Origin of the sequence: Haloferula luteola (genome assembly GCF_014201715.1) — a bacterium.
GTDB lineage: Bacteria > Verrucomicrobiota > Verrucomicrobiia > Verrucomicrobiales > Akkermansiaceae > Haloferula > Haloferula luteola.
Window position 1 is genome coordinate 1 of the sequence record NZ_JACHFD010000026.1, and the last position, 50,763, is coordinate 50,763.

The window sequence follows — 50,763 nt, forward strand, 5'->3', positions numbered from 1 at the left end:
CCATCATCGGCACCGGAAACGCAAGGCAGATATCGAGCGCCGATGGAACGGACGGACCGGAATTCCCACCAATTTAACTAAGTAGAACTAAAGCTGCCCAAGGCGAGGATGACCTGCCTGTTGATGCTCGTCCTGGCGGTGATCGCCGAGCTTACCGTCTCGCTGGTATGGCTCTCCAAGCATCCCGATACCGAGGCCGACAGCCGTTCGGTCTACAGACGCTTCCAGCGGTTTTTCGCCCTCTGCCGCCTGCCCTCCAAGGCGGTGGGCCGCCTCGTTCTCGCTCTGGTCCCCAAGCCAGATGACGGATGGATTCTGGCCATGGATCGCACCAACTGGCAGTTCGGAAGAACCCATGTGGCGCTTCTGGATCTTTGGTGGGTGGAGCGACTTGAGGATTCCGTTCTTTGAGGGGGCTTTGTAGGCTCCCGGGGATGTCAGTCGAAGTGTTTTTCAAGCAAGCTCTGGGGCTCGCGGAGCCCTGGGTGGTGACCGAATGCGACTTTGATCCCGGGGCGAAGAAGCTGGTCATCAAGATCGACTTCGAGCGGGGCGCCCGTTTTGCCGACCCCGAGAGCGGTGAGCCTTGCGCGGTTCACGACACCCGGACCCGGCAGTGGGAGCATCTGAAGTTCTTTGAGCACCGCACCTTGCTGGAGGCCCGGGTCCCGCGCATCCTCGGCTACTATCAGAACTACACAACTTCATCGGCACTCGAAGCGGTCAACGGTCTCCTCCAACTGGCCAAGCGGCGGGCCCGTGGATACCGCCGCTTTGAGAACTTCCGCGCTATCGCCTACTGGATCGCAGGCAAACTCACACTCCGTAGGCCTGCCTCTGCTACCCACTAAATCCTCAGCAGCACCCAGAAAACTAAGCACGGGTTTGATCATAGCGTCGCGGTGGACGCTGACGGCACGGTTTGTAAGCCCCCGAGCGATGGGGTGGACGCTGAAGGTCGGATTGATCAGGCGACGCGCTTGAGGTCGCGGGCGGCGGGGTGTTTGGCGCGGTTTTCGGCGGCCCAGACTTCCGGAAACAGGGCGTCAAGTTCGTTGGGCCGCATCGTGGGCAGGCGCTCGATGACGTCCTTGAGATACGCTTGCGGATCGACGCCATGGTAGAGGGCGCTGATCAATACGGTGTAGAGCGCGGCGCTGCGGTCTCCGGCTTCGGGATGACCGATAAGTCGAGTCGCCCAGAGGGATTTTCACCCTCTGGGCTCTCGCAGAACCGGACGTGACAGTCTCCCGTCATCCGGCTCTTCGTCACGTATTTGTTGTCGCACGTAGGAGATGCCAGTGCGCGAATAGAGTGGGTTGCTCTCTCCTCATCAGTTTCAGCCGGTTTGTCGCCGCCCGAACCCCAAGCCGATACTTCGCTTCGATCCACTTGATCAGCCTCGACTGGAGCACGCTCCAGAGCCGATAGCTGAAGTTTCGATACCAGTACTTGCCGTAGTAGGCGATCCAGCCCGCCACGGTGGCATTGTACCGTCTCGCCAGTTGCTCGGCATTCTCGGCCGTTCCTCGGTGGATTCGCCAGCTTCGCACTGTCTTGGTGATCTCCTTCATGGCCTCCTTGGATGCTCCCGGCATGCACACTCGGCGCAGCTTGCCGGTCCTTCCTTTGACAACGCGCAGTTGGAAGTCGTATCCCAAAAAGGTGAACGACGTCTTCACGTTGTAGCGTTTGAAGGTATCCACGTAGACCACTTGGGTTTTCTTCGGGTGGAGCGTCAACCCGACCTCTCCCATTCGCTTCTCCAAGGCGGCTTCGAGCGCCTGCGCCTCCTTCATCGTGTCGCAGTGGCACACGATGTCGTCGGCGTATCGCTCGAAATCAACCCCAGGGTGGCTTCGGCGCATCCATTGGTCGAATGCGTAGTGGAGGAAGAGGTTCGCCAGCAGCGGCGAAATCACTCCTCCCTGGGGAGTCCCCAGCCGCCTGACCTCGACCGACTGCTGACCTGGCTTCTCCACCGAGGGAGCTTCCAGCCAACGCCGGCAATAGAGCAGGATCCACTGGGGCACCTGATGGTGTTCAAGAGCCTTGAGGACCAGATCATGGCGCACACAGTCGAAGAAGGCCCGGATGTCAATTTCCAGAACCCAACTGTGTTGCCAGCACCTTCGTTTGCAGACCTCAAGGGCATCGTGGGCTGATTTGCCCGGCCGATACCCATAGGAGTCGTCGTCAAACTCCGGTTCCAGCATCCTTTCCAAGTGGATCTTGACTGCGCCCTGGGCGATTCGGTCCGCCACGGTGGGTATGCCGAGGGTTCGCTCCTTTCCGTCGCCCTTGGGGATTTTCTTCTCCAAGACCGGTGGTGGAAAGTAGCTCCCGGAGCTCAGCCGATTCCAGATCTTGTAGAGGTTCTGGTCCCGGTGCACATCAAACTCTTTCAGGGTCTGGCCATCGCACCCTGCAGCTCCTTTATTCTTCCGGACCTGCTGGTAGGATTGCCAGACCAACGCTTTTGGTATCTCAAATACTTTTCCTTGTTTCATTGCCTCATCCTCCCTCTCAGCAGCGCCGGAAGAAGTTGGGTAAGATTCAATTCGGTGACGCAGGCTCCTTCGCTCCATCCCTATTACAGAGACTTCATCACTACTACGGGCCTGTCCGCCCCTGCACTCCGTTGCGTGCCGAATGCAGGTTCTCACGTTCCTCAAACTGGCCTGTTCCTGCGCTCCCGCCGCCTTCACACCGGATGCCATGCAGTCCGTAAACAGGTCTCTTCTGCACCTTGCTCAGGAGACGGCTGTAAGGCTCCCTTTGGACATCACCTAAGATTTCGACGCTTCATCGGACGGTTCACTTTCGTTCGGCTTCGCAGGTCCCACGTGACGGTAGTGTCCTCCGCCTTTTCCCGAATCGCTCACCACCCCTTTCGTTGGAAAGGCGCAGCATCGGGCCGTTTGGTCAGTGCCCCTGCAGGCCCTGACCGGAGGGCCTTCCTCCATCCAGCTTGAAGTTCAGTTGGTCTATGCCGCTTTCTCTACATCATTGACCTCCTTTCGTGACACACAGAGCCAGTTCTTCTTCCCCACCGCCGTCGACCGGATGTCGCGCTCGGTGGAGTTGTTGTCGATGGCCACGCGTCCGTCATCCAGAAAGGTGTGCATGGCGCTCCATTGGCCGAGGGCATAATGGAGCGCTTCTCCCAGCCGGCTCTTGGGACGGATGGCGGTGGCACTGAGGTGTTTCAATGCTTTGCCTAACAGGCGGATGAGGGGAAGGCTGCGGTTGTGCCGCACTCGTGCCCGGACTTCGGTGGTCGCGCCATGGTCTTCGAGATCGCGCTCGATGCGATAAAGCGCGGCGATCTGTTTGAGGATCCAAGCGACGACAGCGGGCCGCTCTTTCAGCGCGGCTTCGAACTTGCGGCGGATATGGGCGAGGCAGGCGGCTCGGCGGACTTTCTTTCGGCGCCGCGCCTGGAGTTCGCAGTAGGCGGCATAGGCTTGGTAGCCGTCGCTTAGCAGGACGCCTTCGAAGTTTTCATCGAACCATTGGGCGAGGTGGCGATGCTCGCGACTGGTCTGCCAGTCGAAGATGACATCGCCGCTCGGTCCGCGGTAAACCCAGAAGTAGCCGAGCTTGCTGCCGCCGGGCGCAGTGCCGCCGGGCGCAGTGCGGTCGAGGCAGCGCACGGGGGTCTCATCGGAGCGGACGACGCCGCCGGCGAGCATGCGCTCTTTCATGCGGGCGACGAGGATGCCGAGCTGGTCGCCGACTTTCTCCGCGGCGTCGTGCATGGTGTTTTCGTCGATGTCCACGCCATGGCGCCGCAGGTTGAGCTGGTGCTGGCGGTGAAAGGGCAGGTGGTAGAGGTATTTGTTGGCGAGCAGCTCGGCGAGCAGGCCGGGGCCGAGGAAGCCGTTATCGATGATACGGGGCTTGGCCGGCGAGATGACGGGGGTGGCAAAGGGTTGGTCGACCGGCACGTAGCGCCAGCGCACGGTGCGGCGGAGGTAAAAGTAGCCGGGCTCCTTTTCGAGCTGGTCGCTGGTCTCGCAGCTGGTCTTGCGCCAGGCATCGGGCTCGGCAAGCACTTCGGCGGGCGGGGCGGCTTCTTCCTCAATGACCGGGAGGTGCTGCGGCAGGCGCCGGGTGCGGGTCTTGTGCTCGCGCCTGGCTGGTGCTTGTTCGGCGGCTTGCGGCTTGCGGCTTATCCTCCGGTGCGGCCGCGTGGCCGGAGGACGGGGCTTTTCCCGGTTCGGCGGGGTCGAAGAGTTCGGGGTGCTCGAAGCGCTCGCTCTTGCGGTCGAAGAGCTGGCGCTTGAGCCAGTCGAGCTGCTGGGTGAGCAGGAGCACCTGCGCCTCGAGTTCCTTGATCCTGGCTTGTGCCCGCTCGTCGTCCAAAGTGCGGGTAGGATGAACCGTCTGGAGACGATGACAAGCCCGCGGGTGCTGTGGCTACTACTTTTCTGGTAGTTTGTACCAGGCGCGCTGCATGCCGTCCTTGAGGTCGATGCCGCTGAGCAGCATTTCAAGCGCCTCGGGCTTGAGCGTGAGCTTCACCTCCCCGTCGGCCGCGGGACGGGGGCGGAAAAAGCGGCCACGCTCGAGCCGTTTCATCAGGATCCACAAGCCGCTGCCATCCCAGTAGAGCATCTTCACGCGGTCGCCTTGGCGGTTGAGGAAAACGAAGACTTTTCGCGACAGCGGGTCCTCGTGCAACTCGTTGCGCACCACTACGCTCAAGGTGTCGAAGCTTTTCCGCAGGTCGCAGGGTTGGGTGGCCAGGCAGACCTTCACGCTGTGGGTGAGGATCATCGGGGCGGGATCGGGAGGTGGATGCGCAGGACGAAGCCGCCGCCGAAGTCGAGTTCGACCTGCGGGGCTGACTCCATCCGGCTGCCGCCGGGGGGCTCAAGGGCGAGTTCCACGAACTCCACCGCCTCGCCCACCTTGCGGCGGGCGAGGCCACCGTTGTGGAGTTTACGACTCCAAGCCATGAAGGTTTGGTAGGAAATGCCGCGCTCGCGGCAGCGCTTCCGCCGCAGGCTTCGAACTCCCCGAGCAAGCGGGCCTTGTCCTCATCGGTGTAACGTGTCCGTGACATCCGGCGATCCTGACACGTCAGGGGAGTCCGCCGAGATCGTCCCAACGGCGGTCGCTCGGGGGCTTACGAGGGAGCTGTCGCGGCCGGACACCTCGACCACGGCGCCAGACGGCAGGCTGACGCGAAGCGGGATGCTGTGGTCCGGACGCCTGCCGACCGGGACCGCGCCGCCGAGCACGACCTCGGCAAACGCGGGTGAGCCGGCCGCCGGCTTCTCCCGCCGCTTCTTGCGCCAAGACGCGAAGGTCGGGTAGACGAGCCCGTGGAGCTTGCAGAAGGCCATGCCGGAGAGCCCGCCGCGCTCGAACTCGTCGAGCAGGGCCTCACGCTGTTCGGGGCTCACCAGCATACGCCCACGGCGGTCGGAACGGATCACCGTCCCCCCGGATTCGGTCATAGAGGTCATTCATGCCTATCTATCACCTCCATGACCCGCCCGGGAACGGGTGCTTCATGGAGCGCTTACACCGTGGAAAGCAAAGGCGAGCCGCGTAATCTAAGCGCCATTAGACGGAGTCTACGTTCCACGGTCGCCTGGAAGGAAGGCGGCCTACGGGTTCCACCGTAACGCTGGATATGAAGGGATCCGCCGACCCCGAAAAGGACGAGTTAAACCACCTCTGGTTCTACTATGAGGAACCCGGAACCTACCGCGGCGACGTCAAGATCGAGGGAACCTCGTCCTCCGTCGCCACGGTTCACATCCCGGCTGACGCGGGCGGGAAGACCATTCACGTGATTCTGGAGCTTTCCGACAACGGCGCCCGGCCTCGTCGCCTACCGCCGGGCGATCATCCATGTGCGGTGACCTTGCAAACCGCTCCTGGCGTCCGCCTAACGGAAGCCGAGCCCTCGCGACGCTCCGCTCCTATCCCCGTTCAGATGCCGCTCGAGCATGGTGTAACCGTCCGCAGCCACCCTGTTCCCGTCGGCCGGATCTTCCGGATTCAAGCCATTCTTCTTCTCCCACGCGTCGGGCATGCCGTCGTGATCGGAGTCGGCCAGAGCTTCTCCGCTCTTCAGCTCGGGCCAGCCGCCGACGTCGTTCTGGGAGTCGATGATCCCACATGGACCTGAATCCTCCGACTTGGAATCACCTTTTCCATAGGAGCCCCCGTAAGTCGCGGATCCCATTCGGACCTCCTCGACGATCCGGGCGTCGATCGGGTCACGTTTCGGCAAGGTGGCACCTGCATCCGCCAGCACCGACACGTAGGCCTCTTCCGCGGTCTGTTGCCTGATCGGCATCGCATCCCATGGCTCGCCGAGCTTGATGTAGTTCTTCCCCCGGATGCCTTTCCAGTTGTCGCCGGTCACTTCCGGACTGCCCTCCACAACGTTGCCCGCCACATGCCAACTCCCCCTGTCGTCGTCACCACGTGCCGAGGGCTCCGCCAGCTCGGACCTCCTGCCCAGAGCGGTCGCGGGACCCGGCTTGTAGTAGTTGGCGACCATGTTGATGTTCGAGAAGCTGAACTTCCCGCTCCCGTCCTGCCGGGCCTCCCCACCGTAGCAACTGCGATATCCCCAGTTGTAGAGCACGTTGTTCCGGTAGTCGGTGTTGCCGCAACCCGAGGCGAAACGCGGATTGCGACTCGTGTGGTGGGCGATCAGGTTGTGATGATAGGAACTTCGGTTCGAACCCCAGATCCCTCCGAAGCTATGCGATCCCTTCGAATGGTTCGACTTGAACATGCTTTCCGTGATCATGCACCACTGGACGGTGACGTTCCCGCAGTGATAGACGGACATCGTCTCGTCGACACTCCAGCTCGCCGAAACGTGGTCGAGGATCAGGTTGTTCACGAAGCGGCTCGACACGGCGTCCGCATCCTTTCCCGACTCGTCGCCAAAACGGACCCGCAGGTAACGGATGATCACCTCGTCGGCGTCGATCACCAGCGGATATCGCTTGAGACAGATGCCATCCCCCGGCGCCGTCTGTCCGGCGATGGTGATGAAGGGGTTTCCGATCTTCAGGTCGCTCTTCAGGTCAATCGTTCCCGAAACGCGGAACACCACCGTCCTCGGACCTTTCTCCCGTACCGCCGCCCGCAGGCTCCCCTCGCCGGAGTCGTTGAGATTTGTGACCTCGATGACCTTGCCGCCACGACCGCCGACTGTGAACTTGCCGTAGCCCTCGGCGGTGGGAAAGGCCACTTGTCCTTCGGCCAGACACAAGGATGGGCAGGACAGGACTACGGGCAGGACCGCAGCCAGTAGGAGGAGTCGATTTGTTTTCATGGTTTGATTGGCAATCTGTTTCGCGACCACTACCCGGTCCGGTTGGTTTTTCTCTCAAAGGCTCGGGATCTCAGTGAATCACGGAGTTCGGGGCAAAGGCCCTATTCGGCTCGCAGAACCACCCGCTGATACCGGGTCAATGGCGGCGTCCCCCGGTCCGTGACCTCGCAGATCACGTGAATGCTCATTCCCTTGCGGAAATCATCCGGTAGGGAGAGCTCAGTGGTCTGATTCCCCGAACCAGGAATCTTGATCGTTCCAGGATAGGTCCCCGCCTCCCCGTAAATCCACCACTTGTAGTCCAGCGGATCGCCATCGGGGTCGCTGCTCCCCATCGCACCGAGCTGAACGGTCTCTCCCGCGGCAACCTTCAGATTCCGGGGATGGTCCAGCTTCACAACAGGCGGATGATTGGCCTCGGCAAACGGCTTTACACACCAGTCGGCCCGGGAGGCGAAGTCATTCTGAACGGCCTCTGTCCAGCGCCACATCGGCTTCAGGTAGTTTACGAGTTCGGCGTCATTCGGAATCCCTTTCTTCAGCCTCTGCCGCCCCCAGGCATTGCTGGTATACCATCGCCCTATCGGATACTCGTATCCCGGCTCGGCCACGTGATCGAGCCAGGTGTTCTCACGGACTTTCACATAGCGGCCGCCCCAGCCGCCCCAGTCCGGCGACTCCATGCTCCGCAAGCCGGTCGGAATCGTATGCAGGAACGTGGGCGAATCCCCCTCGGAGCGGAAATCTCCCTCGTCGAAGCCCTGCTCACCCTTTCCGTGTGCCTTGTACAGGGCGCACAACGGACCGTGCCCGTCCAGTATGTTCGGTTTCATCCATGATCCGGAGAGAACGTTCTGCTGTTCAGAAGGGAGGTATTCCTTCCATAGGTAGAAGTAGGCGATGAACTGGTCGGAAATGATCGTGGGAATGCCATACTTCCCCCAGACCGGCCGGATGTAGTCCTGATAGGTCGAGTCCTGCTCCCAGATGAAAAAGAACCGGCATTTCCCCGCGGCCTCCCTCATCCGCTCCGGATGCTCATCCTCAATTGTCTTCAGAGCACGGGCGATCGTGTTGGTTCCTCCCCAGGCCTGGATCCAGACGGGACGCGGATCGGACGCATCGAGCAGGACGTCGACGATACGATTCGATCCATCCGTAGGCTCCTCCATGTCTCCCTCCGACTTCACGTTGCCCAGTAAAGTGCGGGCCCTTAGAAAGTCCGCCGTCGGGTACCCGGGGTCATGCTTGATCAGGTTGGGTAGCACCTTGGCGTAGGCGTCGAGATAGGGTTCGACCCAGTCGTCGCCCGCCCACTTGTGGCCTTGCCAATGATACTGGGAGCTCGAGGTGATGATGCCCTCGATGTCCCATTCGTTCGCGTAGAGGAGAAAGCGCACCATGGAACACTCATCATCGATCTCGCCATCGCTGGTGACGAGAACACGGGGCTTCTTCTCCTGAGAAAAACCCGGCTGGGCGGAAGAAACCAGGAGGCAGCCTGCCAAGATCACCGTGGAGCAACGGAAACCCGAGACCGCACCGCGCCCGACGAATCCGTTCACGTCCCGGCAACCTGGATGCCCGCCCGTTAGGCGCCATCCGCACGTCTTAGTCAGATGACTCAGCAACGGGTTAATGATCCTTAGGAAACCTTCAAGCATCCGGGTCTGGAGTTCCAGACCTCCCGGTTCGGATTCGCTACGATGGGACAACATCATTCGCTTTCCTGTGTATTCGGAGCTTACGCGGCAACTCCGTGCTTTTGTTGGGGATTCTCCAACGATTCGCCCGGTTCCTGGCTGGAGGATCGGAAAAGACACGCTACGACACTATGTGTTTTCACGGGCGGTCGCATCAAGGACTGACCTCCTCGACCCTGTAGAATGCCTTGCCGGCGGGCGGGTCGGCGTCGGTGAACGAATCCGTTTCCGAGACAGGTTGTTTGATCGCGACCTCGAACAAGAATCCCGCGAGATCGGTTCCTCTCATGAGCCGGTAGTTGCGCGCGGGGTTCAGGCCCGAGACAGTCATGACGAAGTCGCCCTCCGGATCGAACGCGGCCGCGGTGACGACAAGGTCCGAGTCCAAAGCCGGAACCGATGACGGATCGAGCGGGTCACTTCCCGCCGCGAGTTCGACGTCGTCGTTGAAGCCATCTCCGTCGGTGTCGGCCGCGAAGGGATTCGTGCCGGCTTCGAATTCCGCGAGATTTCCGAGCGTGTCCGCATCGTCCTGGCCGGCGGCATCGGTCATGTCATCGGGATCCAGACTATTCGCGATTTCCCAGTCGTCCGCCATGCCGTCGTTGTCCTCATCGAGGTGGAACAGCGAGGCCCGGAAGTCATCGAAGTGCACGTTCCGCACCGAAGTCGTGTTCACGACCGCCTTGATCACCTCCACCGTCACACGCACCGACCGGGTGCTCGCCGGGGGATAACCGGAGACCGAGCGGGTCTGCCATGCAGCGATTTCCGGCACGTCGTCGGTCCGGAACGAGACCTGACGTCCGAGACTGGCATCGGATGCGTCAAGGAACTCAAGGCGGACGATGCCGTTGTCATACACATCGTCGTCATAGAAATCGAAGGTGACCGCGATCGTGCGTGCACCCGCGTCGATTTCGGCGGCCAGCGAGGAGACATCGAGGTCCTGCCGCATGCTCATCGTCGCATTGATCCCGCCGACGTAGGCGGTGGCGTCAACATCCGGATCGGGAGCCCGCCGTTCCGCGGTCGCGAATTGGGCACCCTCGTTCGCGGCGGTCGGGTTTCCCGCCGACACAGCGGCTCCGGTGAACACGTCGGTCACATACATGTCGTTTTCCACCGCGGACCAGCCGGGGACCAAACCTCCCGAGATGCTGATGCCCGCACCCGATGGCGTCACGGCCGGCGACTCGAACCCACCGTTCACGAAAGGAACGGTGGTTCCCGGCAAGCTGGCGGCGCTGTTGGGGTCGCTGGTTAGCGCGATCTCGAGCCAGTCACCAAATCCGTCATCGTCCGAGTCCGGATCCCAGGGCAGGGTGGGGCCGAAACCGTGGCTGACGTCGCTATTGTCCGTGCCGGCCACCTCGGGCCCGTCCTTCAGGTGGTCTCCGTCGGTATCCGGATTCAATGGATCGGAGAAGTTGTCGAACTCGCCGAGGTTGTTGAGACCGTCCAAGTCGGGATCACCCTCGTCGCCGTCGTCCCCGGTCGCGCTGTTCGGATTGAGTCCGTTCTCGATCTCCCAGCCGTCTTCAAGGAAATCCGCATCGCTGAAGGCGCTGTTCGGGTCCGTGGGCCCGAAACCATGGCTGGTCCCTTGATTGTCCGTTCCCGCGACTTCAGCGCCGTCGAGCAGCATGTCGAAGTCACTGTCTTCGAACAACGGATCGGTGGGGCCGAAGCCGTGGCTCGAGCCCACGTTGTCGGTTCCGTTGACCTCTGGTCCGTCGAGAAGTCCGTCGTCGTCCGAGTCGGGATCGAGCGGATCGGTGAACCCGTCGTATTCATCCGCATCGCTCAACCCGTCCCCGTCGAAGTCAGTGGTTGTCGGGAAGTCGTTCGGACCCGCGACGTGGCTGAGATAGGTGACGCCGTCCCCGGGGTCCGCGTCGATGATCGTTTGTTCGAAGCTGTCGGGAAGTCCGTCACTGTCGGAATCCTCGGCAGCGATCTCGGCGCGGCCCCTACGAGCGGCGGCAGGAATACGGAGAGAAGGGATGACATGACCGCCCGTTTCCGGTGCCTCATGGTCTGGTGGGTTGGAATGGATAGTTGTTTCATCGGGTTTTCGGAGGCTTCGGACGTTCGTGTCCAGAGTTTGAGTCAGGTCGTCGAGGAGAGGGTTTCGTTTGGGTGGGGTGGAGAACGGGCATGAGGAGGGCCGGACGGGGAAACCCATCAACCCGGCCGGCCCTCGGTTTCTTCATTGCCGAAGGTTCACGAAGCTCGCCGGCGGCGGAGGAGTCCGACGCAGCCGAGGAGGCCGAGAAGCGCGGTGCTCGGTTCGGGCACGAGCTGCGCGCTGAAGCTGTCGAAATGGACGTTGGTGGCGGAACCTCCGGCCCGCGGTCCGGTGCTGATGTCGATCCGGAACGAAGTGGTATTCAACGGCATGGCACCGTCGAGGTTCACCAAGGTCCAGGGCGTGTCGACGGCATCGTAGGAGGTACCGTTCGCCCCGATGTTCGGGAGATCTCCCGTGGTCAGCGAGCTGATGGTGGCGAGGGACGAATCAAGGAAGGTGACAGTGCCCCGTCCGGTATCGTTGCTGTCGGTGTCGAAGTAGTAGAAATCGAGTTCGAACTGGGAGGAACCGGCGGCAAGAAGGTTGAGCGTGGGGGTATCCAGCGTGACCGACTGGCTGAGCGTGGAGCTCGAGGGTTGGGAACCCGCGCCGCCCGTGAGGCGATTGGTGCTGAGGTAGAGCGCGGAACCGCCCTGCGCCTCGGTGGGATCGGGTGCGGATCCCGGGCTGTTGTCGTTGGCAAGCCAGAAGCCGGGAGTGGATGGCGCGGAATCGGTCCATCCGGAAATGATCGCCGAGCCGTCGGTTCCGGCGTCGAAGCCGCCGTTGACCAGGGTGATCGTGGCCGCGGTGGCAGGCTTCGCTATCGCGACGAGCGGCAGGCTCACGTGAGCCAGGAGCCGCGTGAGTGTCGGGGGTCTTGTTTGCATGGTGCAGGTTTGTATTTGTTGTTTTGCGTTCGGCTCTCAGGGTCGTTGGACCTCGAGAACGAGAAACCGGCGGTCGGATTCTCCGACCGACTGGGGATCGGTGACGGTGGTGATCACGTAGGGCGCGTCGCCACCCGGGTAGGGAACCGTTTCACTGGACCAGATCGGGGATGTCGGAGGCAGTTCGTCACCCGCCAGGACCCGGTAGGTGATGTCGGTGGCGTCCCGGGCGCGGCTGAAGACGATGACAAGATGGTCCGCGCTCCACTCGGTGCTGACCGGAGACGCGTTGGGAACGGTCGGATAGCTGCCGGTGGCGTATTCGATGAGATTGGGAATGAGGTCGCCGTCCGGGTCGGCGAGATCGGCGCCAAGACCGAAGTTTTCTGAGCTTCCGAAGAACGAGGTCCGCCAGTTCCGGATCGGCTGATCGCCGAGGCTGGCGACCGGTTTGAGCGCGATCTTGTCGAGCAGGATCCAGTAGTTGCTGGAAGAAGCGTTTTTTCCGACCGCGGTGAAACGGAGGTATTTCGGACCGCTGATGTTGAAGCTCACCTCCAGCGTTTCGAGATCGGTGTAGAGTTCGCTGGAACTATAGAGGTCGTAGGTGCTTCCGATGTTGGTGAACGGTCCGGTCGGGCTCTCCGACACAGCCATCTGGACGATACCTCGGCTGCTCCATTTCTTGACGCGGACGGTGAGCTGGTAGTCGCCGGCCGCGATGTCGGGCAGGACGAGCGTGGCGTAGCGGTTCGCGGCGGTGGACTGGATGTGGAGCCCGGCGCCCTCGCTGGCGGGCGGATCGGTAAAGGGCACCACCGAGGTGTTCGTGTCGTCCACACCGAGGTCCTCGGCTTCGAATTCGCCGGAGGCGATCTCGACGGTGAGCTTGTCGAGCACGACACCCGCATCGACCATGCGGATTTCGATGGTTTGGGGCCCGGCGGTGGTGATCACGTGTTTGGAAACCCCGATCGATGCGGCGCGCAAGGTGTTGGCGTTCCACGCGGAGGAATACTCGGCGGCATTCACATCGATGACCTGCGGAGTGCCGCCGTTGAGTGAGATCGCGTAGCGCAGGCCGAGATGGTCCGAGGTGATCCGGTGGGTCGGCAGGCACTGGGTGCGGATGCGGACCGGACCGGTGCGGAAGGCGTGGAACTGATAGGTGAGCACCGGCGCGTCGGCGGGAAGGGACGCGGCGTTCAGGCTGGCGGCGGTGACCGGCTGGATCGTCATGCCGTCGTCCGAGGCGGTGGCCTGATCCTGGCGGCGCCAGCCGGTGCCATCGCCGGCGTCGCTGCGGCTGGTGAAATCCTCGGCCTCGATGACCACCACGCCGTTGTTCTCCACCGCTTCGGGCAACGCGCCGGGATCGAGTCCAAGAGGATGGAAGACACGCAGGCCCACCGTCCGTTGCGCATCGGCACCGCTGATCGTGATTGTTCCCGGCACCGCATGGCCGCGGGGTGCGGTTTCCCAGTCGATGCCGACCTGAATCCGGGCATCGGCGCTGCCACCGGTCTGACTGAGGGTAATCCACGGATCGCTCGCGGTGGCGGTCCATGTCATGGCGGAGGTGCCAAGGTTGAAGACGTCGATGAAACGCACCGGCTCCGCGATACCACTGAAGACCGGAAGCTCGCCGCGGACACCATCCGCCAGCTGCGTGGCGGAACCCTCGATGGCCACCCCGAGGGAGGCCGGACCGGGCGGCGAGTAGCTGCCGAGCGAGGGCATGATGAATGGGTTCTGCGTTTCCTGAGCCCAGCCGGGCAGCTGCGCGATTGGCATTGGGTTGAACATCTTGTCCCACTTTCCGCCGGCGTTGACCCCGTTGTAGAAATCGAGCTCCGCAAGCAGCGCCGCGTGGGCGGCCTGAGCCTCGGCGGCGGGGGCCGCGGTATTGGCGCGGTTCTGGGTGGCCCACAGCCGGCTCCGCTCGGCCTGCAGGTTGCGGCGGTTCACCTGATAGCAAGCCCGCGCTGGGAAGAGGACCATCTCGTAGAACGCGGGCTTCTGGTCCGCGGGAAGCTGGTTGTAGATGCCCTCCGCGTCGGCAGTCAGCTGTGAAAAGGCCGCGAGGCGCTTGGCGGCTTCGTCGCCGTTGTCCGTGAAACTGAATCCGCTGCTCGTCCGGTTGAGGTGCTCGGGGCGTTTGACGATGTTGAGGCGGAAGTAATCCTCGAGCACGTCGGCGATGGCGCTCGCCTGGGACGGCTCGAAATTCCGCGCCGCCCACTGGGTGAACCACGCGTTCTGGTCAAACTCGCGGAACGCCTCGGGATTGCTGGCGAGGCGGAGGAAGAACTCGGTGCCGATCTCGTGCGGCTTGAGGTCGCCGACGTTGACCAGCCAGATCTTGTCGGCCCCGAAGTCCCAGGCCTTCATCATCTCCGAGCGGGTCATCCCCGGCGGCGTCGAGCAGAACCACAAGTAGCTCGTCGGCACGCCCCAGTAGGAGAGGTGATAGTAAACTCCGGAACCGCCGGAGCGGGCGCGCTCGGCCGCCGTCGAGAGCTGACGGATGTAGCCGTGGTTGTCGTCCGGCCAGACGATCGTCACATCGTCCGGCAGATCGAGGCCGGACTGGTACTGCACCAGCGTCTCCTTGTAGGGGATGAAGATCTGCGGGATCTCCGAGGCGTCGCCGTTGACGTGATCGGAGATCATCTGCCGCTGGTCCGGGATGATCTCGGTTTCGATCTTCTCCGCCTTCTGCGCGTTGGTAGTGCCGGCGGGAGCGAGCATTCCGGCATCCGTCCGCCCGCGCATGCCCATCGTGTAGATGTTCTCGCAATCCGCGGTTTCCTCGACGCGCTGTTCCCAGAAGTCGTAGATGTTGCTGCGATTGGTCCAGTAGTTGTAGGGGCCCAGCACGCCCTCGTCATACTCGTGGCTGTTCGTCAGCATCGGCTCGTGGTGGGAGGTGCTGATGACGATGGCGTGATCGTCCGCGGCCTGCTTGTTGCCGGGCACCAGATAGAATGGCGTGGTTTCCACCGGAAACTCGTGCATCGCCGGCCAGATGACATTGGCGTGCAGGCGGAGCAGCAGCTCGAAGATCGTGGCGTAGGTCTTTGGCCCGATGTTCCCGACCTCCGGCTCGAAGGTCTGGGCGGCCCACGGTTGCAGCCCCCAGTCCTCGTCGTTGAGGAAGATGCCACGGTATTTCACGCCGGGTGACGGCTGGGTGTGGCTGCCCGCGACATGCAGCGCGGACTTCTGCCGCGTCGGCACGTCGCCCCAGAAATACCAGGGCGAGACGCCCATCGATTCCGACAAGGCGAAGACACCGAAGGCCGTGCCGCGACGGTCGCTGCCGGCGATGACCAGCGCGCGGTCCACTCCCGGCTGCGGGTTCTCCACCACCGCAGCGGTGTAGGCCTCCCATTTCCCGGCGATGGCGGATACATCGATCCTGCCGGTGCTGACGAGCGTGTCGATGAGCGGACTCTTTCCGACGGTGCCGATCAGGATCACCTCTGCCGCGGCCGGCGCGTCGGTGGAAACAACAGGAACGATCCCGGTGACCCGCTCGACGTCGTCGGCCAGCGCCTCGGCGGCGATGCGGACGACGGCGGCGTCCCCGTCGCTGTAGTGGATGGGCGCGCCCTGGCCGTCCCCGGCGATCATCAAGGACCCGGCTTCCGGCGTTTCCGTGATCGGCATGAATCTCGGCGCGAAATACGATCCGGCGGGCGTGACCGGGAGCGCGGATCCATCGTAAGCCACCCACGGCGTAGTCGAGCGGTAGGGCGACTCGGGTGGTGGCCCCTGCGGCGCGATGGTGGCGCTGAACGAATCGAAATGCACGTTGGTGGCGGAGCCTCCCGTGCGGATCGTCTGGATGCGGATGCGGACGGAAACCGCGGACGACGGAACGGCGGATCCGAGCGTCACCTCGGTCCACGGTGCGGTCGACGGGCTGTAGGAAGTGCCGTTCGGCGCGACGTTCGAGAGCGCTCCGCTGCTGGCGGTGCCGACGACCTGCGACGATGCGTCGAGAAACTCGGTGGAAACCGTGCCGGTGTCGTTGGTGTCCGTGTCCTGATAGAAAAACACCAGGCTCAGCTCCGCATTGCCCGATTGGACCAGCGGCAGGTCTCCGGACGGGATGGCGACCACCTGGCTGAGGGTCGAGGACGACGGCTGGGCCCCCGCGCCGCCAGCCAGACGGTTGGCCGTCAGGTAGAGCGAGCCCGCCTGCGGCTCGGACGGATCCTGAGGAAATGATCCACCGCCGCTGCCGTCCTGCAGCCAGAAGCCAGCGCTCGTCCCGGAGTCCGTCCAACCGGCGATGGGCGACAAGCTCGATTGCCCGTCGCTTCCGGTCTCGAAGCCGCCGTTGACGATCGCCAACGGCTCTGCCAACGCGGGTGTCAGCAGGATGGGAAGAAGGCATGCCAAGGCACGGGCCTGGCCGGGGGAAAAGGGAAAGACGGAGGAAGTGCGGAGCATTGCGGGTTTCTTGTGCGGACCGGCGGAACCGCCCGCCGGAGCACATCTGGCTCCGGCGCATGGGTTTCGCCCTCATTCCTCACCAGTGCATTCCGCGGCGGAAACCGGACAAAAAACCTGAAAAGAACTTTTGCCCCGGGGCCCGAGCTACTCGCGCAGCGCCTCCTCCACCTCCGCGAGCAGGATGCGGGCGGTCACCCACGCATACCACGAACCCTGGGATTCCCCACCGCTGGTGCCGATGTGGTTCGTGTTCTCGATCACCGGTCCGGAGACGAGGGAAACCAGCTCGCGCGCCGTGTCTTCACGCCCCATCCTGAGCTCCGTCATCGCTAGGATGATGCGCGCGGACGCCTCGCGGGCAGGGTTGGACCGAGGGGAGGAGAGGCAAAGGTGGGCGCGCTCCGCGGAGGCACGATCTTCCCCGGTGCGGTAATACAACAAAGCCAGCGCGAACTCGCCCCACGCCCGCAGCTGTTGGTTTCCCGCCACCGCGCTTTGATCGGATTCGAGGCCGGCGCGCACGATTTTTCCGAGTGGTTGGAGCTTCGCCAGCAGCTCAGGGCCAGCGGGTTTCAGCAAGCACACCTTGATTACCTGCTCGGCGACAACCGGATGCGTGGTATCCGCGAAGCGCTCGATGGCGAAATCGACGATGCGTTGGTAGGCCACCCCGTCACCAGTGTAGCACACCGCTGTGGCGGCGTAGAGAAGGTTCCGTGAAACGATGTCGTTGTCCGACTCGTCCACATTGGAGATCGCGCGAACCAGTGCCGCGTAGCGTTGCGCCGCCTCGTCCCAGCGGCCCTCATTGAGGTGCCAGTCCGCTACCTGATGGTACACGTCGCCTGCTTCGAGCGAGCTGGGGGTGGCGACGGTAGGAATGGATTCCAAAAGCTTGTCGGCTCCGGCACGGTCGCCGTAGCGGAGGAGCACCGCCGCCTGGGAGACGCGGTTCTGATACTCCGCGACCATGCGCAGTCGGGTCTCGTTCTCGCGGGCGACTTCCGCGATATTGCGCAGGCGCGCTTGTTCCGCGGCAGCCTTGCGTTCGAGGAAAAACAAGCGCGTGGAAACCCCGAAACCGACCACCAGCGCGAGGATGGCGACCGCTCCGGCAAGGAAGGTCATCTTGTTGCGGCGGACCAGTTTGACCAGGCGGTAAGTCCGACGCGGCGGCCCCGCTTGAACCGGCTCCCCGGCGAGCAGGCGCTGGACATCAGAGCCCAGTCCGTTGGCGGTGTCGTAACGCTCGTTCCGCTCCTTCGCCATCGCCTTGCGGACGATCCAGTCCAGCTCCACCAGGCCGCGGTGCTTTCGCACGACCGAGGGGGCCACCGGCACTTCCTCAAGGACCATGCGCCTAGCCTCCTGCGCTCCTGCATCTTTCAGTCTCGAGGGATCGAAAGGCGGCTGGCATGTCACCAGTTCGTAAAGCAGCGCACCCAGGCTGTAGACATCGCTGCGGGTGTCGATGTCTGCTCCGCCCTCCGCCTGCTCCGGGCTCATGTAGGCCGGCGTGCCGAGGATCTGGCCGTGCTGCGTCGCCGTGGCCGTGTCGTCCTCCTCGCCGGCGGTCGCCTTGGCGATGCCGAAGTCGATCACCTTCGGCACCGGCTCACCATCGACGAGGCGAACAAGCACATTGGACGGCTTGATGTCGCGGTGGATCACGCCCTTCTGATGGGCGTGTTGAATCGCGTTGCAGATGCGAACGAAAAGCTCAAGGCGCTTGCGGAGATCGAGGCTCTCTGCCTTGCAGAACGCAGTGATGTTTTCCCCGCGGACCAGTTCCATCACGAAAAACGGCCGGCCAGTAAAGGTCGCGCCTGCATCGAGCACCCGCGCGATGTTCGGGTGTTCCATCATGGAAAGCGCCCGACGCTCCCGCTCGAAGCGCGCGATCACCGACTCCGTGTCCATTCCCAGGCGGATGATCTTCAGCGCCACTTCCCGCCGCACCGGCTCCAGTTGCTCGGCGCGATAAACGATCCCGCACCCGCCTTCGCCGATCTTTTCGGCAAGACGGAAGTGGGCTAGGTTCACCCCCTTGGGGACCTGCATCGCGACTTGGCCGGGATGCGTATCTTCCCCGCCTTCGATGATCGCGATGCGCGCTCGTTTCGGCGGAAGCACCGGCGTCGGTGTGTCGAAAAACTGGTCGGCCTTGTCCTGCATGCGTAGCAGCCCGTCGAGCCGCTCGCGGAGTCCGGAGTCATTCTGGCAAGTGGCGTCTAGAAACCTGTCGCGCTCGGTCTCGTCCTCGAAGCCGGATGCCGCTTCGAACAAGGCGATCTCGATTTTCTTCGTCAAATCCATCACACGCCGAGCCACCTTGGCGTCATTGGGTTTCGAGGATCAGCTGGAAAAGGCGGGTTTTCGCGTAGGCCCACTGCCGTCTGACCGTTCTTTCCGAAACGCCGAGGACCTCCGCAATCTCGGTCTCCGAGAGCCCCACGAAAAACTTCATCGTCACCACCCGCGCGCAGTCGGCATCCTCCTCCTCCAGCCGCTCGAGCGCTTCGTCCACCAGCACGATGCGGTCGTCCCCGTCGGAAACAGCCACGTCGAAGTCCTCGATGTTCATCGGTCTCGTGCCACCACCGCGTTTTTCCGCGACTTTCCGCCGGGCACGTTCGACCAGGATCCTCCGCATCGCCCGGGCCGCCGTGCGGAAAAAATGTGCCTTGTCGTTCCATGTCCGCTCTTCCCCGCCCGCGAGCTGGAGCCACGCGTCGTGCACAAGCGCCGTCGGCTGCAGCGTCTGACCCATCTTTTCGCCAGCCATGTGGCTGGTGGCGAGCAAGCGGAGTTCTCCGTAAACTAGAGGCAGGAGTTCGTCCGAGCCCTTGGCTTCGTCCTTCTCCAATGCCTGCATGATTCTTGTGAACTCTTCGGACATGCGGAACTCTTCGAGTTCATCAGATCGAGGTTTCCCCGCAAATTATTTTCGATAGCGGAGTTCCGGGATCGCCCGAAGGTAGCTCAGGAGGCCTCTAGGGTGGAAGTGCAGTTAGTCCTCGGTCGGCGACGCCCGCAGTGCGGGCGTTTCCGCGGACACCGTTCGGAAACACCACGCTTCTCCTCGATTTCCCCTTTGTCGCCGATCTTGGCAAGCGTGACAGTTCGCTAATCCCGTTGGATGCCTATGGATCACTGTAAACCAGGCTGCCCGACAATCGGATCTTGATCGCCGAGTGCACCGTGACAGACATTGGACGATTCCACACGGAATTCACACGAAAGGACCGCAAATTCAGCGGAACGTCGCGCGACCGGGTGGAAGCCACAGAAGCAGAAATGCCCATGAAAACACGAAATGAAGACGCAAAATCGGGGGCTGAACCAGCCCGACCATCCGGTCCTTCGGGACCGGATTTTCTTTTTCTGGGCTTTCATGGGCATCTTTACGGGTTGGGGTTCTGGACATCACGCATAGTGGCGCATCGTTGACGATCGATTCGTGTGAAATCTGTTGGAAATCCGACCGATTTCTGTCGTGGATCGAGGGTGTTTGAGCCCGTTTCCGTCGCGTCCGTAGCGGGGGTGTCCATCGTCTCCGCTTTGCCAGATTGGGCGGGCGGATCAAGAGTGTAGTCGATTGGCGATCCAAAGGAACGTTGATAGAGCTAGGCTTCGGCGTTTCCAGTATCAACGCGATGAAATAGGGAGGCAACGGGCGGCAAGCGACGAAAGGGTGCTTTCGCACTGATAGCGGGCAGGGCGAAGCCTGCGGGTTGATGGGTTTCCAGTGAAACTCTCCGGGTCAATTGTGATGATAGTCTTCGAACGGCAGTAAAAGCCGTCGACTCACCATCCGAAAAGGGCGATCGAGTCCTTTCTACAAAGTCACGATGAAAACACTCCAGATGCCCGCTCCTTCGCAAACCGCAACGCTCGACACCGGGGCGCTGCGGAGCTCGTTCCTGCTCGAGGAATTGTTCCGCCCCGGCGAGCTGACGCTGGTATATACCGACCTCGACCGGGCGATCATCGGCTCGGCGGTGCCGCAGGGCAGCCCGCTGGTGCTGGACTCGGCCGACGAACTGCGCGCGTCGTACTTCTGCGAGCGCCGCGAGATGGGCGTGCTGAACTTCGGCGCCAAGGGGACGGTCATGGTGGACGGCGTGGCGCACGAGCTCGACAAGTGCGACTGCCTCTACATCGGCCGGGGCAGCAAGGAGGTGTCCTTCGCCAGCGCCGACGCGTCCTCGCCCGCGGAATTCTACCTGATCAGCTACCCGGCGCATGCCGCGTATCCGACGATCAAGGCGACGCCGGCCGACGCGACGCGGGTCGAGCTCGGCACCAAGGAGGAGTGCAACGAGCGCACTATCTGCCAATACATCCACGAGAACGGCATCAAGAGCTGTCAGCTTGTGATGGGCTACACCGAGTTCAAGCCGGGGAGCATCTGGAACACAATGCCGGCCCACACCCACCTGCGCCGCAGCGAGGTCTACTGCTAGTTCGACGTGCCGCAGGGCCACGCGGTGCTGCACATGATGGGCGAGCCGCAGGAACCCCGTCCGCTGTGGGTGCGCGATCGCCAAGCGGTGCTCTCGCCGGCATGGTCGATCCACTGCGGTTGCGGCACCGCCGCCTACCGCTTCGTGTGGGCGATGGGCGGTGAAAACCAGGCGTTCACCGACATGGACAAGGTCGAAATCTCCACCCTGCGATGAGCGTTCTTTCCACATTCGACCTGGCGGGGAAGACCGCCCTGGTAACCGGTTGCAAGCGCGGCATCGGATTCGCGATGGCCGAAGCGCTCGCCGAGGCGGGCGCGGACATCATCGGCGTGAGCGCCTCGCTCGAGCCGGACAGCGAGATCGAAAAGGCGGTCAAGTCGCTCGGCCGCAAGTTCACCGCCTACCAGTGCGATTTCTCCGACCGCGCCGAGGTGAAGGCGTTCGCCGCGAAGGTCCTCTCGGAGCAGGGCACGCCGGACATCCTCGTCAACAACGCCGGAACGATCCAACGCACCCCGGCGGCCGAGCATCCGGACGAGATGTGGTACCGAGGTCATCGAGGTGAACCTCAACGCGCAGTTCCTGCTCAGCCGCGAGATCGGCGCGCGGATGATCGAGCGGGGCTCGGGGAAGATCATCTTCACCGCCTCGCTGCTGACCTTCCAGGGCGGCATCACGGTGCCGGGCTACGCGGCATCCAAGGGCGGCATCGGCCAGCTCACCAAGGCGCTGGCCAACGAGTGGGCGGGCAAGGGGGTGAACGTGAACGCGATTGCGCCCGGCTACATCGCCACCGACAACACCGAGGCGCTGCGTGATGATCCGACCCGCAGCCAGCAGATCCTGGCGCGAATTCCGGCGGGGCGCTGGGGCGAGCCCGATGACTTCAATGGGCCGGTGGTTTTCCTCGCCTCGCGCGCGGCAGACTACCTCCACGGGGAAGTTCTCGTCGTGGATGGGGGGTGGATGGGCCGCTGATGGATCTCCCGCCACTAGACAATCAAACGACTGACTTTTTATGTCCCTGACCTTCCGTTCCGCCGACTCCGTTGCCTTCGACATCATCTCTCTGGGCGAAATTATGCTGCGCTTCGATCCCGGTGACGGGCGCGTCCGGACGACGCGCCGATTCGTTGTCTGGGAAGGCGGTGGCGATTACAACGTCGCCCGTGGCCTCCGCCGCTGCTTTGGCAAGCGCGCCGCCGTGGTGACTGCCTTCGCCGACAACGACATCGGCCGCCTGCTCGAGGACTTCATTCTTCAGGGCGGCGTCGACACCCGGTTCATCAAATGGGCGGAGTTCGATGGCCTTGGCCGCAACGTCCGCAATGGTCTGAACTTCACCGAGAAGGGCTTTGGCGTTCGCGGGGCGAAGGGTACGCCTGATCGAGGTCTGACGGCCGCGATGCAGATGAAGCCGGGCGACATCGATTGGGAGGAAGTTTTTGGGAAGCAGGGCAGCCGCTGGTTCCACACCGGGGGCATCTTTGCCGCGCTTTCCGAAACGACCGCCGAGCTCACCATCGAAGCATGCAAGGCCGCGAAGAAGCACGGCACGATCGTTTCCTACGACCTCAACTATCGCCCGAGCCTGTGGAAGAGCATCGGAGGCCTGGCCAAGGCGCAGGAGGTGAACCGCGAAGTCGCCAAGTATGTCGACGTGATGATCGGCAACGAGGAAGACTTCACCGCGTCGCTCGGCTTCGAGGTCGAAGGCGTCAGCGAGCACGTTACCGGCCTCCAGGTCGACAACTTCAAGGACATGATCAAACGCGCGGTCGCCGACTTCCCGAACTTCCAGGTCGTTGCAACCACGCTGCGCGACCATCAACGACTGGGGCGCGATATGCTGGCACGACGGCGAGTTCCACGAAGCCAACCACTGGCCGAAGCTGGAAATCTACGACCGCGTCGGCGGCGGTGACTCGTTCGCCAGCGGCCTGGCTTACGGCTTCATGGAATTCAACGACGCCAAGATGGCCGTGGAATACGGCGCCGCCCACGGTGCGCTGGCCATGACCACCCCGGGCGATACCACCATGGCCACTGTCGACGAGGTGAAGAAGCTTGTCGGCGGCGGTTCGGCGAGGGTGGACAGGTGAACTAGGCTTCCGGGTTCAATGAAGATTTTCGGTTTCGTGGACGATCGCTGGCATCCCGGCGAGATTCCGCGACGGGGCTTGGAAGGGCTTGGTGATTTCGAATGGATTGAGGATGGATTGGCTTGGTCGTTGGACAGCTTGTTCCGGCATCGGCTCGCTGTTCTGGCCAAGGCGAATCAGCGCAAGGCCGCGGACACCACGCCGTGGGTGGATGACAGAGTGGGAGATTCCTTTCAGGACTGGGTTCAACAGGGAGGCGGTTTTCTCGTGATCCACTCGGGGACATCGGGCTACGAGAACATTCCCTCGATGAGGGGGCTTTCGGCGGGTGCTTTCGCGAGCCACCCCGAGCAGTGTCCGGTCACCGTCGAGCCGGTTGCCGGGCATCCTCTGTGCGAGGGCATCGAGTCCTTCACTGAAACAGACGAGCACTACGTGATGCATTTCGACGATGCTTCGGCTGATGTCTTCCTCCGATCCCGCTCCGCGCATGGCGTTCAGCCGGCGGGCTGGCGGCGGACGGTGGGCAAGGGACGCGTGTGTGTCCTGACGCCCGGCCACCGTATCGAGGTATGGCTGCGCCCGGAGTTCCGCGAGCTTCTCAGACGCTGTCTTCTATGGTGCGGCGGCGAGGCGTGAATCGTCGTCGCCATGAGCCAGTGCGGTGAGCATCAGGGCACCGGCAATTCCAGCTTGCTGGCCGAGCGCCGGAGCGACGATGAACGGCTCTTCTAGGGTCGGGTAATAGCCGCCAGCCAAGCGGGTGAGCTGGGCCTCCACTTTCGCATGGAAGTCCTCGGCCTGGGAAACCCCGCCGCCGATGATGACCTGGAGCGGTGACATCGTGGCGAGCAGTGCCAGCGCAGCGTGGGCAAGGTACCAGGCCTCGCACTCCCAGGCGGGGTGACTGCTAGCCAGATCGTGGGCAGGACGGCCCCATCGCGTGGCGATGGCTGGTCCACTGGCCAGGCCTTCGAGGCAGTCGCCATGGAAGGGGCACAGCCCGGCGAAGTCGTCGCTGGGAGCGCGCGGGACTTTGAAATGGCCGAACTCCGGGTGCAGCGCGTCGTGGACCAGCCGGCCACCGCTGAGGAGTCCCGCGCCGATGCCGGTGCCAATGGTGATATAAACGACGTCATCGAGCCCCGCCGCCGCGCCGATCCGGGATTCCGCGAGGGCAGCGGCGTTGACGTCGGTTTCCATGATGACCCGCGCGGCGGGAAAGGCTTCGCTCAGGAATCCGGCGATCGAAAAGCCCGACCAGCCTGGCTTCGGGGTGGCGAGCAGGCGGCCGTAGTCGGCGTGCCCGGGATTCACGACGATCGGCCCGAAGGCTCCGACGCCGATGGCTTCCGGGGTGCTCCGTTCCCGCAGTCAGGCGATGGCCCTGCCGAGGGTTTCCCCCGGCGTGGTGGTCGGAAAGCGCGACTCCTCGTCGACCCGTCCTTCCGGCGTGCCGATGGCGACGACGGTCTTGGTGCCGCCGAGTTCGATGCCCGCGACCATGGGCTCAGCGGGCGGCGGCGGCCGCGGCGAGGGCTTCGCGGGTCAGCCGGGTGATCTCGGACCATTTCCCGGCGTTGACCAGGGCCTTGTCCACCATCCACGAACCGCCGATGGCGGCGACCACCGGGAGTTTGAGGTAGCTTTCCAACTGGCCGGACGAGATCCCGCCGGTGGGGATGAACTTGACGCCGGTGTGGGAATAGGGGCCGGCCAGCGCCTTGAGCATGGCGGTGCCGCCCGCCACCTCGGCGGGGAAGAATTTCAACAACTTGCAGTCCAGCGAGAGCGCGCGCTCGACATCGCTGGGCGTCATCACGCCGGGTGAGAACCGCAGGCCGACCTCGCGGGCCTTCCTGATGATCGCGGGATTGAGTCCCGGGGCGAGGCCGAACACGGCACCGGCATTCTTGGCGCGCGCCACCTGATCCTCATCGATCAGGGTGCCCGCGCCCAGCAGGATCTCGGGGAAGCGGGCGGCGATGCGGCGGATCGATTCCTCCGCGGCGGCGGTGCGGAAGGTGATCTCCGTGATGTCGAGCCCGCCTTCCAGGAGAGCTTCGGCGAGGGGTTCGGCGGAGGCGGCGTCGTCGAGGACGACGACCGGGACAATCCTTTTGGCAACGATGTGGTCGATCATGGAATCTGTGCGGTCAGATGAATGGCGCGCACGATTTCACAGGCTATCCAGCGGGAGAACAGAGAAGCGGGTGAACATGGAAACCCAAAAGAGAGGCGGACCTGTTGGTCGCGTCAGGTTTACATGGTAATCAGGGTTGTCGATGGTGTCTGTTCTTCGACGACGTAACTCTCGGAGGTCTTAATTCTGTGATCAGAAACCCGATACTTCCTGGCTTCCATCCCGACCCGTCGATTTGCCGGGTTGGCGATGACTTCTACTTGGCGAGCTCGACTTTCGAGTGGTTCCCGGGCGTGCCGATCCACCATTCCCGCGACCTGAAGCACTGGCGCTTGATCGGTCACGCGCTGACTCGCTGCTCGCAGCTTGAGCTGCACGGCGTGTCGGATTCGGGCGGCGTCTGGGCGCCATCGATGAGCCACGCGGACGGGAAATTCTGGCTGATCTACACGAACCTGCGGAACACCGGGATGGGTCGGCCGTTTAAGGACATCAAGATCTACCTGACCACCGCGGAGCGCGCCGAGGGGCCGTGGAGCGATCCGGTCGAACTCGACTCGATCGGCTTCGACCCCTCGCTCTTCCACGACGACGACGGCCGCAAGTGGCTGGTCAACATGGAGTGGGATTTCCGCAAGGGGCGCTACCGTTTTGCCGGCATCGTGATCCAGGAGTTCGATGTGTCAGCCGGAAAGCTCGTCGGCGAAAGGAAAAAGATCCTCCACAAAGAGAACATCCTCACCGAGGGGCCGAACCTGTACAAGCACGACGGCTGGTATTACTTGATGCTTGCGGAAGGAGGCACGGGCTGGAACCACGGGATCTCCGCCGCGCGCAGTCGCTCGTTGCTGGGACCCTACGAGCTCGACCCGCAGGCCTCGGTGATGACCACCCGCGACGACTACGGCCACCCGCTGCAGAAGTCCGGTCATGGTGAGCTGGTGGAAACGCCGGCAGGCGAGTGGTTCTTGGCGCACCTGGCGAGCCGGCCAGTCGGCTTCGAGCGACGCTGCACGCTGGGTCGCGAGACCTGCCTGCAGCGCGTCAAATGGGTCGGTGGCTGGCTGCGGCTCGAACAGGGCGGTCATTCGCCGTCAGTGGAAATCGAAGAGCCCGCGGGCCTCGAACCGCATCCGTGGCCGGCCGTCGCGGAACGCGATGATTTCGATGGGAAAGCGCTCGATCCCTCGTGGCAATCGCTACGGGTCCCGGTCGATGAGAGCTGGGTGGACCTCGTGTCCCGCCCCGGGTGGCTCCGGCTTCGCGGGCGCGAGTCGATGCACTCGCTCTTCGACCAGAGCCTGCTGGCGAAACGGCTGACGTGCCATCGTGCGACGGCGATGACGGTGCTCGAGTTTGAGCCGGACCACTACACGCAGATGGCGGGGCTGACCTGCTTCTATAATTCAGCGAACTTCTATTGCCTGCGCGTCACGCATGACGAAAGCCGCGGCAAAGTCCTCGGCATCACGCTCACCGACAAAGGAAGCTATGACGAACTCGGCGACTCTGAGATCAACGGGTGGAAGCAGGTTCACCTGAAGGCGGAGATCGACCGCGATACGCTTCGTTTCTCTGCATCGCCCGATGGGCGCGACTGGCGTCAGGTCGGGCCGGTCATGGATTTCACGACACTTTCCGACGAACATGCGGCGGGCTTCACCGGGGCGATGGTCGGGATCGCCGTGCAGGATCTCGCAGACCGCGAGATGGCGGCCGATTTCGATTTCTTCGAACTAAAGATCCAAGGATGATCACCCTCTACGACTACATCAACATCGCCTTCTACTTCCTCTTCATCGCGGGGGTGGGGCTGTATTTCATGATGCGCAGCAAGAACACCTCGGACTATTTCCGGGCTGGGGGGGTGCTGCCATGGTGGGTGACGGGGGCCTCGACATGGATGGCTTCGTTCAGCGCGTGGACCTTCGTCGGCTCGGCGGCGAAGATGTATGAGACCGGGCCTTACGCGTTCACGCTCTACTACTCGGTGCTGATCCCGTGGGCGGTGCTTCTTCTTTTCACCTGCTTCCGTTTCCGCCGGATGCAGGTGGTCACGCCGCTGGAGGCGGTGCGGCTGCGCTTCGGCAAGACCTCGCAGGTGTTCTTTTCGTGGTCGCGGCTGCCCTTCATGCTGATCTTCGGAGGGCTGTCGCTGAACGCGATCGCGGTGTTCATGGCGGCGGTGTTCGACATGAACGTCATGGTCGTGATGGTCGGCATGGGGATCATGGTGACGATGCTGGCGCTGCTGGGCGGTTCGTTCGGCGTGGCCGCGAGCGACTTCGTCCAGATGTTCCTGATCGTGCTGGTGACCGTCACGGTGAGCGTGCTGGCCTTGCGGCTGCCGGACGTGGGTGGAATCTCTGGGATGATCGAGAAGGCACCGGAAGCGCACTACCACTGGGGAAAGATCGCACGGCCGGAGTTCATCCTGCTGTTCTTCGTGGCCTTGATCGTCACCAAGCTCTTCGAGGAGAACGCGATCGACAAGTCGGCCAAGTTCCTGATGGCGCGTGACGACCGCAACGCGCGGATGACCCTGATCATCCCGGTGCTCGGGGCGATCCTGGGACCGGCGCTGTGGTTGATCCCTCCGACCGTCGCTGCAATCCGACATCCGGATATGGCTGCGTTGTTCCCGAACCTGAAGGTGCCGAACGAGGCCGCTTTCCTGCAGACCGCGGCGGACGTGCTTCCGACCGGGATGCTGGGTCTGCTGGTGTGCGGGATTTTCGCCGCCACGCTGACCTCGATGGATGCCGGCCTGAACCAGGGCGCGGGGATCTTCGTCCGGAACTTCTACCTTCCGGTGATCAACCAGGACTGCCCCGAGAAAAAGCTGCTTTGGATCAGCAAGCTCGCCACCGGCATCTGCGGGCTGGCGATACTCGGCTTCGGCCTGATGTGGGAGAACATGCGGGAGTCGAACCTTTTCGACCTGGTCAACCAGGTGGCGATCAGCCTCGGGATCCCGATTTCGATCCCGCTGTTCCTCGGCTTGTTCTGGAGGAAGACCCCGCCGTGGGCGGCGTGGACAACGGTGCTGGTGGGCCTGACGGTCTCGATCACGCTCAACGCGCTGATGAAGGACGCGGCGGGCAACGCCAGCCTCGCGCGCTTCGCGTGGATCCCCGGGCTGGAAGGCCCGGTCGCCAAGGAGGAGGTGACCCAGTTCGCGCTCTTCGCCACGGTGTTCATCGTCGGCGGCGCCTGCATCGCGTGGTTTTTCTTGACCTCGATCTTCTACAAGAACAGCCCGGAGGCGTACAAGGCCAATGTGGAGGAGTTCTTCAACCGGCTGAAAACGCCGGTCGAGTCGAGGACCGGCGAGGAAGAGCGCGAGGACCAAGCGGTCGCGGGATCGATCGGCAAGCTGCTGTTGATCTACGGGTCATTTGTTGGTTCATTGGTGTGGATTCCCCAAGACACGATCGGGGCTCGCTTGTGCTTCTTGGGAATCGGCGGGGTTATGGCGATCACCGGCGTCTTGCTTTGGCGGACCCACCGTACTCGCCGACCTCCGCTGCTATCGGGAGCCGGCGATTCGAAGCGTTAGACTCAATACAGAGCAATGAAAGGAATGGCAGGAAAGATATTAGGGTCCGGGTGCCTTTGGATCGCCCTCATGGCGTCATCCGCGGCAGCGACACTCAAGGTGGACAGTTTGGCGGCATTGGCTGAAGCCGCGGCCGGCAATGATCGTGAGATCGAGATGACGCCGGGGGTCTATCGGATGGCGGACTATCTAACTGAAGAGGTGCTGAAGCGCATTCGCGATGAAGTCGGACCGATCAAAGGGCGCCCTCCGGTGCCGATGTTCGTGTTTCGAGGCGATAAGAACCGCATCAGTATGCAGGGTGTGACCATCGAGATCGACACATCCCTCTACGAGAAGCTTCCGCAAGGCGGCTACACTCGGTGCCTGATCGTCGCGGGCCGCGACAACACGATCGACAGTCTAACGATCCGCAACACTGGGCCGAACCGGGGCAGCGGCGGAAACATCCTTTCCGTTCAGGGAGACGACAACACGCTGGAGAATGTCACCTTACACATTCACGGCTCCCAGCCGTGGGGCTACGGCGACCTGCTCGGCAAGGGTGGGCCGAACTTGGTCGCGCTGGAGAAGCAGAGCGGTGTGCAGGTGATCGGCAGCCACTCGCTGCTCCGGCGTTGCCGGGTTTTCAGCCGGGCCTTCGGGCATTGCTTCTACATCCAGGGCGGAGAGGGGAGTCGATTGGAGGATTGCTATGCGGAGGGTTCGGTGCGCTTGACCACTGACATGCTGACCGATACCTCCGGTCCGGCTTTCGAGCTTGGATTCCGCTCGGTTTACAAAAACCGGGACGGCCGCTTTGTCATCACGCCGGGCTACACCAAGAGCCTGTCCGAGGACGGCTTCCGCACTTATGGCAATGCCGGTAGCGTCACGCTGCTCAACTGCACCGCCATCAACACCCGCGCCGGCTTCGAGATCGGCGTGCGCGATGAATCGGAGACGAAAACCGTGGTCGAGAACTGCGTCGCCCGCGGCTGCGAGAGGGGCTTCCTGATCGGCTCGCAAACGATCATCCGTCGCTGCCGGGGCGATGTCGCGCACGGGCCGCTGCTCTACCTGCGCGGGGGACACAGCTCGGAAGTCGAGCTGGAATTGATCGGCGACCCACCGCGCAGTCTGGTGCACGTGCTGGCGACTATTGCCGGCGAGCACCACAAGGTAAGGCTCAGCGCGCAGCGGGGCTTCGAGAGCTTCCCGGCCTTACCCATCCTAGTAGGCTTCGGAATGCCGATGCATGCGGAAATGGCGAGTGAACCGCTTCCCGCACTTGCGCGAGACGTTGATCTAGAAAGCACGATCAATTTCGCGCCGATCTTTGTCGGCGCAGAGGTGCGCGATTCGAAAATTGAAACGACCGGTCGGCGGTTTGAAGATGACGATCTGAGGAAAGACCCTGGTCCGTGGTGATTGCCTCCGAACGGTATCGCCAATGGTGGGGAGGGCGGTCGATGACAAGCTTCCTGAAGAAGAATCTCAATCTCCCGCCTATTGTATTGAGAGGTGCGCATTTGCCGCGCGTCCGGTCATTGGGAGGTGATTCGTGGGCGAACATCGCAGTGTTCGACGCATGACTCCGATTCCCTTCGTTCCGCTCTACATGAAACGTGTTTGGGGTGGCCGCACGCTTGAGACCGAATACGGCCGCGTTCTCCCGGAAGACGCTCCGCACGGCGAGTCATGGGAAATCGTGGACCGTTCTGGCGAGCAATCGATCGTGGAGGATGGGCCTCTTGCCGGCACGAGCCTGCACGAGCTCTGGACCCATCACCATGGAGGTCAGCGAAAAACTGATGGGCCCGTGAGAGGACATGCCGGAGTTCTAACTCGCGAGGTTGCAGGGCTACGAAGGCCCGGAGTGCTATCAATTGCAGCCCGCCACCCCGGCAGCCCGCCGTTTGGTGCCTTGTGATCGATCAAATCAGCAAGGGGGCGGGTTCAAAGCCATTTGTAACTGAAGACCTGGTCGGCGGCCACTTCATGCCGGCACCCAACTTCACCTTCCCGGTTCTCTTCCGGCACGGCTCCCTCCTCCCACTTCAAGGCGACGAATATGACCGGCTGGAAAAGGCCTTCGGGAAGCTTCCCGCCGCCAAGGCCCAATCGGATCTTGATCTGCCTCCCCAATCTGGCAGTCGATTGAAGGATAAATAGGATTCTGACAAGTGACCCCAGTGACCGGGTTTGCGGGATGATGGCGGTCCCATTGTGGGTTTCAACTCCACTCACCAAACGCTACAAGAACCACGGATTCCACACGGATTTCACACAAGCCAACCGTTCAGGGCAGCTCAACCTGCATCGCTGAGGTCAACCCCACAACGCACAGATGCCATGAAACCGCGTAGAACCCGCATGTCGGGGGGCTACCCGCCAGCCCGACTACTTCCTATTAGGATCAGGTAGATTCTCCTAGGAAGCAGGTCCTTTTGAATCTGTCGCTATTCTGTCGGAATCGCCGGTCCTCCCTCCAGAGCCTTGGTCGGGAGGAACAGTCGGAGACTCCCGGGCGAAACCGGCTTGAAGCAAAATTGCGAGTAGAACTCCGCAGCCTGCTCGTGGGCACGGAAGACGGAAGGCACCGCGCAGACGATCACCTTCCCGGAAATCGCGGATCCGGAACCGGGTGCGCGGACCTTTGAGTTGGCCGCCACCTCGGACAGCGGCCTGCCTGTGAGCCATCACGTCACGCTGGGTCCGGCCTTCGTGAATGGCAACACCCTTCGCCTGACACCGCTGGCGCCGAAGGCGAAGCGACTGATCAAGGTCGTAGTGGTCGCCTGGCAGTTCGGGCGGCAAGACGAGCCGAAGGTGAGGCAGGCCGAGCCGGTGGAGCGGGAGTTCCGGATCCGCTGAGTGCCCGGCCACTATTTCCGCGGCAGCGATTTCCCATCCACCCACGAGCCTTCGACCAGGATTTGGCGGAAAATCCGCGGGATCCCCTGGGCGCGGTCGTTGATCAGGGAGTTGAGCATCAGGAAACCGACGCGGCCGATTTCCTCGGGGTGCTGGTCGATGCCGGCATCGGCTCTGGCGTCGAGCACGCTGGTGACTGCGAGCGGGATGTTGGCAGGCACCTCCAGTCCGGCTTTGGCGAGCAGGTCGGGGATGTCGGGGAGGTCGGTGAATAGGGCGTCCACCTTCTCCCCGCGGATCCAGGCGACGATGCGGTCCGGCTGATCCTTGGCGGGGATGTGTTCGAGGGAAAGGATCTCCACCCGCTCGACCGGGTCCACGGTGCGCTGGGCGAGCAGGAAACCGGCTTCGAAGACATGCCCGCGCCGCATGTTGGCCTCGTCGGTGACGAAACCGATTCGGCGGTAGCCGCGCGCACGCATTTCCTCGAAGGCAAGCATAGTGTTTGCCGATTGGTCGGAGGTGACCAGATGCGTGCGGGGCGTGGCCAATGATCGGCCGAAGCGGACGGTGGCGTATTCCTTCCACGGGAAATCGCCCCAGTCCGGCAGTGGATACTGCGGCGGCAGCAGCAATCCGCGGATGCCGCGCGCGGTGAGGATGTCATGGAGCCGCTTCGGGCTGCATTCCTTGCCGACGCGGAATTCGTCGAGCCGGTAGCCGAACTTTTCCGCGGCGCGGGAGGCACCCCGCCAATAAGCGTCGAACTCCCGGTGCGCCCGCAGTTCATCCGGTTTCCGCCAGGCGTTGATCCACGCGATCGATGAGGAAATCGGCGCGCTGGATTTGTTGCGGCGGTAGTTGGCCAGCGCCGAGAGCATAGGGTCGGGGCGGTAGCCGAGTTGGTCCGCTTCCGCTTTGATCCGCTCGCGGGTCTTCTGGGAGATCCGCGGGTGGTCGCGCAGCGCAAGCGACACCGTCACGTGGCTGACCCCGAGTTGCTTGGCAATGTCCCGCAAGCTGACGCGGGTGCGGCGGGGTGGGGTGGGATCGGAGGCCATGAAGTCCGCTGAGGATAACAGTGTAACTCCCGCAGGGAATCCCATATTCTAGGGAATCGGTCAATTTTGGCGGAACAAAGCGCCTATCGGCCCGTGCCAATGCGTGCGTTTGGATTTCAACTATCCCACTCATGTCGATCCCCAATTCCTGCTCTATCGCTCCGGTGACGGACTCCTTCGTGTTCGAACGTGCCTTTGCCATCTGTACCGAGAAGACCCTCAGGAACCTTCCCGCCCTCGCGGCCAGCGGGCGCACTTGGGCGTTTCATCCGGTCGGTCACTACGAGGAATGGATCGAAGGTTTCCTCGAGATTGGCAACTGGACCGCGGGCTTCTTCGCCGGGATGGGTGTCCTCGGATGGCGCCAATCCGGAAATCTGGCTTTCCTGCACAGGTTGTTGGAGCTGGAGCCGCTGTTCCAGCGGAAGGTCACGGAAGGGGCGGCCGATACGATGCACGACCTCGGCTTCCTTTTTTCCCCCTACGCCGTGGCGCTGGCGACGCTGACCGGCGAGGGAAAGTTCCGCGACCTCGGGATCCGGGCGGCGGAGCTGTTGGCGGGTCGCTTCATTCCGGCGGGAAACTACATCCGCGCCTGGGGACGGATGGACGAGCAAGGAACCAACTACGACGGTCTGGCGATCATCGACTGCATGATGAACCTGCCGCTGCTCTACTGGGCCGGCGAGGTCACCGGCGAGGCGCGGTTCCGCGAGATTGCCTTGCGGCACAGCGACACCACGCTCGCGCATTTCATCCGCGAGGACGGGTCGGTCTATCACTCGTTCCGCTTCCATGAGGACGGCACGCCGAAGGGGCCGGACAACTACTGCGGCCGCGCGGTGGAATCGCACTGGGCACGCGGCGCGGCTTGGGCGATGTACGGGTTCGCGCTCGGCTACCGGCACACCCGCGACGAGCGCTACCTCGAGGCGTCGATGAAGGTCACCCGCAAGTGGGTCTCGCTGCTCGACGAGGAGGTGGTGCCGGTGTGGGACTTCCGCCTGGGCGAGGGGGAAACGAAACTGCGCGACTCCTCTGCCGCGGCGATCGCGGTCTGCGCGATCCAGGAGCTCGGCGCTCTGGGGAACGCCGACGCGGAAATGATCGTCACCAAGAAGGCTCTGCTGGCGCGGCTTTGCTCGGACGACTATTTCGACAGCCGACTCGGGGTCCGCGGCGTCCTGAAAAAGGGCGAGGTCGGCGACGGAGTCGGCAAGGCCAGGTACGCCTACACCAGCTGGGGCGACTACTTCTTCATGGAAGGCCTGGCCCGTGAGATCGGCGTGGAAGTTTCCTGGTGGTAACGCCAACCGGCCCGGCCATGCCCCGCACAATCCTTTCGCAACACCAGCTCGGCGACACCTTGGTGCGCTTTCCGTACGATCCCGACACCGGAGTCGTCGGCATGGAGATCCTGCCGGCGGCGCTCGCCGCGGAAGCCGTCGCACCGCGTGAATCGCTGCGCGGCGAGACGTTCATCGACGTGCTGCCCGGCGATGACCCGTGGCCGGCTCGGCCGGTCGAGTCGTTGCTCCAGTTCAAGCTCGTCGGCGATCCCTACCCGGGCGCGTTCGTCCAGGGCCACTCGATGCGCAACTCGGAGACGCTGAGGAGCTTCGTTTTCGACGGCCAGGAGCGCCGCGACGAGGACTGCGCGACCGTGATCGAAACGCAACTCAAGTCGGCGGACGGACTGTTGGCGGTTCACCGGCTGAGCTGGCGCCAGGGCGATGGCGCGCTGACCGTCGAGTGCTCGTTCACCAATGGCTCCGACCGGCCGGTGACGTTGGAAATGTTTGCTAGCTTCTCGCTCTCCGGCATCACTCCATTCCACCACGCCGACGCGCCGGGCCGCCTGCACGTCCATCGTTTCCGCTCGGTGTGGAGCGCCGAGGGACGGCATGAATGCCGCAGCCTGGAGGAGCTTCACCTCGAGCGCTCGTGGAGCGGGGCGGGGGCCTTCAGCGAGCGCTTCGGGCAGGTCGGCACCATGCCCGTCCGGAAGTGGTTCCCCTTCGTCGCGGTCGAAGATACGGCGGTTGGAGTAATTTGGGGCGCGCGCCTCAACTGGGCCGGGTCGTGGCAGATGGAGATCTTCCGCCAGCATGACGACGTCGCCATTTCCGGCGGCCTCGCCGACCGCGAGTTCGGGCACTGGATGAAGACCGTCGCGCCGGGCGAATCATTCGAAGCCACACCGGCGACGCTGGCCTGCGTGAAGGACGATCTCGACGACCTGTGCGACCGCCTGACGGCGATGCAGGACGAGCCGGTCAACCCGCAGCCCGAGGTGGAGCAGGACCTGCCGGTGATCTTCAACGAGTGGTGCACCACCTGGGGCGATCCCAGCCACGAGAACCTGTGCGCGATCGCCGACCGCCTGCAGGGCTGCGGCGTGCGCTACCTGGTCATCGACGCCGGCTGGTACAAGCAGGAAGGCACCGACTGGAGCAGCGGTCACGGCGACTGGATTCCTGGTAGCAAACTTTTCCCCAACGGCCTCAAGGCCACGGCGGATGCGATCCGCGAGCGCGGGCTGATCCCGGGACTGTGGTTTGAAATGGAGACGGTCGGCTCGCAGAGCCAGGCGTTCCAATCAGGAAAACATTTCATCGAACGCGATGGCATCCCGGTGACCGTCCGCGAGCGCCGGTTCTGGGACATGAACGACCCGGCGGCCGTTTCCTTCCTCGCCGAACGGGTGATCGACCTGCTGGACGACTGTGGCTTCGGCTACCTCAAGGTGGACTACAACGAAACCGCCGGGCTCGGCTGCGATCACCCGGACTCGCAAGGCGAGGGCCTGCGCCGGCAGGTCGAGGGGAGCTACCGGTTCTTCGAAAAAATCCGTGAGCGCCTGCCGGATCTGGTCATTGAAAACTGCTCGTCGGGCGGCCATCGCCTCGAGCCCTCAATGATGGCGCGCACCGCGATGTCGTCGTTTTCCGACGCCCACGAACTGGTCGAGATTCCGATCATCGCCGCCAACCTCCACCGGCTGCTGCTGCCGCGCCAGAACCAGATCTGGGCGGTGCTCCATCCGCAGGATTCCCCGCAGCGCGTCGCCTACAGTCTGGCGGCCACCTTTCTTGGCCGGATGTGTTTGTCAGGAGCCATCGAGAAGCTTTCGGGCGAATCCTGGGCGCTGGTGCGCGAGGGGATCGCCCTCTATCAGAAAGCCGCGCCGGTCATCAAATACGGCATCAGTCGTAGATTCGGCGCGGTGGGGGAGAGCTGGCGCGATCCGCGGGGCTGGCAGGCGGTCGTCCGGCAGTCGGACAACCAGGCGCTGGTCGTGGTGCATACCTTCGGTGGTGCGCCGGCCATCATCGAGATGCCGCTGGCTGGCGATTGGGTGCTGGAGGATTCCCTCGGCGGGGAGCGGCCGGAGCATTCCGGCGGCATCCTGCGCCACGCGACCCGCGGCGATTTCGCGGGTTCGGTGTGGCTATTCCGGAAAGGATGAGAGACTTCGCCCTCAGTTGCCGGGGTCTCCGAGAAAGCGGATTTCCGCGACATTGCACCATCCGCCCTTTTCCGGAATGTAGCGGAGGTAGCGGAAGGGAGTCTTGTTTTGGATGCTCGCCTCGGTGAGTTCCTCGTCGGCGGGCTTGGATTTCACCCTCAGCAGGTCCACCACCTCGCCGCTGAAATCCGGCGTCTTCGAGCCTTGGAAACGCCCGCCCACCATCCGGTCCGCGGCTCCCTTTCTCGGACAGTAACGCACGCCGGTGACGACCGCCGTGGTGTCCGGACCGAGATCGAGCCCGACCCACGCGTTCTCTCCCGGCGGGTCGAAGTAGCTTTCCAGCGAACCGTCGAAGACCGTTTCCTTTTCCAGGCCGCAATTGCGGAATGACCCGTCGGTGCCGATCACCGAGCCATCGAGCTGGTGATCCGCGGTGACCGCCAGCGGGGCGCTGGTGGGGCCTTCGCCTTCCTCCAGGTCGGCGGAAACGCCGTAGTAATAGGTGGTCCCAGCCTCCAGCCCAGTATCGATGAAGGACATCTCCGGTGCCTCGACCGTGGCGATGGGGGTGTAGGGTCCGCCCTTTGACTGGGATCGTTTCACGGTGTGGCTCACGGCACCGGCCGAGCCAAGCCAGGACAGCGTGATTTGCCGACCCATCACGGTCGCACGGAGGGCTCCGGGCGGAGCGCTTTTGTCGAGCGAATCGAGCGAGTGCGTCAGCGTGGTGAAGCCGAGTCCGTCGAAGCCGCCGCTGGATCCGCCGTAGTTGAAGCCGCCGCCCTCCGGCCGCGCCTTTTCCGCGTAGGCTTCGGTCCACGGTGCCGCGATCCCCCGACGGCGCGCGTGGTGGTTGAAAAGAAGGTCCCAGCCCGGTCGCGCCAACCCGCGGCCGTGCTCGGAAATCCGTCGGTGGACTTCCAACTTCTCCTTCCCTGGATGCCCCCAGTCGCGCAGGTAGGTAACGAAGGGGACCTCATGGCCGAGGTTGTATTTCGAGACGTATTCCACCCCGGCGAGGAGGCGGTAGTCGAGGGCGCCGTAGAGATCGAGCCCCTGGTTCCAGGCGATCTCGCAGAAGCTCCCCATCAGCTGCGGACCCATCAGCGAGTGGCCTTGGTCGCGGCCGCTTTCCTGCCACTGGCCGAGGCCGTCGGGATGCATGAAGACCACCGCGTTGCGGAGCGCGCCGGTCCCCTGGCCCTTGTGGAAATAAGCAACCGCCTCGTCGAAGATCTTGCGGTCGTCGCAGACCACGCCGATGGCGATCATCGAGGCCATGTTGGCGAGGTCCCAGTTTGCCCAGTAGTGTTCGTCCACGGTGCCGTTGTGGCGGATCAGAAAGTCGTGGTTGATGTGGTAAAACCTCTCCTTGAGGTAGTCTTGGAACTTCCGGAAATCCGACCGCTCCCAGCCGCGGAAGTCGCGCAGCAATTCCGCCGTGCAGGCGAGCTGATAGCCATAGATGCCCGCCCGAAGGCAGACGTTGGAATCGCCCGCCCATTCATTGTGGCCGGCCGCCCAGGCGTTGAGGATCTTCACCGACCGCTTGGCGAAGCGCTCGTCGCCCGAGCCGCGGAAGCGCAGTGCGAGCTGGTAGGCCCGGGCGCAGTCGCGGGCCAGCCGGATGTAGTTCTCCCCGCGGCCGCCGCCCGCCTTGATCGGGGATTGGGTTTCCGGGGGGTGATTCAGAAAGCCGTCGGTGTTTTTCACCAGGATGTCCCAGCTCGACTTCCACGGATCCTCGCCCGCGGCCACCTTTGCGGCCATGCGTTGCAGGTCGGCTTCCGTGGACAGGCAACCAGGATGGATGAAGCGGGCGCTGGCAACCGCCAGCGTGAGGCTGGCAATGACAAGGTGGATGGCGAATCGGATGATCATGAGCGGGCGGGAAGAAACGGCATGTTCGGTGAAGTTGTCCTACTTTGCAATGGACCGGCATTATTCGAGAAACTGGCGATTCCGCTCCGACGATTCTAGTTTCTCTGGAAACCCCGGGCGTTCGCCACAGGGCGGCGTCATCAGCCCGACCGGATCGGAAGTTTACATGGAAAGCGTGCGGCCGGTTGCCGGATCGACAGGCGGCGGACAACTTCAAGGGCCCGCTGGTTCATGGCTTCGATCCGCTTCGGTGGGACGCGCCATGGCCGCGGACCGAGGCATGGTCATTCGAGCGGGCAACCGAAATCCGGACGCATGATGATTCCTCTATCTCCGATGAGAGCGCATTTCCAAATCGGCCACCACCAAGCCGCAGGTGTCGCAATTCTCGGTGCGTTTCAGTTCCCATGACAAGTGAGATGGCAGGATTCGAATCAGCCCGCCCATGGCGAACCTTGTGGCGGCTCTACGACCGACAGCGGTCGGATCTTCTGGTCGGCTTGGGTTTCTACGTGCTCAAGGCCAGCCCGGTCTGGGTGATCCCGATCGTCACGGCCAACATCATCGACGCTGTGGCGATGTCCCCGGAAACGGGCAACCGCCTGCTATGGACCAACGCCATCATCGGCGCCGTGATGATCGCCCAGAACATCCCGTCCGGTCTGTGCTACGGCGCGTATTCCAGTCGTGCCCTGCGCGGCATGGAGGATTCACTGCGCTCGTCGCTGGTGCGCCGCCTGCAGATGCTTTCCATCGGATTCCACCAACGCCGCGGCGCTGGCCCGCTGCAAACCAAGGTGCTGCGGGACGTCGAATCGATCGAGCAGATGAGCCGCCAGCTCATCGATGCCGGCACCTTCGCGGTGGTGAGCGTGATCGTGACGCTCGGCGTAACCGCGGTGCGCATGCCGGAGTTCGTGCCGGTGTTTTTCCTGCTCATCCCCATCGTGGCGCTGATCCGCGTGACGATGAGCGCGCGGATGAAACGCTACAATGCGGAGTTCCGCAGCTCCATCGAGTCGATGAACACCCGCGTGCTCGGCATGATCTCGATGGTGCCCGTCACCCGTGCCCATGCCTCCGAGCACGAGGCGGTCGCGCGGGTCGAGTCGAGCTTTGGCGAGGTCAGTGCGGCCGGCCAGCGGCTCGATCGCCATGGCGCGCTCTTCGGCGCGGTGGCCTGGGTGCAGTTCATGCTTCTGCAGCTAGGCATTCTCGCTGCCGGCGCGTGGTTCGTGATCCACGGCCGGCTGGATCTGACGGCGGGCGATCTGGTGCTGGTCTCGGGTTACACGGCGGCCATCGTCGCCGCGGTGATGCAGCTTAACAACATGCTGCCGGTCATCACCCGCGGCTTCGAGGGCATCCGCAGCATCGGCGAGCTGCTGGAACGTCCCGAGCTGGAGGCGAACGCCGGCAAACCCGAGGTCTCCGGGGTGGCCGGGGCCTTCCGCATTGAAAACGTGCACTTCGAATACCCGGCCGAGGACGGCGAGGACCGCATGGCCGCTTTGCGCGGAATCGATCTGGAGGTTTCCGCAGGCGAGACGATCGGCATCATCGGCCCGAGCGGCTCGGGCAAATCCACGCTCATCAGCCTGGTGATCGGTTTCCACCGGCCGACCGCCGGGCGCATCCTGCTCGATGGCGCGGACATGCATTCGCTGGACCTGCGAAGCTATCGGCGTTTCCTCTCGGTGGTCACGCAGGACACCCTGCTCTTCGAGGGGACGCTGCGCGAAAACATCGCCTACGGAATCCCGGACGTGGACGAGGCCGCGCTGTGGCAGGCGATCCGCGCGGCGAACGCTGAGGATTTCATCCGCGCCCTGCCCGCCGGGTTGGAAACCGCCATCGGAGAACGCGGCGCGCGCCTCAGCGGCGGCCAACGTCAACGGGTGGCCATCGCCCGCGCCCTGCTGCGCAACCCGCGGGTGCTCATCCTCGATGAAGCCACCAGCGCGCTGGACAGCGGCAGCGAGGCGATCGTCCAGGACGCGCTCGACCGCCTGCTGGCCGGCCGCACCACGTTCATCGTGGCCCACCGTTTGGGCACGCTGCGTCGCGCCGACCGGGTGATAGAGTTAGAGCATGGTGTGATCACCCGCACCGGCAGCCCGACCGGACTCGCGCGGCTCGATCCCGAACGCTTCTCCGCGTTCCAACACGTTTCCGCATCATGACAAAACACCGATTCCTCGCCATCGACGAAGGGCTCGCGCAGCTGCTTCACGTGGATGAAGCCCATCCCGAAAACGATTGGGCCGTGCCGGTCGGCCATCCGCAGGCGCGCGACATGCAGCTCGTCGGCGGCGGGCGTGTGCTTGTCGGCCACCACCACGGCTGGTCGGAGTTCGACATCGCCACTGGCGAGGTGCATTTCGAGAACACGAGCTACGAGGGGGTCACCGCCGCCCGCCGCCAGCCGGACGGCCGCACGCTGCTCGCCGGCGTGGACATCGCCGGGATCCAGGGAGTGGGGGTCATCGAGCTCGGCACCGATGGCCAGCCACTGCGAAAAATCCAGTATGAAGGCGACTACGTGCGGCTGATCCGCCAGACCGCCCAAGGCACGCTGCTGATGTCCTGCAACGACCGCATCCGCGAGGCCGACCTCGATGGCAACTACCTGCGCGAGTTCCCGGTGGAGGGTTTCTATCATGCGTGGAAATCGCTGCGTCTGCCGGACGGCCACTTGATGGTTTCGGCCGGTTACGGCGCGTTCATGGTGGAGCTGGATGTTGACGGAAACATCGTCCGCAAGTTCGGCGGCAAGGAGCAGATTCCCGAGGAGGTCAATCCGTTCTTCTACGCCACTTTCCAGCTCCTACCGGACGGTCACCTCGTTCTGGCGAACTGGCAGGGCCATGGCGAACGCTTCGGCGAGTCTGGCGTGCAGTTGCTGGAGTTCGATGCCGATGGAAAACTCGTCTGGCAGTGGAGCGACTCCCGCCGGATCTCCTCGCTGCAAGGTCTGCTCGTGCTCGACGGGCTGGACGTTTCCCGGCTCCATGACGAGCGTGAAGGCGTGATGAAACCTCTCTGACTCCCATGATCGATCCCGTGAAAATCTGGCCCGACAACCGCGGGCAACACATCCAGGCCCATGGCGGCGCCATTATCGACGTCGATGGGACGTTCTACTGGTTCGGCGAGGACCGCTCGCCTGACAACGAACCCGGCACCTGCCCGGTGGCCTGCTACGCCTCCAAGGACCTCATGAACTGGGAGTTCCGCGGCAAGGTCTTCGACGGCAGGAACCCGGCGAATATCGAGGGCCTGTGGCAGATCGAGCGGCCCAAGGTCTTCCACTGCAAGGCCACGGGCAAGTTCGTGATGTACCTTCATCTCGACGGCCAGGTCCCCGGCCATTGGTCGCGCTACCGCCGGGCCGAGGTCGGCGTCGCGATCTGCGACACGATCGATGGGAAGTACGAGTGGCTACGTAGTTTCCGCCCGCTGGGGAAGGAAAGCCGCGACATCGGGCAGTTCATCGACGACGACGGCCAGGCCTATCTGATTTTCGAATGCCGGCCGGAGGGCGGTTTCCACATCGCCCGACTGTCCGGCGACTACCTGGACGTCGCCGAATCCGTGGCCTTCATCAAGTCGCCGATCGAGGGCGGTGCGATCGTGAAATACGACGGCCTCTACTACTGCCTCGGCTCATTGCTCACCGGCTGGTGGCCGAACGCGAACCAGTACGCGACCGCCGAAAAGCTGGAGGGCCCGTGGAGCGAGTTCCGCGATGTCGCCCCGCCGGAAACGCTTACCTACGGTTCCCAGTCCACCTACCTGCTCAAGGTCGTAGGTTCCGAAACGACCACCGTCATCTACATGGGCGACGTCTGGCGGCCCTACGAACTCAGCGACAGCCGCTACCTCTGGTATCCGCTGCAGATCGGCGGCGGCGAGATGGCCTTGAAGCCGTTCGAGGGCTGGATGCCCGGGCCGTGGGAAATCGATGTTGGAACAGGTGTCACCCGCATCGCGAGTGCTCCGCGATGATCCGGGGGTAGCCACTTCGTCCGGCGGGTGACGGGCGATCATGGCGAAACCTTCAGCCTGAGGAATCGCGCCGGGTGATCCGGGATCGGCACGGAATCGGTCACTTCCACGACTCCCTCCACGTTTTCCACGCCTGTGCTGCTCCAGATGGTCTCCCATGTCACCAGGCTGCCGGATGCCACGACTTCATACGTCAAGGCCGGGTCGGCGATTCGGTTGAAGGTCAGCGTCAGCCTCGTGCCGTCGGGTGTCTGTCCAAGCGCGGCCACACTTCCCGCGTCTGGAACCGTCGGGTCCGCGCCGGTGGCATATTCGAGCTTGTTGCTCCTGCCGTCGTGGTCGGAGTCGGCATCGTCCGCGGCGTCGCCCGAGTTGGCGATGGTGCCGAAATTCGCCTGCCTCCAGGCCTGGATGGCGGTGAGCGGCGTGGCGGACGCCTGGTTGGAATCCGGACTCCCGCCGACGCTGTTGATCGCGCTGACGACATACCAATACATCGTTCCGTTAGCCACACTGCTGTCGCTGTAACCGGGAAGGCTCGTGGTCGCGATGAGCGTGTACGGACCGCCGCTGGCGGTCGCCCGCCGCACGTGATAGCCGGCCGCATGGGGTGACGCGGACCAGAACAGCGAGACCTGCCCGTTGCCACCCGTCGCGGTGAGGTCGGAGGGTGCGGCGGGCGCGGGGATCCAGTAGAAATCCTCCGCGCCGCGAGCCACGCTGCTGATGCGGACCTCGTCGATTTTCCCTTGGAACAGCTCGCCGGCCACGTTGCGGTTCTCGTTTCCGACGCACAGCGGGCCGCTGATCGAGCCGACACCCGTGCCGACGCCAACCGCGGTGGTGCTGAGCAGGTTGGCCGCCGTCAGGGAGGGATCCACCTTCGTCCAGTAGAGCCGAACGTTCGATCCGTCATAGCTGGCGGCGACGTGGAACCAGGTGTTCGCCGCGTAGGCGTGCGGGCCGCTGGTGGGAACCGCGGTCTTGATGTCCGCGGTGCCGCCGCTGGTGCCGTTGATGAAGTTGAGCTGCAGCTCGCCCGCGGAGCTGAGGCGGAATTGAAACCCGCGACTGGCCGCGCTGCTGTCGGTGGAGATGATCTGCTGGGTTGCGTTGAGCGTGGCCAGCGAGCTGGAAACCATCGCCTCGAGCGTCCACGGCGACTGTCCGCCGCTGCCGAGGTTCAGCGTGCTCATGGCGACGGCGTCGGCGCTGAGGCTCGCTCCGCTCACGTCCGCGTTGAACGCGCCATTGTTGCCGGCATCCCAGCCGATGACGTGGCCGGTGGTGCTGAAGCTGGCGGCATTTCCAAAGCCCGCATGGCCCGTGGTTCCGCCGATAACGGTGGTGACGACGGGCGGATTGGAGACGGCCGTGGCGAGGTTGACGCTGTAGGCGTTCTTGCCGAGCGAGCCGGCGTTGGCGGTCACCGATCCGCCGGGTGCCTCGTTGAACTGGAAGAGGATCCGCGTGCCCGAGTCCGCGACATACGGCCGGAACGGCGATTGATAGGGCGTGGCGTGGGCCTCCGGGGAGTTCGCGCTCTCGCCCTGCGTGTTGCTGCCGGTGACGACGTAGAAGTAGGTCGTGCCGTTGGAGGCGGTGGTGTCGGAATGGCTGGTGCCGGTGAGGCCCGTCGCGATGGTGGTGAAGGGGCCGCCGCTGGTGGTGGCGCGCTTCACGTTGTAGCTGCTCGTGAAGTTCGCCACGTTCCAGTCCAGGTGGACGACGCCGTCGCCCGGCGTGGCGCTGAGTGTGGCGGGCGCGGCGGGCTGCGGTGCGGCCGCGCTGGCGATTTCCCCGGTGCTGAGCGCGCGGGTGTGGATGCGGAAGTCATCGAGCCGGGCGTTGAGATACGGATCGGGGAACTGCGAGCGGCCGAGGTAGTTCTGCGTCGTCGATCCCAGGCTCGACGGCTTGAGCGTCATGCCGGTGTTGGTCGCGGCCAGCGCGCCGTTGATGTAGAGCCTGCCGGTGGTGCCGCTGAGTGTCACCGCATAGTGCACCCAGCTGTTAGCGCTGACCTGGATGGTGCTGGTGAGCTGCTGCTCGGTCACGGCGGGCGTGCAGATGGCGAATCGGAACTTCGCGTTGTTCGGCGCGGTGCCGGTGTATTGCGTGGCGAGGAACATGTAATTCGTCGTCCCCGTGCCGAAGTCGAAGATCCGCTGCCAGGTGCTGAAGCTGGCCACGTTCACCCAGCCGGAAATGGTGAAGTCCGTGATCCCGGCGACCACGCCGGATGGCAGCGTGAGGTGCTGGCTGGACGTGGCCGGCAGGTTGATCCCGCCATTGAAAAGTCCGCTCGTCCATCCCGGCGAATTGACGAGCGTGGCGTTCATCCCGTTGCCGGCGGAGTCGGCGGCGCTGGTGCCGCTGGTTTCATTGAACTTCAGCCAGACGAGCAGGTCGGACGGCACCGCGCTGACCTCGGTGGAGTCGGGGCTTTCGCCCTGCGCGTTGGTGGCCGAGATGACGTAGTAATAGGTCACTCCGTCGGTGACGGTGCTGTCGGAATAGCTCGTGCCGGTGAGACCGCTTGCAATCGTGGTGTAGCCGCTGCCGCTGGTGAGGCTGCGCTTGACGGTGTAGCCCGTCGCGCCCTGGCTGGCGTTCCACGACAGGTCGATCTTTCCGGATTTTGGTGTGGCGACGACGTTCAGGGGCGCGGCCGGTGGAATGGCCACCAGCGCGGAAACCTGGCCCGCCGTGAGGGCGTGGTTGTAGATGCGGAAATCGTCAATCATTCCGTTGAACAAGGGATCGGCGGTGAATTGCGACCTGCCGATGAGGTTGTTCACGGGCTTGAAGTCGCCGGGATTGATCGTCATTCCCGGGTTCGTTGCGACGGAACTGCCGTTGACGTAGAGCGTGCCGGTGTCGCCGCTGAGGGTCACCGCCACGTGGGTCCACTGGGTCGTTGGCAGGGCGGCGGCGGAGTTGAGCTGCTGCTCGCCGCCGCCGTTCTTGATGGCGAAACGCAGGCCGCTGCCGGTGTTGGGCGAGAGGAAGAGATACTGGTTCGTATTGTTCCCGAAATCGAAGACACGCTGGAAACTGCCGCCGCCATTCCAGCGGACCCAGGCCGCGATGGTGATGTCCTGGCATTCCACCGGGTTGCCGGGAATCGAGACGGAATCGTCCGCGCCATCGAGCACGATGCCGCGCCCGATGCGGCCCGCGCCGTAGGCCGGGGAACCGGTCGCCGTGCCGTGGAACGCGCCGATGCTGTCGTTGGTATTGTCCTCAAGCTCGTAATGCGAGCGCAGCACGTGGCCCAGCACGGCGATGTTCAGCGTGGCGTCCGCAAACGCGCTGGCGCTGTCAGTCACCCGCACGGTGAAGCTGTTCGCCCCCACGTCGCCCGCGCCGGGCGTCCCGGAAAGCGCGCCATCGGCCGCGACAGTGAGCCACGCCGGGCCGTTGACTTTTGAAAACGTGAGCGTGTCGCCGGCGTCCACGTCGCTCGCGAGCCCGGCCAGCGTCTGGTTGATGTAAGGTTGGTCGCGGGTGACATCCGCCCGTGAGATTGGATTCACGGACCAGACCGGCGGGTCGTTGGTGTTGGTGACCGTGATGTGGAGATTCGCATCGTCGGTGGCGCCGGCCGGGTCGGTCACGCGGACGACGAAGAGGTTGTTGCCGACGTCGGCGTTGGCCGGGGTTCCCGCCAGCGCGCCGTTGGAGGCGACCGTCAGCCAAGAGGGGCCGGTGAGCTTGCTGTAGGTCAGCGTGCCGCCATTGGCGTCGGTGGCCTGGCTGGCGAGGGACTGCCCCGCAAGGGAATAGTTGCTGTTCTCGGGAGCGTCAGCTAGGACGATGGGGTCGGAGGTGAAGGTCGGCGGGTTGTTGGCGCTTTGACCCCAGAGGGAATACACCTCGTTGCCGGAGAGCGCGTGGTTGTAGATGCGGAAGTCATCGATGCGGCCGTTGAAATACGGGTCGGAGTTATACATGCTGCGGCCGAGATAACAGAAGGGCTGGCCGAAGAGCGGATCGACCTGGTCGATGACCTGCGTGTCCACGGGCTTGCCATTGACGTAAAGGGTGCCGGTGTCGCCGTTGAGAGTCACCGCGACGTGGACCCACTGGTTGGTGGCGAGGATGGGGCCGTTGAGAACGCCGGTACCGTCGGTGCCGCGGGAGGTGGTGATGCTGAAACGCAGGTTGCCGCCGGTGGAGGGCGTCAGGAACATGTTTTTTTCGATCTCGCTGCCGAAGTCGAAGATGCGCTGCCAGTTGCCGCCGCCGCTCCAGAACACCCAGGTGGCGAGCGTGATGTCCTGGTAGTTGCCGGAGCCGACCGGGAGCTGGGCGTATTGTGTGGCACCGTCGAAGGCCATCGCCTGGCCGCCGCCGAAGCCGGTGGTGTAGCCGGGTGCCGTGTTGCCCTTGGGTGCCGCATCGCGGGTGCCGACGACATCGTCGGCGTTGCCTTCGAAGGTGAAGTGGGTGGCCAGTTCACGGGCGACACGCAGCGGGGCGCTGTCGAGGTCGCCGGTGGGCGTGTTGGCGGTGACGAGGTAGTAATAGGTGGTGGCGTTATCCACCGAGGCGTCCGTGAAGTTCAGATCCGGGCCGGTGACCGTGCCGAGCGTGGTATAGGGGCCGGCGAGGTTGGTGGCACGCCGGATCTCATAGCCGGTCGCGGTGGCGGTACCCCACCAGTTGAGGACGACCCGGTCCTTGCTCCAGTTTGCCACGAGGCCGCTCGGGGCGGTGCCGGCGGCGATGGGGTCGCGGGCGAAGGTGAGGCTGCCGAGGCCGAGCCAGTCGACTTGCGACGGGTGGATGCCGGGGTCCGGACGGGGCTCGGGACGGGTGGCGGCGACGACCAGCTTGCTCCAAGGCGTGGCGATGCCCTTGATGTTGGCGTAGTGGTTGTGAACCAGCTCGGACTGATAGTATTGCGCGAGTCCGCGCGCGGCACCCCAGAGCCCCTCGGTGTAGGTCAGCGAGGCGTTGCGGTGGAAGGTCCACGGGACGTCGTTTCCTAAGTTGTATTTCGCGTTGTATTCGAAGGCGCGCAGCACGCGGTTGTTGTCGTATCCGAACAGGTCGTCGCCCTGGTTCCAGGCCATCTGGCAGAGCAGGGCCATTTGATACCAGCCGCCGAGGTTGTGGGCCTGGTCGCGTCCGCTCTCCTCGGTCTGGGCGAGGCCGCCGGGGAAGGTGTACCAGGCGGCGCGTTCGACGCGGCTGTTGCCGGGGCCAAATTTGAAAAAATCGACGGCTTGCTGATAGACGGCGCGGTTGTCGCAGAGGATGCCGATGGCGGCCATCGACGCCATGTTGGCGGTGTCCCAGTTGAGCCGGTAATGGGTGTTGCCGCCCTTGGTGAAGGGAGTGTCGTGATGGCGCCAGAGGAAGTCGAGGTTCTCCGGGTAGAAGACCCGCATCATCATGTCCTTGTAGGCCTGTTTTTCGGCCACGGGCCAACCGGGGTAGGTGCTGAGGAGTTCACCACCGGTGGCGAAAAGGTAGCCGCAGATGCCGGCGGCGAGGGAACGGTTGGTGTCGCCCTGCAGGCCGAGCAGACCGGACCAGACGTTGGCGATCTGCACGGCGTGGTCGGCGTAGGCGGTGTCGCCGGTGAGTTTCCAGCGCAGGGCGAGTTCGTAGATTGCCTGGGCGTCCTGCTGCGAGCGGGTGTAGTTGTTGCCGGATGATCCGCGCACGATGTAGTCGACGTCGTAGGCGGGCCATCCGGTTTGGGCCCAGGGGCTGGCGGCGAGGGTTTCATAGCTGGATTTCCAAGGTTCTTCGTTGGCGGTGACCTTGGCGGCCATGCGGTCGAGGTCGGCCTGGGTGTGCAGCGCGCCGGGGTGGGCGAACGCTGGCGCGGGCGAGGCGAGCGCGGTCAGGTCGAGCTGGAACACCCGGTCGCCGGCCAGCGGGGTCAGCGCGGTCCCGCTGCGGTTGTAGGCGGTGCCGGAGGTGTAGGGGTCGGCGGCGAAACTGGTGCTCAGGCCGAGCCATTCGAAGTAGTTCGATGATCCGTTGCCGATGGTCAGATCGAAGCCGTAGGTGGTGTTCGGCTGGAGGTAAACGGTGTAGGGCAGATGGAAGGTGATGTAGGTGCCCGCGCCGTTGGCGCTGCTGCCGGTGCCGGGCGTCCCGGTGCCGCCCATGATGAAGTTCTGTTTGCTTACCGTGGCGAAGGCGGTGCCGCCGGTGACCTTGCCGATTTCGACGATGACCGGACCGTTCTTGGCGTTGAGATCCCAATAGACCTGGTTCGAGCCGCTGGCATTGTTGCTGGAGTAGCCGGCCATCCGGGCGGTGACGGAGCTGAGCTGGTAGCCGTTGGGATTCGATCCTGTAGTGAACGATTGCCCTTGGCGCGGCTGGTTGCTCACCACGTAGGTGCTCGCGTCGTTGGCCGCCCCGTTGTTGGCGCCGCCGTTGGAATTCACACCCGAGCCGCCGATATTGGCCGCGTCATAGGCCGCGCCGGTCCAGTTCGAGATGCTCGCCGGAGCGCCGGAGGGCGCGGCGGAACCGTAGGTGACGGTCGAGTTGAAATTGAGCGGGTGCGCCGCAAGGGGTGTCACCAGAGCGAAAACGGCGGCAGCCCAGCGCGTGACGCCGAACCGTGAAAGGTTTGGAGGAAAACTCATGGGTTTGGACGGTTTTGGTTCATATCAAACAGCAAGAAATCGAGAGAGAGGGGAATCCTCGTCAAACTTATGCGTTTAAGCTTGCTGGAAAGGCGGGAGATTTGAGACCAATCATCGCCGCCCGCAGAGTCGCGCGGTGGACTGCAGTGACCAATCCGGATCCAGAAAAACGGGTGACCCAGCGCGACGTGGCTCGCGAGCTGGGCGTATCCATCGCGACCGTCAGCTTGGGCCTGCGCAACAGCCCGGAGATCTCCCCCGCGCGGTGCCGGGAGATCCAGGCCGCGGCGGAACGGATGGGCTACCTGCCGAATCCCGCGGCGGCCGAACTCGCCCATCACCGGCGGCGCTCTTCGACCCTGCCGATCATCGCCAGCATGGCGTGGATCAACGCTTGGCAACCGCCGGACCGTCTTAGTTCCTACCGTCAGTTCGATGCCTATTGGACGGGGGCTTTCAATGCCGCGCGAAAGCTCGGCTACCAATTGGAGGAGTTCCGCCTGGGGGATGATCTGGCTGCGGATCGCCTCGACCGCATCCTCTCGGCGCGGGGCATTCGCGGCATCATGCTGCCGCCCCAGCGGGACCAACCGGCATGGGGAGATTTCCCGTGGCAGAACTATTCCGTGATCCGCTTCGGGCGATCACTCAAGGAACCCGCCTGCCACATCGTCTCGTCCGACCACGTCGCCAATGCGATGCGGGCCTTCGCGGAGATCCAGTGCCGCGGCTACCGGCGGATCGGCTTTCTAACCGATGAGGACGAGACGATGCGTCGCGGCGGCCACCACTTCGAGGCGGGGGTGCTGATGGCGCAGCGGTTCTCCAGCGAAGATGAGCGGGTCCCGATCTGCGTGATCACCCGGGTGCCAAACTCCGGCAGGGCGGAACGGGTCGCTCGGTGGGTGGCGGGAAATGGGATCGACGCCGTTTTCACCGACGTTGCCAATGCGCCCGATATCATCCGGCGGGCAGCCCTGCGTATCCCCGAAGATGTGGCGGTGTCGGCGACGAACGTCGCCGACATCGAGATCCCGGCCGGGATCGATCAGCAACCGCTGGAGATCGGGCGGGTCGGAGCTCTGCTGCTGCATTCGCTGATTTCCAACCACGAGCGAGGCATCCCCGTCATTCCGCGGCAAGTCCTGGTCGATGGCTCTTGGGTCGATGGCGCTTCGCTGCCGGACCGAAGCGTTTAGAGGTAAATCATCTGGGGTGAGGAAATACCCGGATGAGGCGGGGGCGCGAACCCAAACGCATCAGCCTCGGGCGGATTGCCTGACCGGCATGGGTTCCGCCGTTCGCTCCAATGGTTCGGGGGGGCGCCTGACATGACAAAACCCAACAAACAACACCGATGAGCCGCCCGATTTCAAACATATCGATCAATGGTTGGTTTCCCATTTCATGTGCCTTGGCGATCGCCCATGGTGTGCAGCCCGCGGCAGCGGATACCGCTTCTTGGTTGGGGTCCGCGGGCAATGCCTGGGCCAACAGCGCCAACTGGTCTCTCAATCCGCTGGTCGTCCCGGGAACCGGAGATTTCGCTATCTTCGACGGCGCCGGCAGTGGCAACACCACCCTCGATCTCGGAACGGGAGTAGGCATCGGCAACATCCTCCTTAATTCCGCCTGCGTCGCCGCCTACACCATCGCTCCCTCCGGCGAGGCGCCGACAAAGTCCTGGGACAGCAGGCGGGCGGTGCCGCTGCCATCGATATGGACGTTGAAGCGCAGAGGGAAAGCGCGGGAAGTGGTGCTGCCTGGGCCGCCGGCGACCGTGCTGGTCACGGAGGAAACATCGGCCTGCCCGACCCACAGCCCTGCCGGGGAGGTGACTTGGGCGCTGACGGGAAGTAGCACGTTGCTGAGACCGGCGGAGTCGGTCACGCGGAGAAACGATGCGGACCAATCGTCGGGCGAGCTGCCGAGTTGACTGCGGTCGAGGCCAAGTTCGACGTTGCTATGGCTGCCTCTTTGTCAATGGGTAAAGTTCTACTATTTTCATCGTAGGGGATGAGGTGCTCGCGTCCGGTTCAACGCGTCGGGGGCCGGGATGAGACAGGGCGTTTTGATCCAGTGTGAATCAGCAGTTCGCCTACGGCTTTGTATGCTGCTATTCGTGGGCTGCCCCGCTTGCGCGGGA

Annotated in this window: 37 protein-coding genes and 3 pseudogenes; 20 read left to right on the top strand and 20 right to left on the bottom strand. The window is 63.6% G+C overall.

Features of this window, described 5'->3' with window-relative positions:
* Nucleotides 1-108 precede the first annotated feature (108 nt).
* Together HNR46_RS17745 and HNR46_RS21260 are read left to right on the top strand one after the other, a co-directional pair.
* On the top strand, nt 109-411 hold the full coding sequence (locus HNR46_RS17745) for a hypothetical protein (RefSeq protein WP_184021307.1): 303 nt from the start codon (nt 109-111) through the stop codon (nt 409-411).
* A 23-nt stretch (nt 412-434) separates the two neighbouring features.
* Nucleotides 435-851: a transposase gene (locus tag HNR46_RS21260; RefSeq protein ID WP_184021309.1), complete on the top strand. Its 417-nt coding sequence runs from the start codon at nt 435-437 to the stop codon at nt 849-851.
* Between the two features lie 116 nt (nt 852-967).
* On the opposite strand, the gene HNR46_RS17755 is transcribed toward HNR46_RS21260, so the two are convergent.
* The 7 genes from HNR46_RS17755 to tnpA all read right to left on the bottom strand — a co-directional run bounded on the left by HNR46_RS17755 (nt 968) and on the right by tnpA (nt 5,468).
* Nucleotides 968-1,138 carry a transposase domain-containing protein gene (locus tag HNR46_RS17755; protein WP_184021311.1) on the bottom strand — a complete coding sequence of 57 codons (171 nt, stop codon included), beginning with the start codon at nt 1,136-1,138 and terminating at the stop codon, nt 968-970.
* Nucleotides 1,139-1,268: 130 nt separating this feature from the next.
* The gene (gene ltrA, locus HNR46_RS17760) at nt 1,269-2,510 is read right to left on the bottom strand and encodes a group II intron reverse transcriptase/maturase (RefSeq protein WP_184021313.1); all 1,242 of its coding nucleotides are present in this window, start codon (nt 2,508-2,510) and stop codon (nt 1,269-1,271) included.
* Between the two features lie 477 nt (nt 2,511-2,987).
* Entirely contained in the window at nt 2,988-4,178 is a 1,191-nt protein-coding gene (gene tnpC / locus HNR46_RS17765) for an IS66 family transposase (RefSeq protein ID WP_343076061.1), read from the bottom strand.
* Nucleotides 4,084-4,368: an IS66 family transposase gene (locus HNR46_RS21070; protein ID WP_184021377.1), complete on the bottom strand. Its 285-nt coding sequence runs from the start codon at nt 4,366-4,368 to the stop codon at nt 4,084-4,086. The genes tnpC and HNR46_RS21070 overlap by 95 nt, the downstream gene beginning before the upstream one ends.
* A 57-nt stretch (nt 4,369-4,425) precedes the next feature.
* The gene (gene tnpB, locus HNR46_RS17775) at nt 4,426-4,782 is read right to left on the bottom strand and encodes an IS66 family insertion sequence element accessory protein TnpB (protein WP_184021315.1); all 357 of its coding nucleotides are present in this window, start codon (nt 4,780-4,782) and stop codon (nt 4,426-4,428) included.
* A complete protein-coding gene (locus HNR46_RS17780) occupies nt 4,779-4,964 on the bottom strand; it encodes a hypothetical protein (RefSeq protein WP_184021317.1) in 186 nt (61 codons plus the stop codon). The genes tnpB and HNR46_RS17780 overlap by 4 nt, the downstream gene beginning before the upstream one ends.
* An 81-nt stretch (nt 4,965-5,045) precedes the next feature.
* Nucleotides 5,046-5,468 (bottom strand): IS66 family insertion sequence element accessory protein TnpA, encoded by a 423-nt coding sequence (gene tnpA / locus HNR46_RS17785; protein ID WP_184021319.1) that lies wholly within the window; start codon nt 5,466-5,468, stop codon nt 5,046-5,048.
* A gap of 173 nt (nt 5,469-5,641) precedes the next feature.
* On the opposite strand from tnpA, the pseudogene HNR46_RS21575 reads away from it, so the two are divergent.
* Nucleotides 5,642-5,824, top strand: a pseudogene (locus HNR46_RS21575) (hypothetical protein); the annotation flags it as partial.
* A gap of 81 nt (nt 5,825-5,905) precedes the next feature.
* Here HNR46_RS21575 and HNR46_RS17790 read toward each other — a convergent pair.
* From HNR46_RS17790 to HNR46_RS17820, 7 genes are all read right to left on the bottom strand, one after another.
* On the bottom strand, nt 5,906-7,315 hold the full coding sequence (locus tag HNR46_RS17790) for a pectate lyase family protein (protein WP_221285256.1): 1,410 nt from the start codon (nt 7,313-7,315) through the stop codon (nt 5,906-5,908).
* 101 nt (nt 7,316-7,416) lie between these two features.
* Nucleotides 7,417-8,829 carry a nucleoside hydrolase-like domain-containing protein gene (locus HNR46_RS17795; RefSeq protein ID WP_343076062.1) on the bottom strand — a complete coding sequence of 471 codons (1,413 nt, stop codon included), beginning with the start codon at nt 8,827-8,829 and terminating at the stop codon, nt 7,417-7,419.
* 343 nt (nt 8,830-9,172) lie between these two features.
* Nucleotides 9,173-11,206 (bottom strand): thrombospondin type 3 repeat-containing protein, encoded by a 2,034-nt coding sequence (locus tag HNR46_RS17800; RefSeq protein WP_184021323.1) that lies wholly within the window; start codon nt 11,204-11,206, stop codon nt 9,173-9,175.
* Nucleotides 11,207-11,244: 38 nt separating this feature from the next.
* Nucleotides 11,245-11,982 (bottom strand): PEP-CTERM sorting domain-containing protein, encoded by a 738-nt coding sequence (locus HNR46_RS17805; protein ID WP_184021326.1) that lies wholly within the window; start codon nt 11,980-11,982, stop codon nt 11,245-11,247.
* A 36-nt stretch (nt 11,983-12,018) separates the two neighbouring features.
* Entirely contained in the window at nt 12,019-16,443 is a 4,425-nt protein-coding gene (locus tag HNR46_RS17810; RefSeq protein WP_184021329.1) for a glycosyl hydrolase 115 family protein, read from the bottom strand.
* Nucleotides 16,444-16,590: 147 nt separating this feature from the next.
* Complete coding sequence (locus HNR46_RS17815) at nt 16,591-18,762, bottom strand: serine/threonine protein kinase (protein WP_184021331.1); 2,172 nt, start codon at nt 18,760-18,762, stop codon at nt 16,591-16,593.
* 22 nt (nt 18,763-18,784) lie between these two features.
* Nucleotides 18,785-19,345, bottom strand: a complete 561-nt coding sequence (locus tag HNR46_RS17820) for an ECF-type sigma factor (RefSeq protein WP_184021334.1) — start codon at nt 19,343-19,345, stop codon at nt 18,785-18,787.
* A gap of 952 nt (nt 19,346-20,297) precedes the next feature.
* On the opposite strand from HNR46_RS17820, the gene kduI reads away from it, so the two are divergent.
* The 5 genes and pseudogenes from kduI to HNR46_RS17840 all read left to right on the top strand — a co-directional run bounded on the left by kduI (nt 20,298) and on the right by HNR46_RS17840 (nt 23,656).
* Nucleotides 20,298-20,912: a 5-dehydro-4-deoxy-D-glucuronate isomerase gene (gene kduI / locus HNR46_RS17825; RefSeq protein ID WP_221285258.1), complete on the top strand. Its 615-nt coding sequence runs from the start codon at nt 20,298-20,300 to the stop codon at nt 20,910-20,912.
* A gap of 6 nt (nt 20,913-20,918) precedes the next feature.
* Nucleotides 20,919-21,128: a hypothetical protein gene (locus tag HNR46_RS20725; RefSeq protein ID WP_221285259.1), complete on the top strand. Its 210-nt coding sequence runs from the start codon at nt 20,919-20,921 to the stop codon at nt 21,126-21,128.
* A pseudogene (locus HNR46_RS21450) lies at nt 21,125-21,893 on the top strand (SDR family oxidoreductase). Before HNR46_RS20725 ends, HNR46_RS21450 begins: the two are co-directional and overlap by 4 nt.
* Nucleotides 21,894-21,933: 40 nt before the next feature.
* A pseudogene (locus tag HNR46_RS17835) lies at nt 21,934-23,017 on the top strand (PfkB family carbohydrate kinase).
* 36 nt (nt 23,018-23,053) lie between these two features.
* Nucleotides 23,054-23,656, top strand: coding sequence for a ThuA domain-containing protein (locus HNR46_RS17840; protein ID WP_184021337.1), 603 nt, complete (start codon nt 23,054-23,056; stop codon nt 23,654-23,656).
* Here the strand turns inward: HNR46_RS17840 and HNR46_RS17845 are convergent.
* Genes HNR46_RS17845 through eda form a run of 3 tightly spaced genes read right to left on the bottom strand, consistent with a single transcriptional unit; the run spans nt 23,633 to nt 25,160 of the window.
* Entirely contained in the window at nt 23,633-24,391 is a 759-nt protein-coding gene (locus tag HNR46_RS17845) for an ROK family protein (RefSeq protein WP_425491708.1), read from the bottom strand. The genes HNR46_RS17840 and HNR46_RS17845 overlap by 24 nt on opposite strands.
* Nucleotides 24,392-24,523: an ROK family protein gene (locus HNR46_RS21580; RefSeq protein WP_221285261.1), complete on the bottom strand. Its 132-nt coding sequence runs from the start codon at nt 24,521-24,523 to the stop codon at nt 24,392-24,394.
* Nucleotides 24,524-24,527: 4 nt separating this feature from the next.
* Nucleotides 24,528-25,160, bottom strand: a complete 633-nt coding sequence (eda, locus tag HNR46_RS17850; protein ID WP_184021340.1) for a bifunctional 4-hydroxy-2-oxoglutarate aldolase/2-dehydro-3-deoxy-phosphogluconate aldolase — start codon at nt 25,158-25,160, stop codon at nt 24,528-24,530.
* A gap of 188 nt (nt 25,161-25,348) precedes the next feature.
* On the opposite strand from eda, the gene HNR46_RS17855 reads away from it, so the two are divergent.
* From HNR46_RS17855 to HNR46_RS17875, 5 genes are all read left to right on the top strand, one after another.
* Nucleotides 25,349-26,914: a family 43 glycosylhydrolase gene (locus HNR46_RS17855; protein ID WP_184021343.1), complete on the top strand. Its 1,566-nt coding sequence runs from the start codon at nt 25,349-25,351 to the stop codon at nt 26,912-26,914.
* Nucleotides 26,911-28,719 (top strand): sodium:solute symporter family transporter, encoded by a 1,809-nt coding sequence (locus HNR46_RS17860; protein WP_184021346.1) that lies wholly within the window; start codon nt 26,911-26,913, stop codon nt 28,717-28,719. Before HNR46_RS17855 ends, HNR46_RS17860 begins: the two co-directional genes overlap by 4 nt.
* Before the next feature lie 69 nt (nt 28,720-28,788).
* Nucleotides 28,789-30,129 carry a right-handed parallel beta-helix repeat-containing protein gene (locus HNR46_RS17865; protein ID WP_184021349.1) on the top strand — a complete coding sequence of 447 codons (1,341 nt, stop codon included), beginning with the start codon at nt 28,789-28,791 and terminating at the stop codon, nt 30,127-30,129.
* A 498-nt stretch (nt 30,130-30,627) separates the two neighbouring features.
* A complete protein-coding gene (locus tag HNR46_RS17870; RefSeq protein WP_184021351.1) occupies nt 30,628-30,873 on the top strand; it encodes a glycoside hydrolase family protein in 246 nt (81 codons plus the stop codon).
* Nucleotides 30,874-31,362: 489 nt separating this feature from the next.
* On the top strand, nt 31,363-31,575 hold the full coding sequence (locus HNR46_RS17875) for a hypothetical protein (RefSeq protein WP_184021353.1): 213 nt from the start codon (nt 31,363-31,365) through the stop codon (nt 31,573-31,575).
* Nucleotides 31,576-31,586: 11 nt separating this feature from the next.
* Here the strand turns inward: HNR46_RS17875 and HNR46_RS17880 are convergent, their stop codons facing one another.
* Complete coding sequence (locus HNR46_RS17880; RefSeq protein ID WP_184021355.1) at nt 31,587-32,636, bottom strand: LacI family DNA-binding transcriptional regulator; 1,050 nt, start codon at nt 32,634-32,636, stop codon at nt 31,587-31,589.
* 131 nt (nt 32,637-32,767) lie between these two features.
* Between HNR46_RS17880 and HNR46_RS17885 the strand changes: the two genes are divergently transcribed.
* Nucleotides 32,768-33,943, top strand: coding sequence for a glycoside hydrolase family 88 protein (locus HNR46_RS17885; protein WP_184021357.1), 1,176 nt, complete (start codon nt 32,768-32,770; stop codon nt 33,941-33,943).
* A gap of 17 nt (nt 33,944-33,960) precedes the next feature.
* Nucleotides 33,961-36,105, top strand: coding sequence for a glycoside hydrolase family 36 protein (locus HNR46_RS17890; RefSeq protein WP_184021359.1), 2,145 nt, complete (start codon nt 33,961-33,963; stop codon nt 36,103-36,105).
* A gap of 12 nt (nt 36,106-36,117) precedes the next feature.
* Here the strand turns inward: HNR46_RS17890 and HNR46_RS17895 are convergent, their stop codons facing one another.
* Nucleotides 36,118-37,989, bottom strand: a complete 1,872-nt coding sequence (locus tag HNR46_RS17895; protein ID WP_184021361.1) for an alginate lyase family protein — start codon at nt 37,987-37,989, stop codon at nt 36,118-36,120.
* Between the two features lie 455 nt (nt 37,990-38,444).
* On the opposite strand from HNR46_RS17895, the gene HNR46_RS17900 reads away from it, so the two are divergent.
* Genes HNR46_RS17900 through HNR46_RS17910 form a run of 3 tightly spaced genes read left to right on the top strand, consistent with a single transcriptional unit; the run spans nt 38,445 to nt 41,997 of the window.
* Nucleotides 38,445-40,172, top strand: a complete 1,728-nt coding sequence (locus HNR46_RS17900; RefSeq protein WP_221285262.1) for an ABC transporter ATP-binding protein — start codon at nt 38,445-38,447, stop codon at nt 40,170-40,172.
* Nucleotides 40,169-41,035, top strand: coding sequence for an NHL repeat-containing protein (locus tag HNR46_RS17905; RefSeq protein ID WP_184021366.1), 867 nt, complete (start codon nt 40,169-40,171; stop codon nt 41,033-41,035). The genes HNR46_RS17900 and HNR46_RS17905 overlap by 4 nt, the downstream gene beginning before the upstream one ends.
* Nucleotides 41,036-41,040: 5 nt before the next feature.
* A complete protein-coding gene (locus tag HNR46_RS17910) occupies nt 41,041-41,997 on the top strand; it encodes a family 43 glycosylhydrolase (RefSeq protein ID WP_184021368.1) in 957 nt (318 codons plus the stop codon).
* Nucleotides 41,998-42,035: 38 nt separating this feature from the next.
* Here the strand turns inward: HNR46_RS17910 and HNR46_RS17915 are convergent, their stop codons facing one another.
* Nucleotides 42,036-48,617: a LamG-like jellyroll fold domain-containing protein gene (locus HNR46_RS17915; RefSeq protein WP_184021370.1), complete on the bottom strand. Its 6,582-nt coding sequence runs from the start codon at nt 48,615-48,617 to the stop codon at nt 42,036-42,038.
* Nucleotides 48,618-48,718: 101 nt separating this feature from the next.
* Here HNR46_RS17915 and HNR46_RS17920 point away from each other — a divergent pair, with 101 nt between their 5' ends.
* A complete protein-coding gene (locus tag HNR46_RS17920) occupies nt 48,719-49,816 on the top strand; it encodes a LacI family DNA-binding transcriptional regulator (RefSeq protein WP_221285263.1) in 1,098 nt (365 codons plus the stop codon).
* A gap of 158 nt (nt 49,817-49,974) precedes the next feature.
* Entirely contained in the window at nt 49,975-50,553 is a 579-nt protein-coding gene (locus tag HNR46_RS17925) for a hypothetical protein (RefSeq protein ID WP_184021374.1), read from the top strand.
* Nucleotides 50,554-50,763 lie beyond the last annotated feature (210 nt).

Excerpts from the sequence above, each read along its gene's own strand:
- HNR46_RS17745 (WP_184021307.1), top strand. The coding sequence starts at position 109 with ATGACCTGCCTGTTGATGCTCGTCCTGGCGGTGATCGCCGAGCTTACC.
- HNR46_RS21260 (WP_184021309.1), top strand. The coding sequence starts at position 435 with ATGTCAGTCGAAGTGTTTTTCAAGCAAGCTCTGGGGCTCGCGGAGCCC.
- ltrA (WP_184021313.1), bottom strand. The coding sequence starts at position 2,510 with ATGAAACAAGGAAAAGTATTTGAGATACCAAAAGCGTTGGTCTGGCAA.
- tnpB (WP_184021315.1), bottom strand. The coding sequence starts at position 4,782 with ATGATCCTCACCCACAGCGTGAAGGTCTGCCTGGCCACCCAACCCTGC.
- HNR46_RS17780 (WP_184021317.1), bottom strand. The coding sequence starts at position 4,964 with ATGGCTTGGAGTCGTAAACTCCACAACGGTGGCCTCGCCCGCCGCAAG.
- tnpA (WP_184021319.1), bottom strand. The coding sequence starts at position 5,468 with ATGACCGAATCCGGGGGGACGGTGATCCGTTCCGACCGCCGTGGGCGT.
- HNR46_RS17790 (WP_221285256.1), bottom strand. The coding sequence starts at position 7,315 with ATGAAAACAAATCGACTCCTCCTACTGGCTGCGGTCCTGCCCGTAGTC.
- HNR46_RS17800 (WP_184021323.1), bottom strand. The coding sequence starts at position 11,206 with ATGGGTTTCCCCGTCCGGCCCTCCTCATGCCCGTTCTCCACCCCACCC.
- HNR46_RS17805 (WP_184021326.1), bottom strand. The coding sequence starts at position 11,982 with ATGCAAACAAGACCCCCGACACTCACGCGGCTCCTGGCTCACGTGAGC.
- HNR46_RS17810 (WP_184021329.1), bottom strand. The coding sequence starts at position 16,443 with ATGCTCCGCACTTCCTCCGTCTTTCCCTTTTCCCCCGGCCAGGCCCGT.
- HNR46_RS17815 (WP_184021331.1), bottom strand. The coding sequence starts at position 18,762 with ATGGATTTGACGAAGAAAATCGAGATCGCCTTGTTCGAAGCGGCATCC.
- HNR46_RS17820 (WP_184021334.1), bottom strand. The coding sequence starts at position 19,345 with ATGTCCGAAGAGTTCACAAGAATCATGCAGGCATTGGAGAAGGACGAA.
- kduI (WP_221285258.1), top strand. The coding sequence starts at position 20,298 with ATGAAAACACTCCAGATGCCCGCTCCTTCGCAAACCGCAACGCTCGAC.
- HNR46_RS21580 (WP_221285261.1), bottom strand. The coding sequence starts at position 24,523 with ATGGTCGCGGGCATCGAACTCGGCGGCACCAAGACCGTCGTCGCCATC.
- eda (WP_184021340.1), bottom strand. The coding sequence starts at position 25,160 with ATGATCGACCACATCGTTGCCAAAAGGATTGTCCCGGTCGTCGTCCTC.
- HNR46_RS17860 (WP_184021346.1), top strand. The coding sequence starts at position 26,911 with ATGATCACCCTCTACGACTACATCAACATCGCCTTCTACTTCCTCTTC.
- HNR46_RS17865 (WP_184021349.1), top strand. The coding sequence starts at position 28,789 with ATGGCGTCATCCGCGGCAGCGACACTCAAGGTGGACAGTTTGGCGGCA.
- HNR46_RS17880 (WP_184021355.1), bottom strand. The coding sequence starts at position 32,636 with ATGGCCTCCGATCCCACCCCACCCCGCCGCACCCGCGTCAGCTTGCGG.
- HNR46_RS17885 (WP_184021357.1), top strand. The coding sequence starts at position 32,768 with ATGTCGATCCCCAATTCCTGCTCTATCGCTCCGGTGACGGACTCCTTC.
- HNR46_RS17890 (WP_184021359.1), top strand. The coding sequence starts at position 33,961 with ATGCCCCGCACAATCCTTTCGCAACACCAGCTCGGCGACACCTTGGTG.
- HNR46_RS17895 (WP_184021361.1), bottom strand. The coding sequence starts at position 37,989 with ATGATCATCCGATTCGCCATCCACCTTGTCATTGCCAGCCTCACGCTG.
- HNR46_RS17905 (WP_184021366.1), top strand. The coding sequence starts at position 40,169 with ATGACAAAACACCGATTCCTCGCCATCGACGAAGGGCTCGCGCAGCTG.
- HNR46_RS17910 (WP_184021368.1), top strand. The coding sequence starts at position 41,041 with ATGATCGATCCCGTGAAAATCTGGCCCGACAACCGCGGGCAACACATC.
- HNR46_RS17915 (WP_184021370.1), bottom strand. The coding sequence starts at position 48,617 with ATGAGTTTTCCTCCAAACCTTTCACGGTTCGGCGTCACGCGCTGGGCT.
- HNR46_RS17925 (WP_184021374.1), top strand. The coding sequence starts at position 49,975 with ATGAGCCGCCCGATTTCAAACATATCGATCAATGGTTGGTTTCCCATT.